This window comes from Burkholderia sp. SIMBA_051, assembly GCF_046534915.1.
Lineage (GTDB): Bacteria > Pseudomonadota > Gammaproteobacteria > Burkholderiales > Burkholderiaceae > Burkholderia > Burkholderia ambifaria.
The window spans coordinates 172365-229014 of the sequence record NZ_JAWRXS010000002.1; the positions used below are offsets into that span (position 1 = coordinate 172365).

Below are 56650 nucleotides of genomic sequence, written 5' to 3' on the forward strand. Positions count from 1 at the left end.
CGCACCTGCACGAACCGCTGTTGCGGCGCCTGGCCCGGGCACGCCATCAGCGTCGACGCCGGCCCCTTCACGTCGGTCAGCCGATAGTACGTATAGCCCCAGCCCTTCACGTCCTCGGCGGTCAGCTCGCCGCCGAACCATTGCTGGTTGCAGTCGGTCTGCAGCGTCTTGCCGATCATCAGTTCGACACGCGCATCGCCTTCGTTCTCGAGCGCGGGCAGCGCGATCACCGCGCGCTGCTGGCCGGCCGCCGGCTGCGGGAACATCTTGATCGACTCGGCCGGCACGGCGGGCGCCGATGCGGGCCCGGCCGCGCAGGCGGCGGCGGTCGTCACGCAAAAGGCGGCCAGGACGGCCCGGATCGCGAATTTCATCGATGTGCTCCTGATAAACAAAATAGGCCCCGGATGCTAACACTTTCGTCGCAAGACCTTACGAGGCTGTAATTTGACGACACAATTGCAAACAGTCGCCAATCCCCGCGCGCGGTACTTATAGGAGAACCCACGGAGAACATCATGCTGAAGCTCATTGCTGCCGCCGGCGTCGCCACGCTGCTGGCCGGTTGCGTCGTCGGCCCAGACGCCGGATACGGCTACGGCCAGCCCTACTATTCCGATCCCGGCTACGCGTACGGGCCGGCCTACGGCGCGGCGCCGGTCTATGGCACGGTCAATATATGGGGCGGCGGCGGTGGCGGGCGCGACTGGGATCGCGGCCATCGCGACTACCGCCGCTGGGATCGCGATCGCGGTGACCATGGCGGCTGGGGACGCGGCGGCGGACGCCGAGGCGACTGGAACGAAGGCGCAGGCGGCGGCGGACGCGGTGACGGCGGCCATCGCCACTGATTCGGCCGATCCAGCGGATGCAATTGCAACCGTTTGTATCCGCACACGGTTCCGCACGGGCGCTGGGTGACGGATAAAAAATCTGCCCAAACCGGCTCCCCCGACATGACAAAGGCCCTCGCATCACGCGAGGGCCTTTCCTTTTGTCATCCTGCGTATCGGCGACTCAGTCGACACCGATCATGCGGCGCCGAGCCCGGTCACGCACCCGCTCACCAGCCGGCCGGCTGCGCATAGCCGCCCGACACGGGGGCGCCGCACACATACGCGCGCTGATAGCGGTCGTAGCAATAGTTCGGGCCGCCGTCCTGGTACTGCGCCTGCTGGTAGCTCGGATAAGCCGGCTGCTGGTAGGCCGGCGCCTGGTAGTACGTCGGCGGCTGATAGGCCGGTGCCTGATACACGGGCGCCTGGTACGCGACGGGCGGATTCATCGCGGACGTCACGATCGCACCGAGCACCGCGCCGCCGATCAGCGCGCCGATGACGGCGCCCCCGTCGCGGCCATGCGCGGACGCCGGGCCCGCCACGGCGAGCGAACCGGCGAGGACACATACAGCGGCAATTTTTTTCATGATGGACTCCCACGCGAAGTGGTACTGGATGCGATGCATTGTGGCGGCACGCGCTCGTAATAGATGCAGCAAGTGGTAACGCGCCATTACGGGTATCACGCACACCGAAACGCGGTACGGCCGTGCTACGATTTTCGGCCCACAGGAGACGCGTTCATGCAGCCCGAAACCGCCCGCCGTTTCGATACCGAATTCGCGCCGCGCATTGCGCGGGCGATCGCCGCCTTCTTCGCCGATCACGTCCAGGCCGACGTCGTCCCGTACGGCGGCCACGGGCAACCGACGCGCGTGCGGATCCGCAGCGCGCCGCACGAGCACGTGAGCGGCTTCGTGCATCCGCTGAACCTCGAGCTGACCTGGGACACCGACGAGATCGAGCGGCTGATGGAGCCGGACGGTCCGCAGCGCTTCGAGCACTACCTGGCCGCGCTGCCGAAGAAACTGGGCGCGTGGCAAGGCGCGCGCGACATCGATCTCGCATCGCGCACGCAGGCCGACCCGCTCGTGCGGCTCGGCGGCCTCGATTTCGAAGGCTAATGCGCGCGCCGGCCGGTGGCCGGCGGCCCCGCGTGCGTCGACGTCGCGCGATGCGGGCCGGTGATACACTCGACCGGCCCCGCTCCGGCGCCGCCAGGCCGGCCGGGCCACTCACCGCCGCCTCGACCCGCAAGCATGGTTGCGCACACAACCGGCGCGCGGGCGCGCGGACAACCCCGCTTTCGCTCCCGTCATGAACGCCGATACCGGCCTGCCGCTTCCGCAACGCTACTGGGCGATCGTCTGCGTCGCACTGGGCATCACGCTCGCCGTGCTCGACGGCGCCATCGCGAACGTCGCGCTGCCGACGATCGCGCGCGACCTGCACGCGTCCGATGCCGCATCGATCTGGATCGTCAACGCGTATCAGCTCGCCGTCACGATCACGCTGCTGCCGCTCGCGTCGCTCGGCGAGCGCGTCGGCTATCGCCGCATCTATATCGCGGGGCTGGCGCTCTTCACCGCGGCGTCGCTCGGCTGCGCGCTCTCCGGCTCGCTGCCGATGCTGGCCGTGATGCGTGTGATCCAGGGGTTCGGCGCAGCCGGCATCATGAGCGTCAATGCGGCCCTGGTGCGCATGATCTACCCGTCGTCGATGCTCGGGCGCGGGCTGTCGATCAACGCGATGGTGGTCGCGCTGTCGTCGGCAATCGGGCCGACGGTCGCGTCGGCGATCCTGTCGTTTGCGTCGTGGCCGTGGCTGTTCGCGGTCAACGTGCCGATCGGCATCGCCGCGGTACTCGGCAGCGTGCGCGCGCTGCCGGCCAACCCGCTGCACGACGCGCCGTACGATTTCGCGAGCGCGCTGATGAACGCCTGCGTGTTCGGGCTGCTGATCACGGCCGTCGACGGGCTCGGCCACGGCGAACGCCACGCTTACGTCGCGGCGGAGCTGGCCGTCGCGTTCGTCGTCGGCTACTTCTTCGTGAAGCGCCAGTTGTCGCAGCCGGCGCCGCTGCTGCCGGTCGACCTGATGCGCATCCCGATGTTCGCTTTGTCGATCTATACGTCGATGGCGTCGTTCACGTCGCAGATGCTCGCGTTCGTCGCGCTGCCGTTCTGGCTGCAGAATTCGCTCGGCTTCTCGCAGGTCGAAACCGGCCTCTACATGACGCCGTGGCCGCTCGTGATCGTGTTCGCCGCGCCGCTCGCGGGCGTGCTGTCGGACCGCTACTCGGCCGGCATCCTCGGCGGAATCGGGCTTGCGCTGTTCGCGGCCGGCCTGCTGTCGCTCGCGACGATCGGCGCGCACCCGGGCACGGTCGACATCGTGTGGCGGATGGCCCTGTGCGGCGCGGGCTTCGGGCTGTTCCAGTCGCCGAACAATCGCGCGATGCTGTCGTCGGCGCCGCGCGAGCGCAGCGGTGGCGCGGGCGGGATGCTGAGCACGGCGCGCCTGACCGGCCAGACCCTCGGCGCCGCGCTCGTCGCGCTGATTTTCGGGCTCGCGCCCGACCACGGGCCGACGATCGCGCTCTATGTCGCCACGGGGTTCGCAGCGATCGCCGCGGTGGTCAGCATGCTGCGCACCACGTCGCCACGCCCGGACGCGGCGACCTGACGCCGCCGCGCGCCGCGTGCGCGCGTCATGCGGCGTCGAGCGCGTCCATCACGAAGCGCACGCGCGCCTTCACGCTTACCCGCGGCAGTTCGATCAGCCGATACCCGTATGCCGTATAGCAGTCGACCATCGCGTCGTAGGTCCGTACGGCCTCGTCGAAATCCTGCCGCCGCTCGGTGTCCTGCGTGTAGATCTCGGGCCACGGCGGCGCGATGAACACCCGTCGGTGATAGCGAAAGCGCCGCGCCGCGGCCTCCGCATGCGCGGGCACGGCGAGGCCCGTCAGTCGCAGGTAGCCGATCACGTCCGGCACGCCGCGATCGAAGAACACGGGCCCGCGCGCATCGTGCGCGAGACGGTACGAACGCATCTCCCAGTTCAGCATCTGCTCGGCGAACGCGGCCCGGTCGCGCCACGGCAGCGCCGGGCCGTCGATCGCCATCTGGTCGCGGATCACGCCGCGCCCGGCCTCGTGCGAGCGCGCGAAACCGGTGCGTTCGAGCGCATCGAGCAACGTGCTCTTGCCCGAGCCCGGGCCGCCCGTGACGACGAAGAAGCGGGCCGACGCTTCGTCCGCCGCGCAGCCCTCCTCCACCCGCTCAGACATGCGCGGCCCGCCGGCCCGCGCGCTGCGTGACCGACGCGGCCGCCGCGACGCTGCGCAGGTCGGCGACGAACGTGTCGCGCCAGACCGACAGGTTGTTCTCGCGCAGTCGCGCGAGGTTCTCTTCATGTCGCGCCTGGCGCTCCGCGAGCGGCATCGACAGCGCGCGCTCGAGCGCGTCGGCCATCTGCGACAGGTCGTACGGATTGACGAGCAGCGCACCGGTCAGCTCGGCCGCCGCACCGGCGAACTCCGACAGCACGAGCACGCCCGGATCGGCCGGGTCCTGCGACGCGACGTATTCCTTCGCGACCAGATTCATCCCGTCGCGCAGCGGCGTCACATAGCCGACCTGCGACATCCGGAAGAACGCCATCAGCAGATTGCGCTCGTATTTGCGGTTCAGGTACTGGATCGGCGTCCAGTCGAGTTGCGAGAAGCGGCCGTTGATGCGGCCGGCCTCGCCTTCGAGCGTTTCGCGAATGTTCTGGTAGGTCTTCACGTCGGAGCGCGTCGGCGGCGCGATCTGCACGAGCGATACGCGCCCCTGCCAGCCCGGCGCGTTGGCGAGCATCCGCTCGAACGACTGGAAGCGCTCGACGAGCCCCTTCGAATAGTCGAGCCGGTCGACGCTCATCACGAGCTTGCGGCCGTCGAGCGCGTCGCGCAGCATCTTCACCGGCTTGCGCGAGCCGTACTGGACGGCGGCCTCGGCGATCGCATCCGGATGCACGCCGATCGGATAGGCGGCAACCTTCACGACGCGGCCGTGCGCATGCAGCATCCCGTCGTCGCTCGCCGCGCCGATGCCGCGCCGCTCGATGTAGTCGGTGAACGCCTGCTTGTCGGCATCGGTCTGGAAACCCGCGATGTCGTACGCGCACATGAACTTCACGAGCTCCTCGTGCGGCGGCACGACGCGCAGCATGTCGGGCGACGGAAACGGAATGTGTAGGAAGAAGCCGATCGGGTTCTTCACGCCGAGCTCGCGCAGGCAATGCGCGAACGGCAGCAGGTGATAGTCGTGCACCCAGATCAGGTCGTCGGGCCGCAGCAGCGCGGCGAGCTGCTTCGCCAGCATCGCGTTCACGCGCAGATAGCCCGCGTACTCCTGCCGGTCGAAGCGCGTGAGATCGCTGCGGTAGTGGAACACCGGCCACAGCGTCGCGTTCGAGAAACCGCGGTAGTACTGATCGTAATCGCGCCGGGTCAGCCCGACCGTCGCATACGTGACGTTGCCGTCCCGCTGGATCGTGGGTGCAGCGTCGGGCGTACCGACGATCTCGCCGTTCCAGCCGAACCAGACACCGCCGGTGTCCTTCAACGCGTCCATCACGCCGACCGCGAGACCCCCTGCACTCGGGCGTGTGTCCTCGCCGGCGGCGACACGGTTCGATACCACGATCAATCTGCTCATGCGGCTTCCCCTCCTCGATTCGATTGGTTGGCGCGCGACGCGCGCCAAGGCGGACGCGACGACCCGGAGGCAGTCGCGCGGCGATTCAGATGTGAGCGATGCAACAAAGAGCGCAATGAAATGCGGCGGCGGAATGCCACGGCGACAGGATCAAGCGTCCTGCTCCTGGCCGAGGTCGCGTTGATAGTCGAGCCCTTCCGGGCGTGCGCCGCCCTGGTTGTGATCGCCGTCGACCGGCGTCTCGCCGGGCGCGCCGGCAGGCGGTGCGGCCGGCGCGTCGGTCTGCGGACGCTGACGCTCGGCGCCCGCATCGGGCGGCCGGGGAGAAGATCGTTTCGAACGGCGCATGGCTGGGTGTCTCATAGGCAGCGCGGCTCGGAGCCGTCGTAGAAACATTCCATAACAAAACAGTCTAGGTCGCTTCCTCGCACGCGAAGGTAACAATTACCTTCAATTTGTAACGTTTCGACCCCTCTCCAATCGTCTGTCCGACAATAACGCGGCGCGTACGCGCGCGTGCCGCCCGCCGCGATTTGTCAAAGCTTTGCAGTTTTCCTATGACAATTGCGAAACAATGACGCGGCAAGGGGGCGCGCATGCGTCGCCGCTCACCCAGACAGGACTTGCACTCAGGGATGAACACACGTTTCGAACCGCCGCGCCGGGCCATGACGGCGCGCATCGCGCTGGCCGCGCTCGCCACGGCCACGCTGCTGTCCGGTTGCAACTCGCTGTACAGCGAAGGCGCGACCGCCGGCGCCGGTATCGCGGGCGCCGCGATTGCCTCCAAGGTCACCAACAACGCCGCCGTCGCGACGGGCATCGGCCTCGGCGCCGTGGCCGGCGCGCGGGCAGGTGTCCAGTACTCGCAGCGCGTTGCACACCGTTACACGCAGGAACAGATCGCGAAGGCGGCGGCCCCGCTCGACGTCGGCGGCGTTGCGCCGTGGTCGACGCACCATTCGTTCCCGATCGAGGACGACGAACAGGGCCGCGTGACGGTCAGCCGGATGATCAGCGTCGGTCCGCTCGACTGCAAGGAAATCGTGTTCGCGGTCGACACGCCCGCGAAGGCCGACAAGGCCGCGCAGTCGGCGTTCTACGTCGCCACGATCTGCCGCGACGGTCCGGTGTGGAAATGGGCGTCGGCGGAGCCGGCGACCGAACGCTGGGGCGCGCTGCAATGAGCATCGCGATCCGTATCGCGACGATCGGCGCGCTGTGCGCGGCCAGCGCCGCGCTGTCGGGCTGCGGGTCGGTCGGCGCGGCCAGCGGCGCGCTGGCCGGCGCGGCGACGGGCCTCGTCACCGCGAATCCGGCCGTCGGCGTCGGTGTCGGCATCGCCGTGCAGGCGGCGACGGACGAAGCCGTCAATCGCACGATGAAGCAGCTCCATCAGAACCAGCAGGACGCGATCGCGAAGGCGGCCGGCAGCCTGGCCGTCGGTGAAGTCAAGCCGTGGAAGGTGAAGAACACGCTGCCGCTGGAAAACGGCGAAGGCGAGGTGCGCGTCACGCGTGCGTACTCGACGGCGCTGGCGCTGTGCAAGGAATTCGCGTTCTCGGTGAAGGACGGCGACAAGGCCGACTGGTATTTCGCGAATGCGTGCCAGCAAGGTACGCACTGGAAGTGGGCGTCCGCCGAACCGGCCGTCGACCGGTGGGGCAATTTGCAGTAACGATGCGCGGCGCATGACCCAAGCGCCGCGCAGGCGGATGCCGGGCCGCACGGCCCGACTCGGCGGCCTCAGGACTCGACGTCCTCGAGACTGAAGATTTCGGTCTGATCGTTGTACGAGAAGATCTCGCCGTAACGGCCCCAGTCGATCACCGCGTCGAGCGTTTCCTCGGCCGCGCCGTCCGACAGAAAATCCTCCAGCTCCTGCTCGAAGCGCACGCGCGGCGCACGATGGCCCGGGCGCTCGTTCAGCACCTTCTTGATCCGCGCGGCGAGCGGCACATGCTTGAGCAGGTGATCCGCGAACATCAGCTTGCGCTCCTGCGTGCCGAATTCCGCGAACACGCGCCCCGGCGGCGTCAGGAACACGTCCCCTTCCCGCACGTCGGCGAAACCGAGGTACTGCAGCACTTCGGCGATCGGGAACAGGTCGTCCACTTCCAGATGCAGCGTGCGCGCGATTTCCGGCATGTCCGCGCGGCCGTGGTACGGCGCCATCGCGAGCGTCTCGATCAGGCCGGCCATCAGGTTGGTCGACACCTGCGGCAGCCAGCTGCCGAGCTCCAGCCCCTTTTTCGTCGCCTCGCCGGTCTGGCGCGCGGTCATCTTCGCGTAGATGTCGTCGACCAGCTTGCGGAAGGCCGGGTCGAGACGGTTGCGCGGATGCTTGAACGGCACCTTGATCTCGGCGATCACGCGGCCCGGGTTCGACGACAGCACGAGGATCCGGTCGCACATGAACACCGCTTCCTCGATGTTGTGCGTGACGATCAGCACCGACTTGATCGGCATCCGGCCTTGGGTCCACAGGTCCAGCAGGTCGGTACGCAGCGTTTCGGCCGTCAGCACGTCGAGCGCCGAAAACGGCTCGTCCATCAACAGGATCGTCGGATCGACGACGAGCGCGCGCGCGAAACCGACGCGCTGGCGCATGCCGCCCGACAACTCGCGCGGATACGCATTCTCGAAGCCGTCGAGACCGATCAGGTCGATCGCGGCGAGCGCGCGTTCGCGGCGCTCGCGCGCGCCGACGCCGAGCGCTTCCAGCCCGGCTTCCACGTTCTGCAGCACGGTCAACCACGGGAACAGCGCGAAGGTCTGGAACACCATCGCGACGCCTTCGGCCGGGCCGCGCAGCGGCTTGCCGAGATAGGTCACTTCACCGCCGGTCGGCTCGATCAGCCCGGCGATGATCCGCAGCAGCGTCGACTTGCCCGAGCCCGAACGGCCGAGCAGCCCGACGATCTCGCCTTCGCGCAGCGACAGGTTCGCATCGTCGAGCACGAGCAGTTCGCCCTGCGTCTTGTTGAAGCCGCGGCAGACGTGATCGACACGCAGGATTTCCTCGCCGAGGCGCGGCGGCTGGGACGTCTGGACGGGGGCGTTTACAGCATTCGGATTGTGCATCGCGTTTCGCTCTCAATCGGTCTCAGTCGAGCCGCAGCTTCGCTTCGGCGAAGGCATACAGCGGGCGCCACAGCAGGCGGTTGAACAGGGTAACGAACAGGGACATCACGGCGATGCCCAGGATGATCTTCGGAAAGTCGCCGGCGGCGGTGGTCTGCGCGATATACGCGCCGAGGCCGTGCGCCTCGATCTTGGTCGTGCCCCACTGCACCGCTTCCGACACGATGCTCGCGTTCCACGCGCCGCCCGACGCGGTGATCGCGCCGGTCACGTAGTACGGGAAAATGCCGGGCAGGATCGCCTGGCGCCACCACTGCCAGCCGCGGATCCGGAAGTTCGTCGCCGCTTCGCGATAGTCGTTCGGATAGGACGTCGCGCCGGCGATCACGTTGAACAGGATATACCACTGCGTGCCGAGCACGATCAGCGGCGACAGCCAGATGTCGGGGTTCAGGTGGAAGCGCGCGATCACGATCACGAACACCGGGAACAGCAGGTTCGCCGGGAACGCGGCGAGGAACTGCGCGAGCGGCTGCAGCTTCTCCGCCAGCCGCGGACGCAGCCCGATCAGCACGCCGATCGGCACCCAGATCACGGACGCGATCGTGATCAGCACGACCACGCGCAGCAGCGTGATGAGCCCGAGCACCAGCACGTGGCCGACGTCGGCCATCGTCACGCCGGTCGCGACGAAGCTGACGACGCGCCACACGATATAGGCCGTGCAGATCAGCACGAAACCCGACCACGCGATGTCGACCGTGCGCGACGCCTTCTTCTCGACTTTCGGCAGCGTGAAGCGCATCGCGCCCGACAGCGGCAGGCGCAGCGGAATCCGCGCGGCCTTCGCGAAGAACCAGCCGGCCGGCACCAGCAGCTGATGGATCAGGCGCGTGCGGCGCACGAGGTCGAGCAGCCACGATTGCGGCGCATCGCCCGACGCGGTGTTCTCCATCCGGAACTTGTCGGCCCACGCGATCAGCGGGCGGAACAGGAACTGGTCGTACGCGAGGATCACGACGGTCATCGTGAGGATGACCCAGCCGATCGCGCCGAAGTTCTTGTCCGAGATCGCCTGCGCGAGATACGCGCCGATCCCCGGCAGCGTGATCGTCTGGTTGCCGACGGTGATCGCCTCCGACGCGACGACGAAGAACCAGCCGCCCGACATCGACATCATCATGTTCCAGATCAGCCCGGGCATCGAGAACGGCACCTCAAGCTTCCAGAAGCGCTGCCACGACGTCAGGTGGAAGCCGCGCGACACTTCGTCGAGATCGCGCGGGACCGTGCGCAGCGACTGGTAGAAGCTGAACGTCATGTTCCACGCCTGGCTCGTGAAGATCGCGAAGATCGCCGCGAGCTCCGCGCCGAGCACGCGGCTCGGGAACAGCGCGAGGAAGAACGTGACCGTAAAGGAGATGAAGCCGAGCACCGGCACCGACTGCAGGATGTCGAGGATCGGAATCAGCACCATCCCCGCGCGGCGGCTTTTCGCGGCGAGCGTGCCGTAGATCAGCGTGAACGCGAGCGACGCGACCATCGCGGCGAGCATCCGCAGCGTCGTGCGCAACGCGTATTCAGGCAGATTCGACGGATCGAGCGAGATCTTCTGCGTCTGAAGGGTCCCGATCGGCGCCATCGTTTCATGAAAGCCGACGACCGCCATCGCGATCAGGCAGATGATCAGCGGGAATGCGATGAAGTCCCACCGGTTCGGCAGAACGCGCCACGCGGACGCGTTGGCGGTCCGGTTCGGATTGAAGAATCCGACGTCCATCAGGCGCCCTCCCCGGTAAGGCCGAACGAAGCCGGCAGACGATGTTGATTCATGGCAAAGCGCACGGGCGCGGTAATTCGACGCGGTAATTCGATGGATTCACGATCTCACGCCGGCGCGACGCGCCGTGCGTGCAAGCTGCGCCCCGGCGCGGCAAGCGGCCGCGACGGCACGACACTACACCAACCTGTATTTCAGGTACAACCGTCCGGGGCCAGTGTGGCGCCGCGCGACGCGTGGGCGGTGCGTGGATCGTGCCCGGCGCGCGGGCGGACGGCGGGCGCGCGGGGCGGTGCAGCCCGGCCGCAGTCGTGCGGCCGGCGTGCAGGCCCCGAATTATGCCGTGATCCGGGCCGGCCGGGAACCCGCCAGCCGCACACGGGCGCAAACCATGCCGGACGTCATCGGACGATCGCGGCGAAGCAGGTATGATCGGGGCTAGCCCCCAGGGTGTGCCGACCCGCGGCCCCGGGGATTGACCGACCAGCTGGAGGAAGGGAATGGCAGGAAATTTGGTGATCGTCTGCCGCGATCAGGACGCCGAGGCGTTCTACGAGCTGATGCAGGAATACGGGTCGTTCCAGACCCGGCTGTCGTCGACGGCGTGGTACCTGAACATGAACGTCGTGCCCGAATCACTGCAGGAGGAAATCCTGGAGCGCCTCGGCCGCTATACGACCGTCTATATCTTCGAGGCCACGAGCGTGACCTACAACACCATCGACAGCAACGCCGCCGAGACGCTCGGCTCGCTGTTCGGCGAATGATGCCGCGCGGCGCCTGCCCGGCAGGCGCCGCTTCTCACGCAGCCTGTGCGTGAAGTTCGTCCTTCGGCACCGCGTCGAACGGGAACGTCATCGCCACGCGCAGGCCGCCCTCCGGACGGTTGCCGATCTCGCACGTCCCGCCCAGCCTCAGCACGAGCCGCTCGACGATCGCGAGCCCCAGCCCGCTGTGGCCGTTCCCGCCGCGCGCGGGGTCGAGCCGGACGAACGGCCGCGTCGCCGCCGCCAGGTCGCGCGGCGCAATCCCGCCGCCGCTGTCGCTGACCGACAGTACATAACCGGTCGGCGTGCGCGCCGTCTCGACCAGCACCGGCGGCGCGCCGTACGCATGTGCATTGTCCAGCAGGTTCGACAGGATCCGATCGAGCGTCGCGGTCGGCAGGCGGAAGCCCGCGTCGGCCGTGAGACGCGTCTGGACCGGCGGCGCGTTCGGTGCGACCGCGCGATAGCTGCGCGCGATCCGCTCGCAGGTCTGGTCGACCGGCACGGGCTCGCTGCGGTCCGCCCCGCCATGCGCGAACGCGAGGAACTGATCAACGATGTGCGACATCGAGTCGACATCGCGCACGACGCCGTCGCGCAGCCGCGCGTCGTCCATCATTTCGGCGCGCAGCCGCATCCGCGCGAGCGGCGTGCGCAGGTCGTGCGCGACGCCGGCCAGCATCACCGCGCGGTCGCTGTCGGCCTGCGACACCTGTTCCACCATCTGGTTGAAGCCGCGCGTGAGTTGGCGCAGCTCGCGCGGGCCGCGCTCGCGCAGCGGCGGCACCGGCTGGCCGCGGCCGAAGCGCGCGACCGCGCGCGCCAGCGAGCGCAGCGGCTGCTGCAGCTGCCAGGCCGCGAACAGCGCGGCGATCACGCCGGCCGAGAAGATCGTGCCGAGCCACAGCAGCATCCGGTCGAGCGAGCGCGGCGGCCGCAGCGGCTGCACCGGCACCACGATCCAGTTAGGGTCGGTCGGCTCCTTGACCCACAGCACCGGCGGATGACCGGGCGCGCCGACCTCGACCTGGGTGCCGTGCGGCATCCGCTCGCTCACGTCGTCGCGAAAGCGCTTGAGCGGCGCCGGCAGGTTCGTGTCGGCCACCTTCGGCACGTCCGGACTGTCCGGCGCCACGAGCCGCACGCGCGACGGCAGCGGCTGATCGGGCGTGCGCTCGACGTGCTGGCGCACCGCGTCGACGAGAAACGCGGCCTCCTCGACCGCGTAGCGCGTCTGCATCTGGTTGCGCTCGATGCGCATCGCGAAGAACCACGCGAAGTGCGACAGGAGCAGCACGCCGATGACCAGCAGCGCGAGCCGCCCGAACAGTGAATCAATGGGCTTGCGCATGGGCCTCGCCGTCGGGCACGAACACGTAGCCGCGCCCGCGGACCGTCTGGATGAAGCGCGGCGCGGACGGATCCGTTTCCAGGATGCGGCGCAGGCGCCATACCTGGACGTCGATGCCGCGGTCGGTGCCGTCGTACTCGGGCCCGTGCAGCAGCTCGAGCAGCCGCTCGCGCGTGAGCGTGCGCAGCGCATGGTTCACGAAGATCTTCAGCAGCGCGAATTCGCTGCTCGACAGCGTCGCCGGCTTGCCGTCGACCGACAGCGTGCGCGCCTGGAAGTCGAGCACGAAGCGGCCGAACGCGAACGGCTCGCGCTGCTCGGGGGCCGCGGCCGACGGCGTCGCGCGGCGGCGGCGCAGCACGGCCTGCACGCGCGCGAGCAGCTCGCGCGGGTTGAACGGCTTGCCGAGATAGTCGTCCGCGCCGAGTTCGAGCCCGACGATGCGGTCGACGTCGTCCGCGCGCGCGGTCAGCATGATCACGGGGATGTCGTCGCCGGCCGCGCGCAACTGGCGCAGCGCGGTCAGGCCGTCCACGCCCGGCATCATCAGGTCCAGCACGATCAGGTCGGGCCGCTCGCGCTCGAGGCGCTTCTCGAGCGTCGCCGCGTCGTGCAGCACGGACACTTCCATCCCCTGGCGCACGAGATAGTCGCGCAGCAGGTCTCGGAGTTCTTGGTCGTCGTCGACGATGAGGATCTGGGTAGTCATGGCTTGAAGTTTACCGCGCGAGTGCGGCATCGAAGAACGAAACAAAGGGACGAAAGGGTTACTGCGGGTTACGGCGCAAGGGAACTGTAATGCGCCGTAACCCGCCGGCCACCCCGCGTAACACCGGCCGGGACCCGCGCCGCTAACCTGCGTCTTACCGGATGCGGACACGAATCACCGCGACCCGCATCGCCGGACCTTTGATACAAGGAGTTTCTGAAATGTATAAGAAGACTTCCCGCGTGGCCATCGCGGCCGCCACCGTGCTCGCTCTCGCATTCGGCACCGCGCATGCCGCGCAACCCAACGACATGCCGCCGCCGGGCGGCCCCGGCATGCACCAGATGCACGGCGGCCATGACGGCGGCCCGTTCGGCGTGATCATGAAGCTGCACGACCAGCTGAAGCTCAATGCGTCGCAGGAACAGCAGTGGCAGACGGCCGTCAACACGATGAAGCAGAACCATGAGGCAATGCGCAAGAGCCACGAGCAGATGCGCGAGCAATTCAAGGCGCAGCAGAACCAGCCGATCCTCGACCTGAACGCGATGCACGCCGCCCGCCAGCAGGCCGAGCAGCAGAATGCGCAACTGCGCGAGCAGAGCTCGGCCGCGTGGCTCGCGTTCTACAACGGGCTGAACGACCAGCAGAAGACCACCGTCAGCACGGCGCTCAAGCAGCAGTTCGCACGGATGGAGCAGCGCCACGAGACGATGAAGGAACGCTGGCAGCAGCACCGCGCGGCCAAGGGCGCGTCGGCGCCGGCGCAGTAAGCCGGCAGGCCGCCTTCCGCGCGGCACCGCGGGGGACGCGGGCGCTCAGCGCCGCGTCCCCCGTTTCATTTCAGGCGATGTCGAACAGCAGCACCTCGGCCGCCCGGCCGCGGGCGAACGCGACCGTGTCCACGCCCGCGATCCGCGCGCCGTCGCCCTCGGCCAGCGCGTGGCCGTTGACCTCCACGTCGCCGCGCGCCACGTGCACGTAGGTGCTGCGCCCGGCCGGCACGCCGAAAGCCGTCTCCTCGTCGCCGTCGATCAGCCCCGCGTAGATCCGCGCGTCCGCACGGACCGACAATGCGCCGTCGTCGCCGTCGGGCGACGCGACGAGCCGCAGCCGGCCGCGCTTCTCGTCGTCGGCGAAGCGCCGCTGCGCATAGCCGGGCCGCCCGCCCCGCTCGGCCGGCTGCAGCCAGATCTGCAGCAGATGCAGCGGCCGGTCGCACCACGCATTGGTTTCGCTGTGCACGAGCCCCGTGCCGGCGCTCATCCGCTGGATGCCGCCGGCGCGCACGATCGCACCGTTGCCGAGGCTGTCGCGATGCGCGAGCGCGCCGTCCAGCACGTAGGTGACGATCTCGAGGTCACGGCGCGGCTGCATTCCGAAGCCGCGCGTGGGGGCGATCCGGTCCTCGCTCAGCAAGCGCAGCGCGCCGAACGGCGGATGCGTGGCCCCGGCGTGGCCGGCGAGCGGGAAGCTGCTGCTCGATTCGAGCCAGCCTTGACGCGTGTGGCAACGGTCGGCGGCGCGGCGGATCTGGAACATGGGGGTACTCCGGCAGGCGGCGATTCTTTTGCGGGTTTACCTGTACTGTAGGCGCGCCCCCATCCGGCCACAATCCGCCGCCCGCGCACCGCATCGTTGCGCTCACGAACCCAATGGGCGCAATACTCGTTGCAAATACCACGATTGTCGCAACAGCCGATTCGAAGAATCGATCGGTCGCGCCGGATTGCCGTTTTCCGGATATCGCGTTCGGGTAAAATACCGCCCTTTTGGCGTTCGCCCGTCCGGCGAGCGCCGTTGCCAGCGCGCCGAAACACGAATTTTGGCCGTCTAGAATACGCCGCGGCGCCCGGCCCGACCGGCCGCGAGCGCCCCCCGGAAGTGAGCGACAAAAGGATGGAAATGAAGAAGGCCGCCCTGTGCGCCGCCCTCGCCCTCGTGGCGAGCGGCGCCTTCGCGAAGGAGTGGAAGACCGTGCGGATCGGTGTCGATGCCAGCTACCCGCCGTTCGAGTCGACCGCGCCGAGCGGCGAGATCGTCGGTTTCGACGTCGATCTCACCAAGGAAATCTGCAAGCGGATCAACGTGAAGTGCGTGTGGGTCGCGCAGGATCTCGACGGGATCATCCCCGCGCTGAAGGCGAAGAAGTACGACGTCATCGTGTCGTCGCTGACCGTCACGGACAAGCGCCGCGAGCAGATCGACTTCTCCGACAAGGTGTACGACGCACCGGCACGCATGATCGCGAAGGCCGGCTCGCCGCTGCTGCCGACGGTCGCGTCGCTCAAGGGCAAGCACGTCGGCGTCGAGCAGGGCTCGACGCAGGAAACCTACGCGAAGGCGTACTGGGAACCGCAGGGCGTGACGGTCATTCCTTACCAGAACCAGGACCAGGTCTATGCCGATCTCGGCTCGGGCCGCCTCGACGCGACGCTGCAGGATGAACTGCAGGCCGACTACGGCTTCCTGCGCACGCCGCGCGGCAAGGGCTTCGCGTTCGCCGGGCCGGAAGTGAAGGATCCGAAGACGATCGGCGACGGCACCGCGATCGGCCTGCGCAAGGAAGACACGGACCTGAAGCTCAGGATCAACAAGGCGTTGGCCGACATGCACAAGGACGGCACGTACGACCGGCTGTCGCACAAGTATTTCTCGTTCAGCGTCTGCTCGGCTCGCTGAGCGCCGACAATGACGGGAAGCGGATGCGGGGGCGGCCCCGCGTCCGGCGGTACAGGCAGTCAACCACGCGCCGCCCGCCCCCTTGCCCGCCGCTCGCGCGACGGGCGGGCCCGGCACCGTTGCCGGGGCGGACGGTCATGATACGCACGGGGCGTTCCGCGCAGCTTGGCGGGCGCGTATTTCGCGGCGCTCCGCATGCGCCCTCAGGGACCACACCAGGGACCACTCTATGTTTCTACAAGGTTACGGCCCGCTGATCCTCGCAGGCACCTGGCAAACCGTCAAACTGGCGGTGCTGTCGCTCGCGTTGTCGTTCCTGCTGGGCCTGCTCGGCGCGGGCGCGAAGCTGTCGCGCAACCGCGTGACGAACGGCATCGGCACCGTCTACACGACGCTGATCCGCGGCGTACCCGACCTCGTGCTGATGCTGCTGCTGTTCTACAGCCTGCAGATCTGGCTGAACTCCGCGACCGACGCGCTCGGCTGGGACCAGATCGACATCGACCCGTTCCTCGCCGGCGTGCTCGTGCTCGGCTTCATCTACGGCGCGTACTTCACCGAGACCTTCCGCGGCGCGTTCCTGTCGGTGCCGCGCGGGCAGCTCGAGGCCGGCAGCGCATACGGGATGACCAGCTGGCAGGTGTTCGCGCGAATCATGTTCCCGCAGATGATGCGCTTCGCGCTGCCCGGCATCGGCAACAACTGGCAGGTGCTCGTGAAGTCGACCGCGCTGGTGTCGATCATCGGCCTCGCGGACGTCGTCAAGGCGTCGCAGGACGCCGGCAAGGGCACGCTGCGGTTCTTCTTCTTCACGCTGATCGCCGGTGCCGTCTACCTCGCCATCACGACGATCTCGAACTTCGTGCTGATGTGGCTCGAAAAGCGCTACTCGACCGGTGTCCGCAAGGCTGACCTATGATCGAACTCATCCAAGAATACTGGCGCAACTACCTCTATACCGACGGCTTCCGGATCACCGGCGTCGCGATCACGCTGTGGCTGCTCGTCGTGTCGATCGGCCTGGGCTTCTGCCTGTCGGTGCCGCTCGCGGTGGCCCGCGTGTCGAAGAAGAAGTGGCTGTCGGGCGCCGTGTGGCTCTATACGTACGTGTTCCGCGGCACGCCGCTCTACGTGCAGCTGCTGCTCTGCTACACCGGCCTCTACAGCCTGCAGTTCATACGCGGCACGCCGCTGCTCGATTCGTTCTTCCGCGACGGGATGCGCTGCACGCTGCTCGCGTTCACGCTGAACACCTGCGCGTATACCACCGAGATCTTCGCGGGCGCGATCAAGGCGACCTCGTACGGCGAGATCGAAGCCGCGCGCGCATACGGGATGTCAACCTTCACGATGTATCGCCGCGTGATCCTGCCGTCCGCGCTGCGCCGCGCGCTGCCGCTCTACAGCAACGAAGTGATACTGATGCTGCACGCGACCACCGTCGCGTTCACCGCGACCGTGCCGGACATCCTGAAGATCGCCCGCGACGTGAACTCGGCGACCTACATGTCGTTCCACGCATTCGGCATCGCCGCGCTGCTCTATCTCGTGATCTCGTTCATGCTCGTGTGGCTGTTCCGCCAAGCCGAGCGTCGCTGGCTCGCGTATCTGCGCCCGCAAGGCAAGTAAGTTTTCGCAGGACTATATGAATTCCCAGACTCAGAAGCTTTTCGTCGACGATCTGCACAAGCGGTACGGCGACAACGAGGTGCTCAAGGGCGTATCGCTGAAGGCGAACTCGGGCGACGTGATCAGCGTGATCGGCTCGTCCGGCTCCGGCAAGAGCACGATGCTGCGCTGTATCAACTTCCTCGAACAGCCGAACGCGGGCCGCATCGTCGTCGACGGCGAGGAAGTGCGCACCACCGCCGACAAGACGGGCGCGCTGCGCGCGGCCGATTCGAAGCAGCTGCAACGCGTGCGCACCAAGCTGTCGATGGTGTTCCAGCACTTCAATCTCTGGTCGCACATGAACGTGATCGAGAACGTGATGGAAGCGCCCGTCAACGTGCTCGGCATCCCGAAGAAGGAAGCCGAGGATCGCGCCCGCACGTATCTCGAGAAGGTCGGCCTCGCGCCGCGCGTCGAGAAGCAGTATCCGTCGCACCTGTCGGGCGGCCAGCAGCAGCGCGTCGCGATCGCGCGCGCGCTCGCGATGCATCCGGACGTGATGCTGTTCGACGAGCCGACGTCGGCGCTCGACCCGGAACTCGTCGGCGAAGTGCTGAAGGTGATGCAGAAGCTCGCCGAGGAAGGCCGCACGATGATCGTCGTCACGCACGAGATGGGCTTCGCGCGCAACGTGTCGAATCACGTGATGTTCCTGCATCAGGGGCGCGTCGAGGAAGAAGGCGTGCCGTCCGAGGTGTTCGCGAATCCAAAGAGCGAACGCCTGCGCGGGTTCCTGTCGGGCAGCCTCAAGTAACGCGCACTGCGCGGTACGACACACGAGCGGGCGCCAGGCGGCGCCCGTTTCGCGTTTACGCGGCGTCCACCGGCGCGCCGTCCGCGAACGCGCGCAGCGCATCGCCCGCGAGCCGGTAGCGCACCCATTCGCTCTGCGGCGCCGCGCCGACGCTTTCGTAGAAGCGGATCGCCGGCTCGTTCCAGTCGAGCACGCTCCACTCGAACCGCCCGCAGCCGGTATCCACGGCGATGCGCGCGAGCGCCTTCAGCAGCCGCAGCCCGGCGCCCGCGCCGCGAAAGCGCGGCGATACGTACAGATCCTCGAGATACAGCCCCTGGCGGCCGAGCCACGTCGAATACGAGAAGAAATACACGGCGAAGCCGGCCGGCTCGCCGTCGACCTCGCAGATCAGTGCACGCGCGGGCGAGCCTTCGCCGAACAGGCTGCGCTCGAGCGACGCGGGCGTCGCGACCACTTCATGCTCCGCCTTCTCGTAGACGGCCAGCTCGGTGATGAAGCGCAGGATTTGCGGGACGTCGGCGACGGTGGCACAGCGGATGTCGATTTGCACGGCGGGGAGCCCTCCTTCGGCCCGGACGGGAAACGGAATGCGGCGCCGCCCGCGCACATGCGCGTGGCGGCGGTCGGATCCACATGCTACGTTCCCGTCTCAACTGCAGGAAGTGCAGTTTCTTCATCCGGACATGAACATGATGCATCCCGATCTGCGCCGTCTCGACCTGAACCTGCTGCTCGCGTTCGACGCGCTGTACCGCCACCGGTCGGTGGCGGCGGCCGCGCACGAACTGGCGATGAGCCCGTCCGCGCTCAGTCACGCGCTCTCGCGGCTGCGCGACGCGATCGGCGACGCGCTGTTCGTGCGGCTCGGCAACGAGATGCAGCCGACCGTGCGCGCCGACGACATCGCCACCTGGGCCGGCGACGCGCTCGACACGATGTCGAAAGGGCTCGCCCGCGCGCGCCGCTTCGATCCCGCGCAAAGCGACCGCACGTTCGTGTTCGCCGCAAGCGACTACACGGCGTTCGCCGTGCTGCCGGCCTTGCTCGCGCGCATCGAGCGGGTCGCGCCGCGGCTGCGGATCCGCGTCGTCCATTCCGAGCGCAAGATTTCGATCGACGAGCTCGCGGCCGGCCGCATCGATTTCGCGCTCGGCTATCACGAGGAGTCGGCCGCCGACTCGCCGGGCATCGAGGATTTCGACTGGTTCTCGGACGACTACGTGGTGATCGCGAGCGCCGCGCATCCGGACATCCGTCGGCGGCTGACGCTGGACCAGTATCTCGCGGCACGCCACGTGGTCGTCACGCCGTGGAACGAGTCGCGCGGCGTCGTCGACTACGTGCTCGACCGGCTCGGCCTCGCACGGAAGGTCGCCGTGCAGCTGCCGAGTGTGCTGGCCGCACCGTTCGCGATCGCGGAATCGACGCTGCTGATGACGGTGCCGAACCGCGCCGCGCAAGCGCTGCGCCACGCGGCGCCGATCCGCATCTTCCCCGCGCCGTTCGAGATCCCGCGCTATACGGTGAAGGTCTACTCGCACGCGAAGCACGCACGCACCGACGCGCACCGATGGATCCGCGCGCAATTGCTCGATGCGCGACCCGCGCAGGGTTGAGCCGGGCGCGCTTGTCCGGCGGTCGATGGCCCCAGTGTCAGAGCCATTGCAGAGGCGGCCCGGCGCCGTTGGGCCATGCCGAATTTATTACGAAATACTTACCAATTTCGCCGCTCCGACGCTTACGCCCGCGCCTCTGCAACGTCAATAGTGGCAATCCTTGACCCCACACCGCCGAATCCGTGTCTTCCTTGCCGGACAAGGGTTTACGGCAACCGGCGCGCGTCCGCGCGACCGCCGCGCACTCTGTTGCATGGCAAATTGGCGACACGTGTTAGTCAAACAACGATTTCGGTCGCCACAAAATTGTATTTTTGCTAAATTAGTAACCAAAGTAGCAAAACGAAGTTCGTGAAATGTAGTTTAGCTTCACGACACAACAAGGAGACCCCGCAAGCCGACCCGGCCGCGCGGGACCGCTCAACGGTTTTTCCGTCCGCTTGCCCGCGTGCCGCGCTTACCGGCCTGCACGAGGTCTCCCTGGTTATCCCGCTTTTCGCTTTTGCCCGACGCTCGCCGCGCCGGGCATCTCGTGCAGTCTGGGTTGACTTTTTGACAGGGTATGGAGGAGATGATGAAGAAAGCTTTGGTCGCGGCCGCGCTGATGGCTGCTGGGGTGGTTACGGCGCACGCGCAGAGCAGCGTCACGCTGTACGGTCGCCTGGATGCCGGCCTTGAGTACCTGAACGGCCTGCAGAACGGCCACCAAGTGCGCGCGGAAAGCGGCGACTGGGGCACGAGCCTGTGGGGCTTGAAAGGCAGCGAGGACATCGGCGGCGGCAACAAGGTCCTGTTCCACCTCGAAGGCGCGTTCAACACGATGAACGGCGGGCTCGGCACGAGCGGCTCGATCTGGGATCGTTTCGCGACCGTCGGCATCTCCAACGACCGCTACGGTACGCTGCTGCTGGGTCGCGAACTCGCGATCGCGAACGGCGTGTGGGACTTCGATCCGCTGGGCCAGTCGAGCTGGTCGTCGGCATCGCTCGTGCGCGGCCGCAACTGGAACAAGACCAGCAACAACGTGTCGTACCAGTCGCCGCAGTTCTACGGCCTCGACTTCTACGGCCAGTTCGCGTTCTCGAACTCGACCAGCTTCAACGGCAACACGACGGCCGGTCAGCCGGGCCGTGCGGCCGGTGCGCAGGTCACGTACACGAACTCGCTGTTCCAGGTGCGCGGCATCTACGACGAAACGCGCGACAGCAACGGCCGCTTCTCCGACGTGTTCAACTACTCGCGTGAATACTTCGCGGGCCTGAACGTGTTCCTCGGCCAGTTCAAGCTGCAAGCGGCTTATCAGTCGTCGCACGCGGACGGCAGCGGCGGCCCGGCCGTCAACAACGGCATCACCGGCACCCAGCAGGTCTGGGGCGGCGTGACGTGGCAGGCCACGCCGGCGGCCGCGCTGATCGCAGCCGTGTACCACGTGAATGCGAACCACGGCGGCGGCAACGCGAACATCTACACGGTCGGCGGTTCGTACAACATCTCGAAGCGCACGCTGTTCGACGTGCAGGTCGCGACGGTGCGCAACAGCTCGACGGCCAACTTCGGCCTGAACGCGAACGGTGCGGGCACCGCCGTATCGACGGGCAACCCGCATCCGGGCGGCAGCCAGACCGGCGTCTACGCCGGCATCCAGCACCTGTTCTGATCAGGCGCCGTCCAGAGAACGATTCGACAACACTTTCCACGCTGCTGCGAGAGGCGCGTATCGGTGCGGTACCCACCCGGGTATCGCACCGTTTTTTATTGGTGGACCGGAATCGTGCGATCCGCGGGCCGATCGACCTGATTGGCCGAATGCAGCGCTCAGACCGCCGCTTCGTTCTCTTCGCCGGTGCGGATGCGGATCACGCGCTCGACGTCCGACACGAAGATCTTGCCGTCGCCGATCTTGCCCGTGCGCGCCGCGCCGATCACCGCGTCGATCACCTGGTCGACCTGCGCTTCCGCGACGACCACCTCGATCTTCATCTTCGGCAGGAAGTCGACGACGTATTCGGCACCGCGATACAGCTCGGTGTGACCCTTCTGGCGGCCGAAGCCCTTCACTTCCGTCACGGTCAGCCCCGTGAGGCCGACTTCGGCGAGCGCTTCGCGGACTTCGTCCAGCTTGAACGGCTTGATGATGGCGGTGATGCGTTTCATGATGGTTGTCCCTCAATGCTCGTTTGGATGCACAATCGCGATCCCGATTGTAAGCCGGCCGGCCGCGTGCGGCCCAGCGGCGCTCAGTCGAGACGCTCGGTAAAGCGTGACGTGATCGGATAGCGCCAGTCGCGCCCGAATGCGCGATGCGTGACGCGAATGCCGATCGGCGCCTGGCGGCGCTTGTATTCGTTGATCTTGATGAGCCGCGTCACGCGTGCGACGTCGGCCTCCGCATAACCGGCCGCGACGATCTCCGCGAGCGGACGGTCTTCCTCCATGTACATCCGCATGATCGCGTCGAGCACGTCGTACGGCGGCAGGCTGTCCTGGTCCGTCTGGTTCTCGCGCAACTCGGCCGACGGCGCGCGCGTGAGGATCCGCTCGGGGATCACGTCGCGCTGCCCGTAGTCGGCGCTCGCGTTGCGATAGCGGCACAGCCGGTAGACCAGCGTTTTCGCGATGTCCTTGATCACCGCGAAGCCGCCGGCCATGTCGCCGTACAGCGTGCAGTAGCCGACCGCCATCTCGCTCTTGTTGCCGGTCGTCAGCACGATCGAGCCGAACTTGTTCGACAGCGCCATCAGCAGCGTGCCGCGGATGCGCGCCTGGATGTTCTCTTCCGTCGCGTCCTCCGCGCGGCCCGCGAATTCGTCCGCGAGCGCCGCCCGGAACGCGTCGAACATCGGCGCGATCGCGATCTCGTCGTAGCGCACGCCGACGCGCCGCGCCATCTCCGCCGCGTCGGTGGTCGAGATGTCGGCCGTGTAGCGCGACGGCATCATCACCGCGCGCACGCGCTCGGGGCCGAGCGCGTCGCATGCGACCGCGAGCACCAGCGCGGAATCGACGCCGCCCGACAGCCCGATCAGCACGCCGGGAAAGCCGTTCTTGCCGATGTAGTCGCGCACGCCGGTCACGAGCGCGCGATAGACCTGCGCGTCGACCGGCAGCGCGGGGGCGATCGCGCCGGGCAGCGGGTGGGCGCCGTCGAATTCGACGATCGCGTGCCCTTCGTCGAACTGCGCCATCTTCGCGACGAGCGCGCCCTGCGCGTCGAGCACGAACGAGCCGCCGTCGAACACGAGTTCGTCCTGGCCGCCGACGAGGTTCACGTACACCATCGGCAGCCCGGTCTCGCGAATGCGCGCGCGCAGGATGTCGATGCGCAGCGCGTCCTTGTTCATGTGGTACGGCGAACCGTTCGGGATCAGCAGCACCTGCGCGCCGGCGGCCTTCGCGATCTGCGCGGCCGACGCATGCCATGCGTCCTCGCAGATGATCACGCCGAACTTGACGCCGTTCAGCTCGAACACGAGCGGTTCGGCGTCGGTCGCGAAATAGCGCCTCTCGTCGAACACGTCGGCGTTCGGCAGATCCTGCTTGCGGTAGGTGCCGGCGATCTCGCCGCCGACGATCAGCGACACCGCGTTGTAGGTGTCGGCCGGCGGCACGCCGCGCTCGATCGGGCGGTTTGCATTACCATCGACGGCTGGCGCGCGTGCATCGTCGCCAAGCCCCCTGCCCGGACCCCGCAACGGATGACCGACCAGCACCGCGAGCCCGTCGAACGGACGCAGCGCGTCGGCGAGCGTGTCGAGCGCGGCAGCGGCCGCCGCGTAGAACGCGGGCCGCAGCAGCAGGTCTTCCGGCGGATAGCCGGACAGCGCGAGTTCGGGTGCGACCATCAGTTGCGCACCATCGTTGTGCGCGGCGCGGGCGGCCGCGACGATCCGCGCGACGTTGCCGGCGAAATCGCCGACGGTGACGTTGATCTGGGCGAGAGCGAGTCGGGTCTTCATGACGGGATCGGCGCAGCCCGGCGGCGCGCCCTGAACGGCTGACGAAATCGTCCCGGACGCGGGCCATCGCGGCACGCATCCGGCGGCATCCAACAGTACGGATTCACGCTTGAAACACGAACGCATCGATTATCGCACGGGCATCCTGTCGTCCCCCGCGGAAGTGCCGGCCGACGAATGGAACGCGCTGCTCGAACGCGACGCGCAGCCGACGCCGTTCCTGCGCCACGAATTCCTCGACGCGCTGCACGTCGCGCGCTGCGCGGTCGACGACACCGGCTGGTCGCCGCACTTCGTCACGCTGACCGATCCACGCACGGGGCGGCTGGCGGCCGCCGCGCCCGTCTATGCGAAGCAGCATTCGTACGGCGAATACGTGTTCGACTGGGCATGGGCCGACGCGTACCAGCGCAACGGCCTGTCCTACTACCCGAAGCTGCTGTGCGCGGTGCCGTTCACGCCCGTGCAGGGCACGCGCCTGCTCGCGGCCGACGACGACGCACGCCGCCGGCTCGCGGCCACGCTGCTCGCGTTCGCCGAGCAGAGCGACGTGTCGTCGCTGCACGTGCTGTTCCCCACCGGCGACGAAGCGCGGCTGCTCGAATCGCTGGGGATGATGCTGCGCGAAGGCGTGCAGTTCCACTGGCTCAACGACGGCTACCGCGACTTCGACGACTTCCTCGGCACGCTCGAGCAGAAGAAGCGCAAGAACATCCGCGCCGAACGGCGCAAGGTGCGCGAGGCGGGCGTCACGTTCCGGCGTCTGACCGGCGATCGGATCACCGATGCCGACTGGCGCTTCTTCTCGCGCTGCTACCGGCAGACCTACCGCGAACACTACTCGAGCCCGTACCTGAATCTCGACTTCTTCCGCGCGATCGGCGCGACGATGCCGGAGAACCTGCTGCTCGTGATCGCCGAAGCCGATGGCCGCCCGATCGCGAGCTCGCTCGCCGTCTACCGGCGCGGCGCGAACGGCGGCGGCACGCTGTATGGCCGCTACTGGGGCGCGCTCGAGCAGGTGCCCTGTCTGCATTTCGAAACGGCGTACTACCAGCTGCTCGAATTCTGCATCGAGGCCGGGCTCGACACGTTCGAGGGCGGCGCGCAGGGCGAGCACAAGCTCGCGCGCGGCTTCCTGCCGACCGTCACGCATTCCGCGCACTGGCTCGCGCATCCGGCGTTCTCCGATGCGGTCGCGCATTTTCTCGCACGCGAGACCGAGCATATCCATGCGTACGTCGACGAACTTCGCGAACACGATCCGTTCAGGCACCGCACCGGCTAGCGTCATCCGGCATACCGGCATGCGGCGAGGCCGCGCATGGCCTCGCCGCATGCCGCACGACCGCGGCCGGCTCAGTGCGCGGCGAGCGTCACCGTCTGCGACAGCGCCTGCGGGTCACGCGACGACGCGGCCGCCGACAGCCCGTAGCTGCCCGCGCCGATCCGCCATGCGTGCGCATTCGCATCCCACACCGCGAAGCGCTGCGCCGGCACCGCGACACTGACCGTGCGCGCCTCGCCCGGCTGCAGCGCGACCCGGGTCCAGCCGACGAGCCGCTTCGGCGGCTCGCCGAGCGACGCGGGCAGCGCTGCGTAGATTTGCACCGTGTGCGTACCGGCACGCGTGCCCGTGTTCGTCACCGTCACGCCGACCGTCACGTTGCCCGCTGCGTCCGCCCGCGCCGACATCGCCGACAACGCATACGTCGTGTACGACAACCCGTAGCCGAACGGAAACAGCGGCTCGATCGCCTTCGCGTCGAACCAGCGATAGCCGTACGCGAGCCCTTCGGCATAGACGTTCTGCGTATTCGACGGGTCGATCGTCGGCTGCGGCAGGTCGGCCTCCTGCTTCGGGAACGTCAACGGCAGCCGGCCCGACGGATTCGCGTCGCCGAACAGCAGGTCGGCGATCGCCTGGCCGCCCTGTGCGCCCGGGTACCATGCGTCGAGCACGCCGTGCACGTTGGCAAGCCACGGCATCAGCACGGGGCTGCCGTTCTCGAGCACGACGATCACACGCTTCGCCTTCGCGGCGACCGCGGCGATCAGCGCGTTCTGGTCGTATTGCTGGTTGTACGGGTCGGCCTTCGCATCGGGCAGCGACAGGCTCGCGAGGTCGAGGCCTTCGGTCTGCCACTGCGTGGCGAACACGATCGCGACATCGGCCTGCGCGGCCGCGGTGGCCGCCGCGTTCGCGTCGGTCCCGTCGAGATAGCTGACTGACGCGTTCGGCGCCTTCGCGCGGATCGCCGCGAGCGGCGCGGACTTGTACCAGGTCGCGCACCCGCCAAACAGCATGTCGGCCGGTTGCTGACAGGACGTCACCGCGTTGCCGTCGATCGCCGGCACCGCACCCGAGCCGCCGCCCGACAGCACGCCCGCATCCGCGTGCCCGCCGATCACGACGACCGACTTGAGCGTGCCGGCGGCCAGCGGCAGCACCGGCTGCGTGTCGCCCGGCGCGGCCGCGTTCTTCAGCAGCACCGCCGCTTGCCGGGCGATCGCGAGCGCGTCGGCATTGCCGGCGGCTTCGTCGATCGCGCCGCCCGGCTTCGGCGGCGCGTCCATCACGCCGATGCGGATCAGCGTGCGCAGCTTGCGCTGCACCATGTCGTTCAGCCGCGCGGCCGACACGCTGCCGGCCTGCAGCGCCGCGCGCAGCTTCGAATTGAAGTACGAGCCGAGCGGCGCGTTGCCGTCGTCGGCCGCGCCGGGCTGTTCCTCGTCGAGTCCGGCCTGCACGGCCGCGACCGTCGAATGCGTCGCGCCCCAGTCCGACTGCACGACGCCCTTGAAGCCCCACTCGTTCTTCAGCACGGTCGTCAGCAGATACGGGTTCTCGCACGCATACACGCCGTTCAGCTTGTTGTACGAGCACATCACGTTGCCCGGCTGGCCGTCCTTCACGCCGATCTCGAACGCGAGCAGTTCGGCCTCGCGCATGGTCCGCTCGTCGACGACCGAATCGACCGTCATCCGGTTGGTTTCCTGGTCGTTGAACGCGAAATGCTTGATCGTCGCGATCACCTTCCGCGCCTGCGTGGCCTGCGTGCGCGCGGCGCTCAGCGTGCCCGCGAGTACCGGATCCTCGCCCATGTATTCGAAGGTGCGGCCGTTGCGCGGCTCGCGCGCGAGGTTCACGCCGCCGCCGAGCCCTTCCGCGAACCCGAGCGCGCGCAATTCGAGCGCGATGCGCGCGCCGTAGGTGCCCGCGAGCGCCGGATCCCAGGTCGCCGCAAGCGCGACCGGCGCGGGCAGCGCGGTCACGCGCGCATTCTTCACGTTCACGCCACCCGCCGAATCGGCGCTGCTGAGCGCCGGAATGCCGAGCCGCGGCACGCCCGGGATGTAGCTTGCGCCGTTCAGCGCGTCGGCCGGAAACGGGCCGCCGAAGTTGAGCGCGGGCATGCCGGTCCCGTGCACGAGCTGCAGTTTCTCGTCGGTCGTCAGTTGCGCGACGAGTGCGGCCGCGCGCTGGTCGGCCGCCGCGTCGGGGTCGGCCGGCGCATGGATGTCGTCGCCGCCGCATGACGCGAGCAGCATCGTGAGCGCACTTGCGGACGCAATCGTCGAACACCGGAACAGCGAAGTTTTCATTGATCCTCCAGAATCGATCTGTTGTACTGGTCGCCAAACTCCAGCGTCGAGTCTAAAAATCGACCGGTCACCACGCTTGACCGGCAGGAGCATGCGTTGACCTCTCGCAGCGGGGACAAACCCGAACGGCATGACGACAGGGGGCAGACATGGAGTTGAGACAGAAATCGGTATCCGTACGGATCTACCGCTGGCTGTGCGAGGACGCGCGCGCAAACGGCATCGATCCCGCCGCGCTTTACGAGACGCTCGGCATCGGGCCGGCCGAGCTCGCCGACGACACGCGCCGCATCGCTGGTGACCGGCACGTGGCCGCGATGCAGCTGACGAGCGGCTGGCCGCTGTCGTGGCATCGCCCGCCACCGCAGGTCGTGCCCTGGCTCGTGCCGTTTCCCGAGCTCGCGGGCGTCACGTGCAACGCGGCGACGCTGCGCGGCGCGCTGCACGGCTACCTGCGCTATCGCGAGCTGATCGGCAACGTCGACTGGGTCTTCGCACACGAGAGAGGCGACGCGATCGCGCTCGAGTACGTGAACGAAGGAGACGGCCGGCACGCGGGCAGCGCGTTCGTCAATCTCGCGATCCTCGCGGCGCTTGCGCGCCTGTACGATCCGCACGTGCGCATCGACGACGCCGAATTCGCCGGCCGCGCGTTCGCGCCCGTTGCCGCGCTGCGCGACATGCTCGGCGCACCGGTGGCGTTCGAGGCCGCGCACAACCGCATCGTGCTGCGCTCCGCGCACTTCGACACGCCGTTCGAGCGCTACAACGCGCCGCTCGCCGGCATCCAGCGTCATGCGGCCGACGCCGCGCGCGAGCGCGTGCGCGCATGCTCGACGTTCGGCGCGTCGGTCGAACAATGCGTGCGCGACTGGCTGCGCACCTCCGACGATACCGACGTGCCGACCGATACGCTGATGCAGCACGTGTGCACGCGCTTCGCGATGTCGCGCTGGACGCTGCGCCGGCGGCTCAATCGCGAAGCGGTCGGTTTCCATGCGCTCGTCGCGCAGGCGCGGCTCGGCGAGGCGCGCGACCTGCTGCTCAATACGCAGTTGCCGATCGGCGAGATCGGCGTGCGCGTCGGCTTCCGATCGACGAGCGCATTCACGCGCTTCTTCACGCGCGAACTCGGCGCGGCGCCGAGCCGCTTTCGCGACGGGCACGGCGACCGGTGGCGTTGACGCAGGCTTTTTCTGAGACACTGGCGGCTTCGCATCCCGCCGCCCTGCCATGTCCTGGTTTCTGTATCTGATCGAATGCGCGGACGACAGCGTCTACACGGGCATCACGACCGATGTCGCCGCGCGCTTCGACGAACACGCGTCCGGCAAGGGCGCGCGCTATACACGCTCGCGCAAGCCGCGCGCGGTGCTCGCGGCGTTTCCTCTGCCCGACCGGTCCAGCGCGTCGCGCGCCGAATACTGGGTGAAGCGGCTCACACCCGCGAAAAAGCGCGAGTTGGCGGCCGGCTTGCGCACGCTCGAATCGGTGTTGCCGGCGGTGGTGGCGCTCGACGAGCGCAACGATGCCGCCGGGCCGAAGGCGATGGTGCGCGGGCCGAAGAAGGGGCGCGCGAAAGACCTCGACGATGCGGCCAACGCGGCTGATACCGAACCGGTTGCCGGGAAAAAGGCGAAGGCCGGGAAAGTCGCCGGGCCTGCAACGGCCGCGAAGACGGTGAAGACAGTGGAGACGGCGAAGCCTGCGAAAGGCAAGCAAGCGTCGAAGTCGACGCCATCGAACCCGGCCGCACCGGACGCGAAACGGGCGAAAGCCGACGGCGACGCCGCCGCAAAAAAGACGTCGTTGCGTGGTACGCCGGTAAAGAAGGCCGGCCCGCCTCCAGCCGCGTCGCCAAAAAGGAAGGCATCGGCCGCCGTCGGCAAACCGGCAGCGAACGCACGCGAAGACGCCGCTTGCGCACCGATGCGGCGCCGTCCATCGACCACGCGACCCGCCGAAGCGACCCAGGCGGCCACGTCACCCGCTGCCCCGCCCCGCACGAAACGCACGAAGCAGGCACCGGCCACCCCACGCCCGCAGGCGTCCGCGCCCGGCCGCCGGAAAACCGTGCGCACAAAACAAAACCGCGCGGCCTCCTGAGGAGACACGCGCGGTTTGCGTTCCGAACGAACCGGCGCGAAGCCGGCCAACGGGCTTACTTCTTGTAGTTCGCGGCGCCGTCGGTGATTTCCTTGTGCGCGGCGTCGATGCCGGCCCAGCCTTCGACCTTCACCCACTTGCCCTTCTCGAGCGCCTTGTACTGCTCGAAGAAGTGCTTGATCTGATCCTTCAGGTACTCGGGCACGTCGTCGATCGACTTCAGGTTCGCCGTCATCGGGCAGACCTTGTCGTGCGGCACGGCGACCAGCTTCGCGTCGACGCCCGACTCGTCGGTCATCTGCAGCATGCCGAGCACGCGCGAACGCACGATCGAGCCGGCCAGCAGCGGGAACGGCGTGATCACCAGCACGTCGACCGGATCGCCGTCGCCCGACAGCGTCTGCGGGATGTAGCCGTAGTTCACCGGGTAACGCATGCCGGTACCGATGAAGCGGTCGACGACGAGGAGACCCAGTTCCTTGTCCGCCTCGTACTTCACCGGATCGCTTTGCGCGGGGATCTCGATGATCACGTTGAAATCGTGCGGCAGGTCCTTGCCGGCCGGAACATGATTAAAGCTCATAGCGCTCTCTGTTGGTCGATGGAATTCGGGACAGGGGCGCCGCGGGCGCTGCACCGCCGCGGGCGTCCCCGCAGGGAATGCGCCATTATAGCCAATCGACCGGTGGCGTCCGGATGACGATCGGCGCGATAATCGTTCCGGATGTCCGGCCACCGAACCACGGGCGACGTCGTCCGTCGCCGCGAAGCATCGGACCCGAGGAGCAGGCATGGAAGAAGCGAAGCACTTCATCGCGGGCGAATGGACGTTGCCCGCGCAGCTGGAGACCATCCCGGTCGTCGATCCCTCCGACGGCCAGCCGTTCGCGACGATCGCGCGCGGCACCGCACCCGACATCGAGCGCGCGGTCGCCGCGGCCCGCGAAGCGTTCGTGGGCCCGTGGGGCGCGGCGAGCGCCGCCGAGCGCGGCCGCGTGCTGATGCGGCTGTCGGCGCGCGTCGCCGACCATCTCGAGGAACTCGCGACGATCGAGGCGCGCGACACCGGCAAGCCGCTGAAGCAGGCGCGTGCCGATGCCGCCGCGCTCGTGCGCTATTTCGAGTTCTACGCGGGCGCCGCCGACAAGCTGCACGGCGAGACCCTCCCCTATCAGGCCGGCTATACGGTGCTGACCGTGCGCGAACCGCACGGTGTCACCGGCCACATCGTGCCGTGGAACTACCCGATGCAGATCTTCGGGCGCAGCGTCGGCGCGGCGCTCGCGGCCGGCAACGCGTGCGTCGTGAAGCCGGCCGAGGATGCGTGCCTGTCGGTGCTGCGCGTCGCCGAGCTGGCCGCCGAAGCCGGGCTACCGGCCGGTGCGCTCAACATCGTCACCGGCTACGGCCACGAGGCGGGCGCCGCGCTCGCGCGCCACCCGGGCATCGACCACATCTCGTTCACCGGCTCGCCCGCGACCGGCAAGCTGGTCACGCAGATGGCCGCCGAGAACCACGTGCCCGTCACGCTCGAGCTCGGCGGCAAGTCGCCGCAGATCGTGTTCGCCGACGCCGATCTCGAAGCGGCGCTGCCCGTGCTCGTGTCGGCGATCGTGCAGAACGGTGGGCAGACCTGCTCGGCCGGCAGCCGCGTGCTGATCGAGCACGCGGTGTACGAGCCGCTCGTCGATCGGCTCGCCACCGCATTCAACGCGCTGCGGGTCGGCCCGAGCCGCGCGGATCTCGACTGCGGCCCGCTGATCAACGCGAAGCAGCAGCAGCGCGTGTGGGATTTCCTCTCCGACGCGCAGCATGACGGCATTCCGATGGCAGGGCACGGCCAGGTCGTCGCCGATGCGCCCGAAAGCGGCTTCTACCAGGCCCCCGCGCTGCTGCGCGACGTGCCCGCGTCGCACCGGCTCGCGCAGGAGGAAGTGTTCGGCCCGGTGCTCGCCGCAATGCGTTTCGTCGACGAGGAGGAAGCAGTCGCACTCGCGAACGGCACGCCGTACGGCCTCGTCGCAGGCATCTGGACCCGCGACGGCGCGCGCCAGCTGCGTCTCGCGCGGCGCCTGCGCGCCGGTCAGGTGTTCGTCAACAACTACGGTGCGGGCGGCGGCGTCGAACTGCCGTTCGGCGGCGTCGGCCACTCGGGCCACGGCCGCGAGAAAGGCTTCGAGGCGCTGTATGGCTTCACCGCACTGAAGACGATCGCGATCCGGCACGGCTGAACCCGCAGCACGCGGCCGGCAACGACCGGCCGCGCACCGACACACCACGCACGCATCCAACAGAGGAGACACACCATGCGGTTGAGCGGCAAGACGGCCATCGTCACGGGCGGCGGCTCGGGCTTCGGCGAGGGCATCGCGAAGACCTATGCGCGCGAAGGCGCGAATGTCGTCGTCAACGACCTGAACGGCGCGGCGGCAGAGCGCGTCGCAAGCGAGATCGCGCTGGCGGGCGGCAAGGCGATCGCGGTCGCGGGCGACGTGTCCAAAGACGCCGACTGGCGCGCGCTGCTGCAGGCCGCGCTCGACGATTTCCATTCGGTGCAGATCGTCGTGAACAACGCCGGCACCACGCACCGCAACAAGCCGGTGCTCGACGTGACGGAAGCCGAGTTCGATCGCGTGTACGCCGTCAACATGAAGAGCCTGTTCTGGAGCGTACAGACCCTGGTGCCGTATTTCCGCGCGCAGGGCGGCGGCGTGTTCGTGAACGTCGCATCGACGGCCGGCGTGCGGCCGCGCCCGGGCCTCGTCTGGTACAACAGCACGAAGGGCGCGATGATCACCGCGAGCAAGTCGCTCGCGGCCGAGCTTGGCGCCGACCGCATCCGCGTGAACTGCATCAACCCGGTGCTCGGCGAGACGGGCCTGATGACCGAGTTCATGGGCTGCGAGGACACGCCGGAGAATCGCCGCCGGTTCCTCGCGACGATTCCGCTCGGCCGCTTCTCGACGCCGCAGGACATCGCGAACGCGGCTCTGTACCTGGCATCCGACGAAGCCGAGTTCATCACCGGCGTCTGTCTCGAAGTCGACGGCGGGCGCTGCATCTAGCCGCACGACCGCGATTGCGCCGCGCCGGCATCGCCGGCCGGATCCACGCAGGGTGCATCGACGCATCGGCATTGCTTCGCAACACACCGGATCGGGCGCCGACGCGCCGGCTCCGGCACATGACAAGACAAGGACAGGAGACAACATGGCTACATCGATGCAGTCGCTGCCGGGCTCGTCCGGCGCATTCGAGGAAGCAACCTACCGCAAGGTGTCGTGGCGGCTCACGCCGCTGCTGCTGCTGTGCTACGTGGTCGCGTATCTCGACCGCGTGAACGTCGGCTTCGCGAAGCTGCAGATGGCGAGCGACCTGAATCTCAGCGACACCGTCTACGGGCTCGGTGCCGGGATCTTCTTCTTCGGCTACTTCCTGTTCGAAGTCCCGAGCAACATCATCCTGCACAAGGTCGGCGCGCGCGTGTGGATCGCGCGCATCATGGCGACGTGGGGCGTGATCTCGATCCTGACGATGTTCGTCACGACACCCGCGATGTTCTACGTGATGCGCTTCCTGCTCGGCGTCGCCGAAGCCGGCTTCTTCCCCGGCGTGATCCTGTATCTCACCTACTGGTATCCCGCGCACCGGCGCGGCCGGATGACGACCTTCTTCATGACCGCCGTCGCGCTGTCCGGCGTGATCGGCGGACCGATCTCCGGCTTCATCCTGAAGGCGTTCAACGGCGTGAGCGGCTGGCACGGCTGGCAATGGCTGTTCCTGCTCGAAGGGATCCCGTCGGTGCTGGCCGGCGTGCTCGTGTTCTTCGCGCTCGACGACCGGATCGCGAAGGCCAAATGGCTCACCGACGACGAAAAGGCGCTGCTCGCGCGCAACGTCGACGCGGAGGAAGCGACCAAGCAGGACCTGCCGCTCGGCGCGGTGATGTCGAGCCCGCGCGTGTGGCTGATGGCGCTCATCTACTTCTCGTTCGTGATGGGGCTGTACGGCGTCGGCTTCTGGCTGCCGACGATCATCAAGGCGACCGGCGTGGTCGACACGTTCATGATCGGCCTGCTGTCGGCGATTCCGTATGCGGCGGCGGTGGTCGCGATGATCCTGATCGCGCACAGCGCGGACAAGCGGCGCGAACGACGCTGGCACCTGGCGATTCCGGCCGCGTTCGGCGCGCTCGGGCTCGTGTTGTCGGTGATCTGGGCGCACCAGACGGCGCTCGCGATGCTCGGGCTCACGCTCGCGACGATGGGCATCCTGACGACGCTGCCGCTGTTCTGGAGCCTGCCGACCGCATTCCTCGGCGGCGCGGCGGCCGCGGCCGGCATCGCGATGATCAACTCGATCGGCAACCTCGCGGGTTTCCTGAGCCCGTACCTGATGGGCTGGCTCAAGCAGGCGACGGGCGCCAACGACGCGGGCATGTACATGCTCGCCGCGTTCCTCGTGCTCGGCGGGTTGCTCGCGCTGTCGGTGCCGAAGCGACTCGTCGACAAGTGATGCGGTGGGCGTGACCTCGTCGCACTCGCACGCGAGCATGAAGCCGACCGGGTCGCGCCCCGCGCCGGTGCGCCGTACGACGACGTTTACCGGCTCAACGGCGGGCTCGACAGCGGGCTCGCCGGCGCCCTGCTGCAAAAGCGCATGAACCACGGCGTCCAGGCCGCCCTGCCAAGCGGCGCCGGATAAAAAATGCCCCGAAGGCCAATCGGCGTTCGGGGCATTTTCACGCGCGGCAGATGGCCGCCGCCGCGTCAGACCACGGTGATCGCGAGCGCGCTTTCGCGGTAGTGCTTCGCCGCCTTGTCGGTTTCGCCGAGATGCTCGAACAGGCGTGCGAGCGCACGGTGCGCACGCACTTTCAGCGCCTCGTTGTCGGCCTGCTTCAGCGCGGCCTCGAGGAACGACTGCGCCTTGCCCCACAGCTGCTGCTGCTGGCAGAGACGGCCGAGCGCGAACAGCAGGTCGGCATCGTCCGGGTGATCCTTCTTCCACCCTTCGGCCTTCTGGATCAGCGGCAGCGCATCGGCGCCGGCCGTATCCGGATAGCGGCGCAGCAGCCGCGCATCCCAGTTGTGCGCGAGCGCTTCCTCGACGATGCGGCGCGCTTCGGGGCGACGCTCGAGCGGCACCAGCAGTTCGGCCGCGAGATCGGCGAGGCGCGGCGACTGACGCTCGAGCGGCGACAGCGACTGCCACACCTCGAGCAGCGCGTCCGGATCATGCCGGCGTTCGCGCAGCAGGTTCTCCGCCGCCTGCTGGCGCAGCCGCACGGCCGCGGCCGGATGCAGCGCCTCGCGCTTCTCGAGCGCCTTCGCGAGCTTCAGCACCTCGGCCCAGTTCTTCAACTGCTGCTGCGCGCGCAGCGCGACCTGCTGCGCATGGATGCGCTTGCCGCCCGCCTGCAGGTCGGCCAGCGCGGCGAGCGCGCCGTCGGCATCGCGTGCATCCGCGCGCATGTCGGCCGCGGCGAGCAGCCTCGCGTCCTGCCATTCGGGCGCGTCGACTTTCGACAGCCAGTCGTCGCGGCGCGTGTACTCGTGCATCCGGTGCGCGGCGGTCGCCGCGACGAGACTCGCGGCGCCCTGGTTCGCATCGACCGCGAGCGCGTCGCGCGCGGCCTTCTCGGCGCGCGAGAAGCGGCCCGCATACAGGTTCGCGATCGCATCGCGCAGCGACGCCTGCGCCTTCTCGTTGCGCGAACGCGCACGATACGCGGCGACCCGCTGCGGCATGCGCCAGATGTTGCGCACGATGCGCAGCAGCGCGTACACGACGATGAACAGCACGACGATGCCGATCACGAACAGGTTCAGCGACACGTCGATCCGGTACGGCGGATAGACGAGCAGCACCTGCCCCGCGTCGAAACGGCCGACGGTGGCGAGTGCCGCGGCGATCCCGAACAGGATCGCGAGCCAGACGATTCCTCGAAGCGTCATCGTTACCCCCGGCTCTTGAACTGCTGAACGGCGTTCAGGCTCGTGTTCAGGTTCGGCACCGCGACCGTCAGCGATGCGCCGTCGACCTGCCGGAGCAGATCCTGGACGGTTTGCGTGTCCTTCGATGCCGGGTCGAAATACTTGCCGAGCGACGCCTGCGCCGCATGCAGGTCGGCCTTCATCGCGGTGTCGTTGCGCGAGAGCAGTGACAGCCGCGCGGTGAGCAGGCGCAGCTTCACGTTCTCGCGCACGAAGTAGCCCTGGTCGGGCGACGCGAGCATCGCGTCCGCATTGTCGATCCGGCGCACCTGCACGAGGCCCTTCAGTTGCTCGCCGAGGCCCGCCGAGAAGTCATGCCACCACACCTTCCAGCGCGGCGTGTCGGCCGCGACCGACGATGCGGCATCGGCCGGCGCGGCCTTCGGCGCCGCGTGAGGGACGATCGCCTCGCCCGACAACGGCAGCGCGTCGATCTTCGCGATCGCGTCGCCGAGCTTGATCGCGAGGCCCGTGAGGTCGGCCGACGGTGCGGCCTTCAGCTTCTCGATGTCCTGCGCGAGCGCCTTGCGTACCGTGACGGCCTGCACGCTCTGCGACGTCGCGAGGCGCGCGTCGGCATTCTGCAGCGCGATCAGCGCGAGCTGCGTGTTGCCCGTGAGCTGCAACTGCTGGCTCGCGCTCGACAGCATCTGGTCGACTTCTTCCAGCATCCACGCGTCGCGGTTGCGCGACAGGTCCTGGTACTGCTGCTGCAGCGCCTGCTGCGCGCTCTGCGCATCGGCGAGCTTGCCGTCGAGCTGCGCGAGCTGCGTGTCGACCTGGTGCGTGCCCGCGAGCGCCTGCTCGGTCTTCATGCGGGTCTCGGCCGTTTGCGCGTCGAGCGCCTTCTGGCGCGCGACGAACGTCGCGTCGAGCCGGTCGACCTTGCGGTTCAGCGCGTAGGCGCCCACGCCCGCGGCGCAGCCGAGCACGACGACGACGAACCACAGCGCCGCGCTGCTGCCGCGGCGCGCAGGCGATTGCGCGAGATAAGGGGGACTGGACGGCGGCGCGGATGCAGCGGCCGGCTGGGAAGCGACGCTTTTGGAATCGTTGGTATCTGTCATGCGTTTAGTCACCGGTGCGGCTGTCGCCGGTTGGACGGCCTCGTCGGCCATCGTTCGAAACGCGCGGACGATGCGCTCATCGCCCGCGCCGGTCAGCGTAATCCTATCAAAACCCAGTGCGCGGGCGGTCTGCTCGATGCGCGGGTGCGGCGTCACGAGCGGCGCATGCTTCAGCGCCTCGATCTCGGCGTCGTTCAGGTGGGTGCGCGCGAGTTCGTGCAGGTTGCGCACCCCTTCCGAGCTCGTGACGAGCCACGCGTGCGGCTCGCCGGCGAGCAGCGCATGCACGCGCTCCCACGCGCCGACGCGCGGCTCGGGCACGACGCGCCGGTACGCGGCGACCAGCGTGACGTCCGCGCCGGCTTCGCGCAGCCGCTCGGCGAGCCATTCGCGCCCGCCGTCGCCCCGCACGATCAGCACGTGCTTGCCGGCGAGCGCCTGCGCGCCGCCGAACGCGGCCTCGATGCTCGCGAACAGGTTTTCCGAATCGTAATGCGGGACACCGCCGTCGGCGGGCGCCTGCGGCGCGATCACGCGATGCGCGGGCGCGGCGATTCCGTGGCGCTCGAGCGCCGCGACGCTGCCCGGGCCGACGACGCCGACCGGCAGCGCATTCGGCCAGATCGCGCCGTACTGCGCGAGCGCGCGGTCGATCGCGTTCGGCGACACGAAGATCACCAGCGCGAAACGGTCGAGCGCCGCGAACGCGGCGTCGAGCGGCGCAGGATCGTCCACCGGCGCGATGTCGATCAGCGGGAATTCGAGCACGTCGCAGCCGGCCTCGGCCAGCTGGGCCGAGAGTCCGGCCGACTGGCCGTCCGGACGTGTCAGGACGGCGGTGAACGCGCGCGCGCCGCCCGCCATCAGGCGTCGCCCTTGCCGGCCTGCGACGCGGCCAGCAGTGCGTTGACGATGTCGAGCGCGCCCTGCGCCTCGAGCTCGTCGGACACCGCGCGGCCGAGCGCGAGCGCATCGGCGACGGTCATGACCGCGCCGCACTCCTCGGCCGTCAGCACGCGCTGGCCGTCGGTCGTCGACACGCGGCCCGTCAGGTACAGCTCGCCGGCGCGCCACACCGCGTGCGCGGCGAGCGGCACCTCGCAGCTGCCGCCGAGCGCGCGCGACACCATCCGCTCGGCCTCGACCGCGAGCGCGGTCTTCGGGTCGTGCAGCGGCGCGAGCCATGCGGCGACGTCCGTGCGGTGCGCGGCGATTTCGATGCCGAGCGCGCCCTGACCGGCGGCGGGCGGGCTGTCCTCGACGTCGATCAGTGTACGGATTCGCGCTTCGAGGCCGAGGCGCTTGAGGCCCGCGGCCGCGAGAATGATCGCCGCATAGTCGCCGCGATCGAGCTTCGCCAGGCGCGTGTCGAGGTTGCCGCGCAGCGGCAGCACGTCGAGGTGCGGATAGCGCGCGCGCAGCATCGCCTCGCGGCGCAGGCTCGACGTGCCGACGACGGCGCCGGCCGGCAGCGCGTCGAGCGACGCGTAGTCGTTCGACACGAACGCATCGCGCGGATCCTCGCGCTCCATGATCGCAGTGACCGCGAAGCCGTCGGGCAGCGCCATCGGCACGTCCTTCAGCGAATGCACGGCCAGATCGGCGCGACCGTCGGCGAGCGCATTCTCCAGCTCCTTCACGAACAGGCCCTTGCCGCCGACCTTCGACAGCGTACGATCGAGAATCTGGTCGCCACGGGTCGTCATCCCGAGGATTTTCACGTCGCAAGCTGGATATAATTTGCGCAGCGCATCACGCACATGTTCGGCTTGCCACATCGCCAGGCGGCTCTCGCGCGAAGCAATCGTCAGCGTCGCAGGGGCTTGTGCCGAAATAGTCTCGGAATTCATTGCTGGAACATCGAAGGACGGGATGGAAGATCGAACAATGGTAGCACGCACGCTTCGGCCCGCCCGGGCCCGGAGCCCACGCCCGCCGCGCTTCGGCGCGGGCGGCGACACCGATGCGCGGATGTGCCGCACGTAGCTGGTTGCTTGACCGCAGTTCCCGTAGTTTCCGCAGTCCCCGCAGTCCCTTTTGACTCGAGCTTTCCCAAGGAAACCCATCGTGAAGTCTTCCGGATCGGCGCGTACGACGCGCCGCAATGCTGCCCTGCCCTCCTCCGATGCCCAGACGGGTACCATCGCCACCGCCGCGAACGGCCGTGCGAAAACGGCAACGAAACCGAAAGACCCGATACCTCGGACAAAACGCGCAATCAAGGCTTCCGGCCCGGCCGCCCGCACCGCGAAGCCCGGCGTGCGCACGCGCGAGGACAAGGACGGCCCGCTGTTCGAGGACATCCGCTTCCTCGGCCGCCTGCTCGGCGACGTGGTGCGCGAACAGGAAGGCGACACCGTGTTCGACGTCGTCGAAACGATCCGCCAGACCGCGGTGAAGTTCCGTCGCGAAGACGACAGCGAAGCCGCGCAAACCCTGGAAAAGAAGCTGCGCAAGCTGACGCCGGAGCAGACGGTGAGCGTCGTGCGCGCGTTCAGCTATTTCTCGCACCTCGCGAACATCGCGGAAGACCGCCACCACAACCGCCGCCGCCGCATCCACGCGCTGGCCGGCTCCGCGCCGCAGCCCGGCACCGTCGCGTACGCGCTCGAACAGCTAAAGACGACCGGCAACGCGTCGAAGCGCCTGCTGCAGCGCTTCTTCGACGATGCGCTGATCGTGCCGGTGCTGACCGCGCACCCGACCGAAGTGCAGCGCAAGAGCATCCTCGACGCGCAGCACGACATCGCGCGGCTCCTCGCCGAGCGCGACCAGCCGCTCACCGCGCGCGAACGCTCGTACAACGAATCGATGCTGCGCGCGCGCGTGACCGCGCTGTGGCAGACCCGCATGCTGCGCGACTCGCGCCTGACGGTCGGCGACGAGATCGAGAACGCGCTGTCGTACTACCGCGCGACGTTCCTCGACGAGCTGCCCGCGCTGTACGGCGACATCGAGGCCGCGCTCGCCGAGCACGGCCTACCGGCGCGCGTGCCCGCGTTCTTCCAGATGGGCAGCTGGATCGGCGGCGATCGCGACGGCAACCCGAACGTCACCGGGCCGACGCTCGACGAAGCGATCAACCGCCAGGCCGCGGTGATCCTCGAACATTATCTGGAGCAGGTGCACAAGCTCGGCGCCGAGCTGTCGGTGTCCAATCTGCTGGTCGGCGCGAACGACGCGGTGAAGGCGCTCGCGGCCGCCTCCCCCGACCAGTCGCCGCACCGCGTCGACGAACCGTATCGCCGTGCGCTGATCGGCATCTACACGCGGCTCGCCGCCAGCGCGCGCGTGCGCCTTGGCGAAGGCACGGTGCCGGTGCGCAGCGCGGGCCGCGGCGCGCCGCCGGTGCGCGCGATTCCGTATGCGGATTCCGAAGCGTTCGTCGCCGACCTGAAGGTGCTGACCGCGTCGCTCGAAGAACACCACGGCGCGTCGCTCGCCGCGCCGCGCCTGACGCCGCTGGTGCGCGCGGCCGAAGTGTTCGGCTTCCATCTCGCGAGCATCGACCTGCGCCAGAGCTCCGACATCCACGAAGCCGTGGTCGCCGAGCTGTTCGCGCGTGCCGGCGTCGAAGCCGACTACGCGGCGCTCGCCGAGGAAGACAAGCTGCGCGTGCTGCTGGCCGCGCTCGCCGATCCGCGCCCGCTGCGCTCGCCGTACCTCGAATACTCGGCGCTCGCGCAGAGCGAGCTCGGCGTGTTCGAGAAGGCCCGCGAGGTGCGCGCGCAGTTCGGCGCGCGCGCGGTGCGCAACTACATCATCTCGCATACCGAAACCGTCAGCGACCTCGTCGAGGTGCTGCTGCTGCAGAAGGAAACGGGGCTGCTCGAAGGCCCGCTCGGCAGCCATGCGAAGAACGGCCTGATGGTGATCCCGCTGTTCGAGACGATCCCCGACCTGCGCGACGCCGCGCGGATCATGCGCGAATACTTCGCGCTGCCGGGCATCGACGCGCTGATCGCGCACCAGGGCGCCGAGCAGGAGGTGATGCTCGGCTACTCGGACAGCAACAAGGACGGCGGCTTCCTGACGTCGAACTGGGAGCTGTATCGCGCCGAACTCGCGCTCGTCGACGTGTTCCGCGAACGCAAGATCACGCTGCGGCTGTTCCACGGCCGCGGCGGTACGGTCGGCCGCGGGGGCGGCCCGACCTACCAGGCGATCCTGTCGCAGCCGCCGGGTACCGTGAACGGCCAGATCCGCCTGACCGAACAGGGCGAGGTGATCGCGAGCAAGTTCGCGAACCCCGAAATCGGCCGGCGCAACCTCGAAACGGTGGTCGCCGCGACGCTCGAGGCGTCGCTGCTGCCGCAGTCGAACGCGCCCGCGCAACTGCCCGCGTTCGAAGCCGCGATGCAGACGCTGTCGGACGCCGCGATGGCGTCGTATCGCGCGCTCGTCTATGAAACGCCCGGCTTCACCGACTACTTCTTCTCGTCGACGCCGATCACCGAGATCGCGGAGCTGAACATCGGCAGCCGCCCGGCCTCGCGCAAGCTGCAGGATCCGAAGAACCGCAAGATCGAGGATCTCCGCGCGATTCCGTGGGGCTTCTCGTGGGGTCAGTGCCGGCTGCTGCTGACGGGCTGGTACGGCTTCGGCAGCGCGGTGAGCGCGTATCTCGACGGCGCACCGGACGCGGCCGAACGCACGAAGCGCCTGACGCTGCTCAAGAAGATGAACAAGACCTGGCCGTTCTTCGCGAACCTGCTGTCGAACATGGACATGGTGCTCGCGAAGACCGATCTCGCGGTCGCGTCGCGCTATGCGCAGCTGGTCGCCGACCGCAAGCTGCGCAAGCACGTGTTCGAGCGGATCGTCGCGGAATGGGAGCGCACGTCGCAGGCGCTCGCGGAGATCACCGGGCACGAAGGCCGCCTCGCGACCAATCCGCTGCTCGCGCGCTCGATCAAGAACCGCTTCCCGTATCTCGATCCGCTGAACCACCTGCAGGTCGAGCTGATCAAGCGTCACCGCGCGGGCGACACGAACGCGCGGCTGCGCCGCGGGATTCACCTGACCATCAACGGGATCGCGGCCGGCCTGCGCAACACGGGCTGATCCGCGCGCGGCGCGGGTCCGTCCCGCGCCGCGCCGGCATCGCGATACGAAAGCCGCGATACGCGCGTCATGCGTATCGCGGCTTTTTTCATCGGACGGCGCGGCGGCGCGGCGGTACGACGGCACGACCGTACGACGACGCGCCGCCGTGCCGCCGATTCATCGCGCGTCGATCAGCAACGCGTCGTGCTCGAACGATCCGTCCGGCTGCACCGCGTAGTAGCCGCGCACCTCGTCGGGCGCATGCGCCCACAGCGCGCGGATGCCCGCGACACTGTCGGCCGGCGTGCGGATCCGCTCGACCCACGTCTCGAAATCGATCGGCAGGCGCCAGCGGCTCTGCACCTGTGCATCGAAACCGGCGCCGCGGAACATCGCGAGCCATTCGTCGGCACGGTAGTCGCGCACGTGCGACGCGTCGCGCAGCACTTCCGCGGCCTGCAGATACGTGTCGAGCAGCGGATGGTCGTTGCCCGCGATGTCGATCATCAGCACGCGGCCGCCCGGCTTGAGCACACGACGCACCTCGGCGAGCGCTGCGCGCACGTCGTGCCAGTGATGCGCACTCATCCGGCTGACCACCCAGTCGAAGGTGCCCGCGTCGAACGGCAGCCGCTCGGCCGGCCCCTGCTGCGTGCGGATGTTCGCGAGCCCGCGCTCGCGCGCGGCGGCGTCGACCGTCGCGAGCATCGGCGCGGCGAGATCGTAGGCGACCACGTCGCGCACGTGCGGCGCGACCGCGAAGCTCGCATGGCCCGCGCCGCAGCCGAGATCGAGCACCGCGCCGTCGGGCGTCGCGCGCACGGCGTCCGCCAGCGCCTGCAGATCGGCGCCCGTCGCGTGGACCGTGCTCGTCAGGTAGGCGGCGGCCGTCGTGCCGAATGCGTCGGCGACCTGGTCGTGGTGTTTCATCGTTCGCTCCTTCGTTGGGTGGGGCGCCCGCTGCCTGTCAGCGCGCGAATCGCTACAATAGGGCCGCGCTTGTACCAGTACAAGTTAAGCGGTTATTCTGGTATTTGTTACACCTGCCTGATTTCCGGCCCGATCTTCGCCGCGCATCCCGCGCCCTTTTTGTCGTTTCAGTCGTTTCCGCATGAACCAGCCGTCCTCCGCCCCCACCCCGCCGCTCGACGCGACGCCCGCCCGCGCGCTCGGCGAATTCATCCGCGCGCACCGCGAACGGCTGTCGCCGCAGGCCGTCGGCCTGCCGCCCGGCCCGCGCCGCCGCACGCCGGGGCTGCGGCGCGAGGAAGTCGCGCAGCTGTGCGGCGTCAGCCCGACCTGGTACACGTGGATCGAGCAGGGCCGCCCGGTGTCGGCGTCGGCCGACGCGCTCGCGCGGATCGCCGTCGCGCTGCAGTTGTCGAAGGCCGAACGCGCGTACCTGTTCGAGCTGGCCGCGCAGCGCGATCCGGCCGAGCCCGACGTCGCGGCCGGCGACCTGCCGCCGACGCTCGCGGCCACCGTCGCCGCGATCGCCACGCCTGCCTACGTGCTCGACCGGCAATGGAACGCCCTCGCATGGAACGCGCCGGCCGCCGCGCTGTTCACCGGCTGGCTCGACGGCGAGCACGACCGCAACCTGCTGCGTTTCACGTTCATGGCGCCGGCCGCGCGCACGCTGATCGTCGACTGGGAAACCCGTGCGCGCCGGCTCGCGGCCGAATTCCGCGCCGACTCGATCCGCCACCTCGCCGACGCACCGACCCGCGCGCTGATCGACGCGCTGATGGCCGGCAGCGACGCGTTCGCGCAGTACTGGGCATCGCAGGACGTGTTCGAGCGCGAAGGCGGCCTGCGCGAGTTCGACCATCCGGCCGACGGCCGGCTCGTGTACCAGCAGATCACGCTGAAGCCCGCGCACCGCGAGGACCTGAAGCTCGTCGTGCTGGTGCGCGATTGACGCGACTCAGAAGCTGATCGTCGCGGTAATGGTGTCGCTGTAGTTGCCGGGCGCCGGCGTCGCCTGCGCGGGGACGCGGCCGTACACGGTGATCGCCTGCGCGAACCCGCTGCCGGTGCCGGTCGCCATCGACGTGCCGCCGGTGCCATCGCCCCACGGCTGCGTGTGGCCGCTGTCCTGATAGAGCTGATAGCTGACCGAGCCGCCGCCCGTGCGCTGCATCGTGCGTGCGACGACACTGCCGCTGACCCCGCCGTTCAACGCAATCTGGAATGCATCGCCGTTCGTGCAGCGCGCACTGATGGAGCCGCTCGCGCTCAGCGCCGACGTCAGCACGCCCGCGGGCGGAAACGCCACGCCGGTCGCGCTGATGATGCAGTTGTTGATGACGGTGGCGGTAGCGGCAAAGCTCATCGTGCCGGCCGTCGACTGCGACGCGCACGGCGTCGGCAGCACGCCGAGCAGCGAAAAACTGAAGCTGTAGGCGGCCTGGTTGCCGGCGAAACTTTGCGTATAGACGGTGCTGGCATTGTTCACGGTCGGCACGGTCGGCTGGTTCGACGCGATGCGGCCATAGATGGTCACGTTGGTACTCGCGGTCGTGCCGAGCACAGGTTTCGTCAACGACACGGAGATCGGCGTCGTGCCGGCACTGACGGCGCCCCACGGTTGCGAATAGCCGGCGTCCTGATACAGGTCGTACTGCATCTGGTTCGTCCCGTTGGTCAGGTAGCGCGGGCTCGTGCCGCCGAGGTTCACGCAAACGAGCACGCCGGTGTTCACGCTCAGTGCGTCCCACGTGCAACTGACCGTCATCGTGCTGTTCGTCGTATAAGCCTGCAACGTGATCGGACTGACGGAGCCGAAGCTCGGCGCCGGCGGCGTCACCGAACACGTGTCGGCCCGGGCCGGCATCCACGGCATGCCGAGCAGCGCGGCCAGCAGCACGCACGCTAGCGCGCGCATCCAGCGGCGCGTCGTGTCGAATTCGTCATCCGCCATGCGTTCCCCCCGAACATGCTCGTCCGCTCGACCGGGCTTGCGGCCCGTTCGGCGCCCCATCGTATCCGGCTGCGCATCAATCGTTCGCACTGTTACTTGATCCATGTCAAATCGGCCGCCGCCAATCGGTTCGCAACCCCAAACAATGCGTTCCGGGTCGGCGTTTTCTCGATTGCGCGCGCCTGAATCCGTGGAGTAGTCTTCCAACAACGACAGAGCGGTTACGGCGACCGGCAACAGACCACGCGGCAGGCACTCCGCGTCCGGGCGACCCCTTGAACGGCAGGAGACAATCATAATGAACGATTCCCGACGTCGTGTTCTTTCGGCCATGCTCGCGGCCAGCGTCGCATTCGCGCCCGCGCTGCAGCCCGTCGCCATTGCGGCAGTCTATTCGAACGGCACCGCTACCGCCCAATTCACCGTCACCCTCACGATCCAGGCCAACTGCACGATCGCCGCGAACCCGCTCGCGTTCGGCACGGCCGGCGTGCTCGCGTCGGCAGTCAACCAGCAGACCACGGTCTCCGTCACCTGCACGAACTCGACGCCGTACAACGTCGGACTCGACGGCGGCACGGTAAGCGGCTCGACGGTCGCCAGCCGGCTGATGGGCGGCACGACGACCGGCAATACCAGCACGACGGTCGGCTATCAGCTCTACCAGGACTCGGGCCACACGACGATCTGGGGCAACACGCAGGGCACCGACACGGTCGGCGGCACCGGCACCGGTTCCGCACAAGTGCTGAACGTGTACGGCCAGGTGCCCGCGCAAGCGACGCCGAAGCCCGACACCTACCAGGCCTCCGTCACCGCCACCGTGTACTTCTGACGCGCCATGGCAGGGTTCCCGCGCGCATTGGCCGCGCTGTGCGTCGCGTCCGCGTGCGCGGCCGCATCCGCCGCCACGCTGCAGATCACGCCCGTGACGATCGAGCTGGCGCCGTCGGCGGCCGCCGCGAGCATGACGCTCAGCAATCCCGGCGGACAGCCGATCTACGGCCAGGTCCGCACCTATCGCTGGACGCAGCAAAACGGCGACGACGTGATGATGCCGACCGACATGCTCGCCGCGTCGCCGCCGCTGCTGCAGATCGGCGCGAACGCCGAGCAGCTGATCCGGCTCGTGCGCACGGGCCGCGGCGCGCCGCCCGCCGAGGAAAGCTATCGCGTGCTGATCGATGAACTGCCCGCGCCCGGCACGCCAATCGCGAACGGCGTCACGATCCGGCTGCGCTACTCCGTGCCCGTATTCGTCGAGCCCGATGGCGCACCGGCGTCGCCAAAACTTGACTGGCGCGTCGAGCGTGACGGCGCGGGCACACGGCTTGCGGTCGACAACCGCGGTGGACGGCGCGCGCAGATTTCCGCGGTTCGGCTCATCGACGCGCGCGGCACCGTGCACGACGTCACGCGCGGCCTGCTCGGCTATGCACTCGCGGGCAGCACGCGGCGCTGGCCGCTCAAGCTGGATGCGGGCCCGGCGACATTCGTCAGGATCCAGGCGACCGTCAACGCGCAGCCGGTCGAAGCGCGGCTGACACCGCCCTGATCCGGCTCGGCAGGATCGCACGACGTTGCCCGTTCCGACGACGCGCATGGCCCTCCCCGCTGCCGGCCCCGCACGATACGCGCGGCCCGCCGCAGCGGTGCTTGCACTGGCGCTGGCGCTGCATGCAGGCACCGGCTGCGCGCAAACGGCGCCGGTGCAGGTGGCAGCCGTGCCGGTGCTGGTGCCCGTGCCCGTGCCTGCGACCGTGCCGGGGCCGGTGCGCACGCCGGTGCCTGCGCCGGTGCCTGCGCCCATGCCCACGCCCGCGCCCGCGCCCGCATCCGACGCACTGTTTCTCGACGTATCGGTCAATGGCGAACCGACGCACCGGATCGCACGCTTCCAGCAAATCGGCGGACGACTCTACGCGGCCTCCGCCGACCTGAACGACCTGGGTATCGCGACGAACGACCGGACGAGCGACCGCACGCCGGAGCCGTCGAACGCGCTCGTCGCGCTCGACACGCTCGCCGGGCTGCGCTACGACTACGACGCGGGCCGGCAGACGCTCGACCTGCGCGTGCCCGACGCGCTGCGCATCCCGCACACGTTCGATACGCGCGCACTCGCGGCCGCGCCGCCCGCCACGTCCGGCCGCGGCTTCGTGCTGAACTACGACGCCTACGCGCAGACCATCGCCCATGCGCCGCTCGCGGTCTGGAGCGAGGCGCGCTATTTCGACCCGTACGGCGTATTCAGCAGCACCGGCGTCGCGTATCTGTACGACGACCGCCGGCGCTACGTGCGCTACGACACGTCGTGGAGTCATTCGAACCCCGGCACGCTCACGACGACCCAGATCGGCGACACGATTTCGTCGTCGTTGTCGTGGACCCGCTCGCTGCGCATCGGCGGCGTGCAGTGGCGCAGCAATTTCGGCCTGCGTCCCGATCTGGTCACGTTTCCGGTGCCCGCGCTGTCCGGCAGCGCGGTCGTGCCGACCTCCGTCGACCTGTACGTGAACAACGTGCGCCAGTTCAGCGGCAACGTGGCAAGCGGGCCGTTCGTGATCAACAGCGTGCCCGGCATCACCGGCGCAGGCAACGCAACCGTCATCACGCGCGACGCGCTCGGCCGCTCGATCGCGACGTCCATTCCGCTGTACGTCGACACGCGCCTGCTCGCCCCCGGCCTCGCCAGCTATTCGGCGGAAGCCGGGTTCCTGCGCCGCGCCTATGGCATCGACTCGTTCGACTATGCGCGCACGCCGGCCGCGAGCGGCTCGCTGCGCTACGGCATCAGCGAGCGGCTGACCGTCGAGGCGCACGCGGAAGCGACGGCCGGCGTCTACAATGCAGGCGCCGGCGCGCTTGCACGTCTGGGCGAACGCGGCGTGGCGAACGCGTCGCTGGCGCTCAGCGCGCCGGGCCGCACGGGCGTGCAGGCCGGCATCGGCTACCAGTACGTGACGCCGCGCTTCTCCATCGACGCGCAGACGTTGCGCGCCTTCGGCGACTACAGCGACCTCGGCAGCCGCGAAGGCGTGCCGGTGTCGCGCGCGACCGATCGCGTCACAGTGTCATTCCCGTTCCTGCGCAGGCAGACGCTGTCATTCAGCTATCTCGGCCTCAAGTATCCGGGCGTCGCCGCGTCGCGCATCGGCTCGGTCGCCTACCTGGTCAATCTCGGCGGGCTGACCTCGATCACGTTCAGCGGCTTCCAGGACTTCCGGCAGCGCGACACGCGCGGCTTCTTCGTGAGCCTGAGCATCGGCCTCGGCGGCAACACGTCCGTGTCGTTGAACGCCGGGCGGCAGAACGGTGACTCGACCTACACGCTGAGCGCGACACGGCCGCCCGACTATGGCGGCGGCTTCGGCTGGAACGTGCAGGCGGGCGCCAACGCAGGCATGCGCTACGCGCAGGGGCAGCTGCAGTATCTCGGCCGTGCGGGCGAGGTCACGTTGCTCACGCAGTCGTTCGACGGGCACCGCAACGCGTCGGTCGACGTCACGGGCGCGATCGTGCTGATGAACGGCCAGCTGATGACGGCACGCCGCGTCGACGACGGCTTCGCGCTCGTCTCGACCGACACCGGGCGCGTGCCCGTGCTGCACCAGAACCGGATGATCGGCGAGACAGACCGGGCCGGGTACCTGCTCGTGCCCGACCTGAATGCGTACCAGAGCAATCGCGTCGCGATCGACGGCACCGCGCTGCCCGCCGACGCCCGGATCGCCGACACGACGCTCGACGTCGTGCCGCAGGCGCGCTCCGGCGTGCTCGCGCACTTCGCCGTGACGCGCTACAGCGCCGCGTCGATCGCGCTGCGCGCGCCGGACGGCACCCCGCTGCCGCCCGGGCTCGAGGTGCGCCACGTCGAAAGCGGTCAGCGCACGATCGTCGGCTACGACGGCCTGACCTTCGTCGACGGCCTCGTCGCGAACAACCATCTGGAAATCACCGGCGGCGGCCGCGATTGCGCCGTCGCGTTCGCGTACCGGCGCCCGGACGACGGCACGCTGCCGCGGATCGGCCCGCTGACCTGCGGCCCGCGGTGATCCGCGGCCGGCGCGCGCCGGCCGTCAGCCCCGCGAATGTTAGAATTGCGGGATTCCCTCGGCGGCGCACGCCGCCCAACTCCCCTTCGAAGAATCGCCATGACGTCCCAACTGCACAAAAAGGGCGAGGCCTGGTCGGCCCGCTTCTCGGAACCGATGTCGGAGCTGGTCAAGCGCTACACGTCGTCGGTGTTTTTCGACAAGCGCCTCGCGCTCGTCGACATCGCCGGCTCGCTCGCGCACGCGAGCATGCTCGCGGCGCAGAAGATCATCAGCGCCGACGACCTCGCCGCGATCGAACGCGGGATGGCGCAGATCAAGGGCGAGATCGAGCGCGGCGAATTCGAATGGCAGCTGGATCTCGAGGACGTCCACCTGAACATCGAGGCGCGCCTGACCGCGCTGATCGGCGATGCGGGCAAGCGCCTGCACACGGGCCGCTCGCGCAACGACCAGGTCGCGACCGACATCCGTCTGTGGCTGCGCGGCGAGATCGACCGCATCGGCGGCCTGCTGAACGACCTGCGCGGCGCGCTGATCGACCTCGCGGAAAAGAACGCCGACACGATCATGCCGGGCTTCACGCACCTGCAGGTCGCGCAGCCGGTCACGTTCGGCCATCACCTGCTCGCATACGTCGAGATGTTCACGCGCGACGCGGAACGCATGCGCGACTGCCGCACCCGCGTGAACCGCCTGCCGCTCGGCGCGGCCGCGCTCGCGGGCACCAGCTACCCGATCGACCGTCACGCCGTCGCGAAGACGCTCGGCTTCGACGGCATCTGCGCGAACTCGCTCGACGCGGTGTCGGATCGCGACTTCGCGATCGAATTCACGGCGGCATCCGCGCTCGTGATGACGCACGTGTCGCGCTTCTCCGAGGAACTCGTGCTGTGGATGAGCCCGCGTGTGGGCTTCATCGACATCGCCGATCGCTTCTGCACCGGCAGCTCGATCATGCCGCAGAAGAAGAACCCGGACGTGCCCGAGCTCGCGCGCGGCAAGACGGGCCGCGTGAACGGCCACCTGATGGCGCTCCTCACGCTGATGAAGGGCCAGCCGCTCGCGTACAACAAGGACAACCAGGAAGACAAGGAACCGCTGTTCGACACGGTCGACACCGTCGCCGACACGCTGCGGATCTTCGCCGAGATGGTCGCGGGCATCACCGTGAAGCCGGACGCGATGCGCGCGGCCGCGCTGCAGGGCTTCTCGACCGCCACCGACCTCGCCGACTACCTCGTGAAGCGCGGGCTGCCGTTCCGCGACGCGCACGAAGCCGTCGCGCACGCGGTGCGGATCTGCGACGACCGCGGGATCGACCTCGCCGACCTGACGCTCGACGAAATGAAGCAGGAACTGCCGAACGTCGCGCACCTGATCGGCGACGACGTGTTCGGCTACCTCACGCTCGAAGGTTCGGTCGCAAGCCGCAACCACGCGGGCGGCACCGCGCCCGACCAGGTGCGTGCGGCGGTCAAGGCTGCCCGCGCCGCGCTCGGCACGTAAGCCCGTTGTCCCGGGCGGACGCCTCCCCGGCGTCCGTCTTTCATTCGGGCGGCCGCCGCGCCGCCCATTGCCTGCCCCGCTTCCCGGATACCGCCGATGACCTTCTCCGCCGCGCTCTTCGACATGGACGGCCTGCTCGTCGATTCCGAGCGGACCATCATGAACACGTGGATCGACGTGTCGACCGCACACGGCGTCACGTTGACCGAGATCGACTACCTGCAGATCGTCGGGCGCTCGTTCGCCGAAGGCCAGGTGATTCTCGCGCGGCTGATCGGCGACACCGATACGTTCGACGCCGTGCGCCTGCTCGTGCGCGAACAGCTCGCCGCACCCGAACCCCATCCGAAGTTTCCGCTGAAAGCGGGCGCGCTCGCGCTGCTCGAGGCGCTCGCGCAGGCCGGCATTCCGTGCGCGGTCGCGTCATCGTCCGCGCGCGACGTGATCCGAGCACGGCTGGACGCGGTCGGCGTGCTGCCGTTCTTCCACGCGATCGCGGGCGGCGACGAAGTCGCGCGCGGCAAGCCCGATCCGGCCGTATACCGGCTCGCGGCCGAGCGCCTCGGCGTGCCGGCGCACGCGTGCGTCGCGTTCGAGGACAGCGACTTCGGCGCGCTGTCGGCCGCCGGCGCCGGCGCATCGGTCGTCACCGTGCCCGATCTGAAGGCGCCCACACCCGAGATCGTCGCGCTGAGCCTGCACGTGCTCACGTCGCTCGACGATGCGCTCGCGCTCGTGCCGTCGTGGTTCGGCGGCCTCGACACGCAGCAATCCGCGTAAGCGCCGCACGCGGCACGCCACATGCAAACGGGCACCCTCGGGTGCCCGTTTTGCGTTGCCGCGCCGGATGCCGGCGTCGCGGCGCCGCTACTTGTTGCCGGCCGTCTCCGACAGCCGCTTCATCGTCGCGATGCGCGCGCCGATCAGGTCGACGCGCCCGTCCTCGCCGACGAGCGGCGCCGTCGCATCGCGGAACGTGACCCATGCGCGTTGCGCGCGCACGAGCGTCGCGGCCGAATGCGCGGGCATCTTGCGACGCAGCTTCTGGTAATAGCGGTTCAGATCGAACAGCGCATGCTCGCACGCGGCATCCTGCACGCACGGCCGCACGCGGCCGATCGCCGGATCGCGCGGCACGTTCACAGGCTTCGCGCCGGCCGCCGCGGCGGCGCCCGGCGCCGCGCTCACGCCACCCTGCACACCGCTCGTCGCGGCCACCGGCACGGCGGCGGGCGGCGGCGCATAGCGGTCGGCCGCCGCGCGCAGCGCGAGTGCGCGATCGCGCACCGGCTGCAACTGCATGTCGGCGCTCGACATCGCGTATGCGGTGCCGCGCGTCGTGTCGTACACAGCCTTCAGCAACTGGATTTCATCCTTGCGCCACGTGACCCAGTGGCGCTGGCTGTCCTGCCAGCCGCGCTTCACGTCGGCCGGCGCATCGTCCGACAGGCGCTGGTACGCGCGGTCCATCACCGTCTGCCACTGCTGCTGCGCCTCGCCCATGCACTGGATCTGGCCGGCCGTCGACGACCGGTCGCGCCGCGCGAGACACTGCCGCATCGCGACGTCGATCGGGTCGGCCGCCGCCACTTCCGCCTGCGCGACATTCAATCCCGCCGGCCCTGCCGACCACGCGGCCCAGACGACGAGCGCGGCCAGCGCCGCGCGCATCGTCCGGATTCGTCCCTGCGCCGCCATCAGTCGCGCACGCAGTCGACGAAGTACTCGACGCGACCGTTCATTTCTTCCGCGACGAGGCCGTGGATGTCGGTATGGAAGCCCGGGAAGCGTTCGTTGAAGTCGCGCGCGAACCGCAGGTAGTTCACGATCGTCTTGTTGAAGCGCTCGCCCGGAATCAGCAGCGGAATGCCCGGCGGGTACGGCGTCAGCAGGATGCTCGTCACGCGGCCTTCGAGCTCGTCCAGCGGCACGCGGTCGATCTTGCGGTGCGCGAGCTTCGCGAACGCGTCCGACGGCTTCAGCGCCGGCTCCATGTCCGACAGGTACATCTCCGTCGTCAGGCGCGCGATGTCGTTCGCACGGTACACGTCGTGGATCTGCGTGCACAGGTCACGCAGGCCGACACGCTCGTAGCGCGGATGCTGCGCGACGAATTCCGGCAGCACGCGCCACAGCGGCTGGTTGTTGTCGTAGTCGTCCTTGAACTGCTGCAGCTCGGTCACCATCGAGTTCCAGCGGCCCTTCGTGATGCCGATCGTGAACATGATGAAGAACGAGTACAGGCCAGTCTTCTCGACGATGATCCCGTGCTCGGCCAGGTACTTCGTGACGATCGCGGCCGGAATGCCCGTCTCGCCGAACTCGCCGTCGACGTCGAGCCCCGGCGTGATGATCGTCGCCTTGATCGGGTCGAGCATGTTGAAGCCTTCGGCCAGCGGACCGAAGCCGTGCCAGTGGTCATTCGGCTTCAGCATCCAGTCCTCGCGCGAACCGATGCCTTCTTCCGACAGGTCGTCCGGACCCCACACGCTGAAGAACCAGTCGTCGCCGTATTCGGCATCGACCTTGCGCATCGCGCGGCGGAAGTCGATCGCCTCGGCGATCGATTCCTCGACGAGCGCGGTGCCGCCCGGCGGCTCCATCATCGCGGCCGCGACGTCGCACGACGCGATGATCGCGTACTGCGGGCTCGTCGACGTGTGCATCAGGTACGCCTCGTTGAAGCGGTGCTTGTCGAACGTGCGGTTCTCGGAATCCTGCACGACGATCTGCGACGCCTGCGAGATGCCCGCGAGCAGCTTGTGCGTCGAGTGCGTCGCGAACACGAGCGCGCCCGTGCGCGGACGGCCGTCGCCGATCGCGTGCATGTCGCGGTAGAAGTCGTGGAACGTCGCATGCGGCAGCCACGCTTCGTCGAAGTGCAGCGTGTCGAGCAGGTCGCCGAGCAGGTCCTTGATCATCTCGACGTTGTAGACGACGCCGTCGTACGTGCTCTGCGTGATCGTCAGGATGCGCGGCTTCAGGTCGGGATTCTCGCGCAGCGCTTCGCGTGCGAACGGGTTCGCCTCGATCTTCTTGCGGATGTTCTCCGGCTTGAATTCGTCGCGCGGGATCGGCCCGATGATGCCGAAGTGGTTGCGCGTCGGCGTGAGGAACACCGGAATCGCACCCGTCATCGTGATCGCGTGCAGGATCGACTTGTGGCAGTTACGGTCGACCAGCACGATGTCGCCGGGGGCGACCGTCGCGTGCCAGACGATCTTGTTCGACGTCGACGTGCCGTTGGTCACGAAGAACAGGTGATCCGCGCTGAAGATGCGCGCCGCGTTGCGCTCGGACGCCGCGACCGGGCCCGTGTGATCGAGCAACTGGCCGAGTTCGTCCACCGCGTTGCAGACGTCCGCGCGCAGCATGTTCTCGCCGAAGAACTGGTGGAACATCTGGCCGAGCGGGTTCTTCAGGAACGCGACGCCGCCCGAGTGGCCCGGGCAGTGCCACGAGTACGAGCCTTCGTCCGCGTACTTGACCAGCTCCTTGAAGAACGGCGGCGCGAGCGAGTCGAGATAGACCTTCGCCTCGCGGATGATGTGGCGCGCGACGAACTCCGGCGTGTCCTCGAACATGTGGATGAAGCCGTGCAGCTCGCGCAGGATGTCGTTCGGCAGATGTCGCGACGTGCGCGTCTCGCCGTACAGGAAGATCGGGATGTCCGCGTTGCGGCGGCGCACTTCGGTGACGAACGCGCGCAGCTCGATGATCGCGGTCGCCAGCTCGGGCAGCTCGCCGTCCGCGCCCGTTTCGCCGAGCATGAGTTCGTCGTCGTCGATCGACAGGATGAAGCACGACGCGCGGCTCGACTGCTGCGCGAACGACGTCAGATCGCCGTAGCTCGTGAGGCCGAGGACTTCGACGCCCTCCTTCTCGATCGCTTCGGCCAACGCCCGGATGCCGGAGCCCGAGATGTTCTCGGAGCGGAAATCTTCGTCGATGATGACGACGGGAAAACGAAACTTCATGGGCGATTCTCCAAAAAGAACGACCGCGGCGCGTCACGCGCAGCGGTCACCCGGAAACCGGTGAGACGATATGCAACCAGATCAGGTTTTCGGCAGCGTGACACCACGCTGACCCTGATACTTGCCGCCGCGATCGGCGTACGACACGTCGCACACCTCGTCGCTTTCGAAGAACAGCACCTGCGCGACGCCTTCGTTCGCGTAGATCTTCGCGGGCAGCGGCGTGGTATTCGAGAATTCCAGCGTGACGTAGCCTTCCCACTCGGGTTCGAACGGCGTCACGTTGACGATGATCCCGCAGCGCGCGTACGTCGACTTGCCGAGGCAGACCGTCAGCACGGTGCGCGGGATGCGGAAATATTCGACGGTGCGGGCCAGCGCGAACGAGTTCGGCGGGATGATGCACACGTCGCCCTTGAAATCGACAAACGAGCCCTCGTCGAAGTTCTTCGGATCGACGATCGTCGAATTGATGTTGGTGAAGATCTTGAATTCGTCCGCGCAGCGGATGTCGTAGCCGTAGCTCGACGTGCCGTAGCTGACGATCCGGCGGCCATCCTCGGACGCGCGAACCTGATCGGGCACGAACGGCTCGATCATCTTGTGTTCTTCGGCCATGCGCCGAATCCACTTGTCGGACTTGATGCTCATGCGAGCCTCCGCCGGGCTGTCCCAAAGAGGCTGACCGCCCCGTCGGAGGGCAGCGAACAAAGTGAGCGTTGGGGTCGTTTCATATCGGGGCGCCTGGAAACGCTGCGTGACAGTCGGTGACGGCCGTACCCGCGAGGCGGCGGCCGGGAAAGGCGCACATTTTACGCGATCATCGGCTCGCGCACGCGGCGGCCGTCAACGGATCACGCCGCACGCGAGCGCGGCGCCCGCGCCATGCTGCGAAAAGATCGGATCGCTCGGGTCGCGGTGCACCAGCGCCGCGCGGTTCATCGCGGAGCGCACGCCATCGAGGGCCAGATCGGGCGCGACGATGAAACCGGCCGCGACGCCGTTCGCGTCCGCATGGATATTGCCGAGATCGCCGGCGACCCGCGCGCCCGCGCGCAGCCGCTCGGCGGCCGGCGCGAACACCGGGCCGGCGCTCGAGCCGTCGCCCGCGTTGCAGTCGCCGCGCTCGTGCACCTGCAGCGCGTGATCGCTGTTCGGCGGCAGGCCGACCAGGTTGTACGTGACCTGGACGCCGTCCGGGCGTTCGACGAACGTCACCGCGCCGCGCGCCTGCGAGCCGACCGTCGGCTGCAACTGCGCGTCGGCGCGTTTTTCGTGCGACGAGGAAAAGGAGGTACAGCCGGCCAGCAGGCCCAGCGCGGCGGCGGCCAGCAGCGCGCGCCGCGCGCGGCCGGCGCGCACGCCGTGATGTCGTTGGTTCATTCGATCCTCATGCCGGCTGGCGGCTGTTGATGCGGCCGCCGTGCCGGGTGGGTAAAGGGACCCGGGAAAAGTCGCCATGATACCGCGCCTCGCGGCGCCGTAAACAGCGTGAGCCCCCGCCCCGCAAGGGTTTTACGTATTTTGAACAACGATCGACGGGAACTTCGACGTCATGTCGCGCGCGCGCTCGGCGATCGCCAGCGCGACGCCGCGCGCGATATCGCGGTAGCGCCGCGCCAGCGCGCTGTCCGGCTCGGCCGCGACCGTCGGCGTGCCGCTGTCGGCGCGCTCGCGGATCGCGATGTCGAGCGGCAGGCTGCCGAGCACGTTCACGCCGTAGTCCTGCGCCATCCGCTCGGCGCCGCCCGCGCCGAAGATGTGCTCCTCGTGGCCGCAGTTCGAGCAGATGTGGATGCTCATGTTCTCGACGATGCCGAGGATCGGAATGCCGACCTTCTCGAACATCTTGAGGCCCTTCTTCGCGTCGAGCAGCGCGATGTCCTGCGGCGTCGTCACGATCACGGCGCCCGTCACCGGCACGCGCTGCGCGAGCGTGAGCTGGATGTCGCCCGTGCCCGGCGGCATGTCGACGATCAGGTAGTCGAGCTCGCGCCAGTTGGTCTGGCGCAGCAGTTGCTCGAGCGCCGACGTCGCCATCGGGCCGCGCCACACCATCGGATTGTCTTCCTCGATCAGGAAGCCGATCGAGTTCGCCTGCAGCCCGTGGCCGATGAGCGGGTTCATCGACTGGTTGTCGGGCGACTCGGGGCGCTGGCCGTGAATGCCGAGCATCGTCGGCAGCGAAGGGCCGTAGATGTCGGCGTCGAGGATGCCGACCGATGCGCCTTCCGCGGCGAGCGCGAGCGCGAGGTTGACGGCCGTCGTGCTCTTGCCGACGCCGCCCTTGCCCGACGCGACCGCGACGATGTTCTTCACGTTCGGCAGCAGCTTCACGCCGCGCTGCACCGTGTGCGCGACGATCTCCTGCGACACGGCGACGCGTGCGTCGCGCACGCCCGGCACGGCCTTCAGCGCAGCGGCGATGCGCGCGCGCACGTCATCGT

51 protein-coding genes (2 of these 51 only partly in view) are annotated in these 56650 nt (G+C 68.5%); 26 read left to right on the forward strand and 25 right to left on the reverse strand.

Annotated elements, in window-relative coordinates:
- On the reverse strand, window positions 1-374 hold the 5' portion of the coding sequence (gene eco / locus SB771_RS04760; RefSeq protein WP_011657609.1) for a serine protease inhibitor ecotin. 127 nt of this gene lie to the left of the window's left edge; 374 of the gene's 501 nt are visible here — the first part of the coding sequence; it begins with the start codon at window positions 372-374; the stop codon falls past the left edge of the window.
- Between the two features lie 144 nt (window positions 375-518).
- Here eco and SB771_RS04765 point away from each other — a divergent pair, with 144 nt between their 5' ends.
- Complete coding sequence (locus SB771_RS04765; RefSeq protein WP_175660231.1) at window positions 519-851, forward strand: hypothetical protein; 333 nt, start codon at window positions 519-521, stop codon at window positions 849-851.
- 212 nt (window positions 852-1063) lie between these two features.
- Here SB771_RS04765 and SB771_RS04770 read toward each other — a convergent pair whose 3' ends face one another.
- Window positions 1064-1465, reverse strand: a complete 402-nt coding sequence (locus tag SB771_RS04770) for a hypothetical protein (protein ID WP_012364418.1) — start codon at window positions 1463-1465, stop codon at window positions 1064-1066.
- A gap of 117 nt (window positions 1466-1582) precedes the next feature.
- Here SB771_RS04770 and SB771_RS04775 point away from each other — a divergent pair, with 117 nt between their 5' ends.
- Both SB771_RS04775 and SB771_RS04780 read left to right on the forward strand, forming a co-directional pair.
- Window positions 1583-1963, forward strand: coding sequence for a DUF5594 family protein (locus SB771_RS04775; RefSeq protein WP_165751835.1), 381 nt, complete (start codon window positions 1583-1585; stop codon window positions 1961-1963).
- A gap of 193 nt (window positions 1964-2156) precedes the next feature.
- On the forward strand, window positions 2157-3524 hold the full coding sequence (locus SB771_RS04780; RefSeq protein ID WP_175660232.1) for an MFS transporter: 1368 nt from the start codon (window positions 2157-2159) through the stop codon (window positions 3522-3524).
- Between the two features lie 25 nt (window positions 3525-3549).
- Here the strand turns inward: SB771_RS04780 and SB771_RS04785 are convergent, their stop codons facing one another.
- From SB771_RS04785 to SB771_RS04795, 3 genes are all read right to left on the reverse strand, one after another.
- Window positions 3550-4131: an AAA family ATPase gene (locus SB771_RS04785; RefSeq protein WP_175660233.1), complete on the reverse strand. Its 582-nt coding sequence runs from the start codon at window positions 4129-4131 to the stop codon at window positions 3550-3552.
- Entirely contained in the window at window positions 4124-5545 is a 1422-nt protein-coding gene (gene otsA / locus SB771_RS04790) for an alpha,alpha-trehalose-phosphate synthase (UDP-forming) (protein ID WP_175660234.1), read from the reverse strand. The genes SB771_RS04785 and otsA overlap by 8 nt, the downstream gene beginning before the upstream one ends.
- 150 nt (window positions 5546-5695) lie before the next feature.
- The gene (locus SB771_RS04795; protein WP_175660235.1) at window positions 5696-5893 is read right to left on the reverse strand and encodes a hypothetical protein; all 198 of its coding nucleotides are present in this window, start codon (window positions 5891-5893) and stop codon (window positions 5696-5698) included.
- A 287-nt stretch (window positions 5894-6180) separates the two neighbouring features.
- Between SB771_RS04795 and SB771_RS04800 the strand changes: the two genes are divergently transcribed.
- Window positions 6181-6732, forward strand: coding sequence for a hypothetical protein (locus SB771_RS04800; protein WP_041489845.1), 552 nt, complete (start codon window positions 6181-6183; stop codon window positions 6730-6732).
- Window positions 6729-7223 (forward strand): hypothetical protein, encoded by a 495-nt coding sequence (locus tag SB771_RS04805; RefSeq protein WP_011657617.1) that lies wholly within the window; start codon window positions 6729-6731, stop codon window positions 7221-7223. Before SB771_RS04800 ends, SB771_RS04805 begins: the two co-directional genes overlap by 4 nt.
- Window positions 7224-7291: 68 nt before the next feature.
- Here the strand turns inward: SB771_RS04805 and SB771_RS04810 are convergent, their stop codons facing one another.
- Window positions 7292-8629, reverse strand: a complete 1338-nt coding sequence (locus tag SB771_RS04810; RefSeq protein WP_006755837.1) for an AAA-associated domain-containing protein — start codon at window positions 8627-8629, stop codon at window positions 7292-7294.
- Between the two features lie 22 nt (window positions 8630-8651).
- Complete coding sequence (locus SB771_RS04815; protein ID WP_011657618.1) at window positions 8652-10409, reverse strand: ABC transporter permease; 1758 nt, start codon at window positions 10407-10409, stop codon at window positions 8652-8654.
- Between the two features lie 500 nt (window positions 10410-10909).
- Between SB771_RS04815 and SB771_RS04820 the strand changes: the two genes are divergently transcribed.
- Window positions 10910-11176: a hypothetical protein gene (locus SB771_RS04820; protein ID WP_011657619.1), complete on the forward strand. Its 267-nt coding sequence runs from the start codon at window positions 10910-10912 to the stop codon at window positions 11174-11176.
- Window positions 11177-11210: 34 nt separating this feature from the next.
- On the opposite strand, the gene SB771_RS04825 is transcribed toward SB771_RS04820, so the two are convergent.
- A complete protein-coding gene (locus SB771_RS04825; protein WP_175656474.1) occupies window positions 11211-12527 on the reverse strand; it encodes an ATP-binding protein in 1317 nt (438 codons plus the stop codon).
- A complete protein-coding gene (locus tag SB771_RS04830) occupies window positions 12511-13236 on the reverse strand; it encodes a response regulator (protein ID WP_012364426.1) in 726 nt (241 codons plus the stop codon). Before SB771_RS04830 ends, SB771_RS04825 begins: the two co-directional genes overlap by 17 nt.
- A 221-nt stretch (window positions 13237-13457) precedes the next feature.
- Here SB771_RS04830 and SB771_RS04835 point away from each other — a divergent pair, with 221 nt between their 5' ends.
- Complete coding sequence (locus SB771_RS04835) at window positions 13458-14009, forward strand: Spy/CpxP family protein refolding chaperone (RefSeq protein WP_006755679.1); 552 nt, start codon at window positions 13458-13460, stop codon at window positions 14007-14009.
- A 70-nt stretch (window positions 14010-14079) separates the two neighbouring features.
- Here SB771_RS04835 and SB771_RS04840 read toward each other — a convergent pair whose 3' ends face one another.
- The gene (locus tag SB771_RS04840; RefSeq protein WP_175660236.1) at window positions 14080-14778 is read right to left on the reverse strand and encodes a pirin family protein; all 699 of its coding nucleotides are present in this window, start codon (window positions 14776-14778) and stop codon (window positions 14080-14082) included.
- A gap of 363 nt (window positions 14779-15141) precedes the next feature.
- Here SB771_RS04840 and SB771_RS04845 point away from each other — a divergent pair, with 363 nt between their 5' ends.
- The 4 genes from SB771_RS04845 to SB771_RS04860 all read left to right on the forward strand — a co-directional run bounded on the left by SB771_RS04845 (window position 15142) and on the right by SB771_RS04860 (window position 18343).
- Window positions 15142-15918, forward strand: a complete 777-nt coding sequence (locus tag SB771_RS04845; RefSeq protein ID WP_175660237.1) for an ABC transporter substrate-binding protein — start codon at window positions 15142-15144, stop codon at window positions 15916-15918.
- 229 nt (window positions 15919-16147) lie between these two features.
- On the forward strand, window positions 16148-16837 hold the full coding sequence (locus SB771_RS04850; protein ID WP_006755688.1) for an ABC transporter permease: 690 nt from the start codon (window positions 16148-16150) through the stop codon (window positions 16835-16837).
- A complete protein-coding gene (locus SB771_RS04855; RefSeq protein WP_175660238.1) occupies window positions 16834-17547 on the forward strand; it encodes an ABC transporter permease in 714 nt (237 codons plus the stop codon). The genes SB771_RS04850 and SB771_RS04855 overlap by 4 nt, the downstream gene beginning before the upstream one ends.
- Window positions 17548-17563: 16 nt before the next feature.
- Window positions 17564-18343 carry an ABC transporter ATP-binding protein gene (locus SB771_RS04860; protein WP_011657624.1) on the forward strand — a complete coding sequence of 260 codons (780 nt, stop codon included), beginning with the start codon at window positions 17564-17566 and terminating at the stop codon, window positions 18341-18343.
- A 55-nt stretch (window positions 18344-18398) separates the two neighbouring features.
- On the opposite strand, the gene SB771_RS04865 is transcribed toward SB771_RS04860, so the two are convergent.
- Window positions 18399-18896, reverse strand: coding sequence for a GNAT family N-acetyltransferase (locus SB771_RS04865; RefSeq protein ID WP_011657625.1), 498 nt, complete (start codon window positions 18894-18896; stop codon window positions 18399-18401).
- A gap of 139 nt (window positions 18897-19035) precedes the next feature.
- Between SB771_RS04865 and SB771_RS04870 the strand changes: the two genes are divergently transcribed.
- Window positions 19036-19962 carry a LysR family transcriptional regulator gene (locus SB771_RS04870; protein WP_175660239.1) on the forward strand — a complete coding sequence of 309 codons (927 nt, stop codon included), beginning with the start codon at window positions 19036-19038 and terminating at the stop codon, window positions 19960-19962.
- Window positions 19963-20533: 571 nt separating this feature from the next.
- Window positions 20534-21619 (forward strand): porin, encoded by a 1086-nt coding sequence (locus tag SB771_RS04875; RefSeq protein WP_175660240.1) that lies wholly within the window; start codon window positions 20534-20536, stop codon window positions 21617-21619.
- A 158-nt stretch (window positions 21620-21777) separates the two neighbouring features.
- Here the strand turns inward: SB771_RS04875 and SB771_RS04880 are convergent, their stop codons facing one another.
- Window positions 21778-22116 carry a P-II family nitrogen regulator gene (locus SB771_RS04880; protein ID WP_006398637.1) on the reverse strand — a complete coding sequence of 113 codons (339 nt, stop codon included), beginning with the start codon at window positions 22114-22116 and terminating at the stop codon, window positions 21778-21780.
- Window positions 22117-22199: 83 nt separating this feature from the next.
- The gene (locus SB771_RS04885) at window positions 22200-23918 is read right to left on the reverse strand and encodes an NAD+ synthase (protein WP_175660241.1); all 1719 of its coding nucleotides are present in this window, start codon (window positions 23916-23918) and stop codon (window positions 22200-22202) included.
- Window positions 23919-24027: 109 nt separating this feature from the next.
- Here SB771_RS04885 and SB771_RS04890 point away from each other — a divergent pair, with 109 nt between their 5' ends.
- A complete protein-coding gene (locus tag SB771_RS04890) occupies window positions 24028-25206 on the forward strand; it encodes a GNAT family N-acetyltransferase (protein ID WP_175660242.1) in 1179 nt (392 codons plus the stop codon).
- A 71-nt stretch (window positions 25207-25277) separates the two neighbouring features.
- Here the strand turns inward: SB771_RS04890 and SB771_RS04895 are convergent, their stop codons facing one another.
- Window positions 25278-27524 (reverse strand): glycoside hydrolase family 3 C-terminal domain-containing protein, encoded by a 2247-nt coding sequence (locus SB771_RS04895; protein WP_175660243.1) that lies wholly within the window; start codon window positions 27522-27524, stop codon window positions 25278-25280.
- Window positions 27525-27673: 149 nt separating this feature from the next.
- Here SB771_RS04895 and SB771_RS04900 point away from each other — a divergent pair, with 149 nt between their 5' ends.
- Both SB771_RS04900 and SB771_RS04905 read left to right on the forward strand, forming a co-directional pair.
- Complete coding sequence (locus SB771_RS04900) at window positions 27674-28708, forward strand: helix-turn-helix transcriptional regulator (protein ID WP_175660244.1); 1035 nt, start codon at window positions 27674-27676, stop codon at window positions 28706-28708.
- A gap of 49 nt (window positions 28709-28757) precedes the next feature.
- The gene (locus SB771_RS04905) at window positions 28758-29630 is read left to right on the forward strand and encodes a GIY-YIG nuclease family protein (RefSeq protein WP_175660245.1); all 873 of its coding nucleotides are present in this window, start codon (window positions 28758-28760) and stop codon (window positions 29628-29630) included.
- A gap of 55 nt (window positions 29631-29685) precedes the next feature.
- Here the strand turns inward: SB771_RS04905 and ppa are convergent, their stop codons facing one another.
- The gene (gene ppa / locus SB771_RS04910; RefSeq protein ID WP_006753432.1) at window positions 29686-30213 is read right to left on the reverse strand and encodes an inorganic diphosphatase; all 528 of its coding nucleotides are present in this window, start codon (window positions 30211-30213) and stop codon (window positions 29686-29688) included.
- Between the two features lie 208 nt (window positions 30214-30421).
- Between ppa and SB771_RS04915 the strand changes: the two genes are divergently transcribed.
- The 3 genes from SB771_RS04915 (at window position 30422) to SB771_RS04925 (ending at window position 34145) form a co-directional block, all read left to right on the forward strand.
- Complete coding sequence (locus SB771_RS04915; protein ID WP_175660246.1) at window positions 30422-31861, forward strand: aldehyde dehydrogenase family protein; 1440 nt, start codon at window positions 30422-30424, stop codon at window positions 31859-31861.
- A 75-nt stretch (window positions 31862-31936) separates the two neighbouring features.
- Window positions 31937-32695: an SDR family oxidoreductase gene (locus tag SB771_RS04920; RefSeq protein ID WP_165751848.1), complete on the forward strand. Its 759-nt coding sequence runs from the start codon at window positions 31937-31939 to the stop codon at window positions 32693-32695.
- A gap of 145 nt (window positions 32696-32840) precedes the next feature.
- Window positions 32841-34145 (forward strand): MFS transporter, encoded by a 1305-nt coding sequence (locus SB771_RS04925; protein ID WP_175660247.1) that lies wholly within the window; start codon window positions 32841-32843, stop codon window positions 34143-34145.
- Window positions 34146-34399: 254 nt separating this feature from the next.
- Here the strand turns inward: SB771_RS04925 and SB771_RS04930 are convergent, their stop codons facing one another.
- The 3 genes from SB771_RS04930 to hemC are packed head-to-tail and all read right to left on the reverse strand — an operon-like array spanning window position 34400 to window position 38543.
- Window positions 34400-35587, reverse strand: coding sequence for a heme biosynthesis protein HemY (locus tag SB771_RS04930; protein WP_011657637.1), 1188 nt, complete (start codon window positions 35585-35587; stop codon window positions 34400-34402).
- A gap of 2 nt (window positions 35588-35589) precedes the next feature.
- Window positions 35590-37557 carry a fused uroporphyrinogen-III synthase HemD/membrane protein HemX gene (hemDX, locus tag SB771_RS04935; RefSeq protein WP_175660248.1) on the reverse strand — a complete coding sequence of 656 codons (1968 nt, stop codon included), beginning with the start codon at window positions 37555-37557 and terminating at the stop codon, window positions 35590-35592.
- Complete coding sequence (gene hemC / locus SB771_RS04940) at window positions 37557-38543, reverse strand: hydroxymethylbilane synthase (RefSeq protein ID WP_175660249.1); 987 nt, start codon at window positions 38541-38543, stop codon at window positions 37557-37559. The genes hemDX and hemC overlap by 1 nt, the downstream gene beginning before the upstream one ends.
- Window positions 38544-38760: 217 nt before the next feature.
- Between hemC and ppc the strand changes: the two genes are divergently transcribed.
- Complete coding sequence (ppc, locus tag SB771_RS04945; protein WP_175660250.1) at window positions 38761-41757, forward strand: phosphoenolpyruvate carboxylase; 2997 nt, start codon at window positions 38761-38763, stop codon at window positions 41755-41757.
- 159 nt (window positions 41758-41916) lie between these two features.
- Here the strand turns inward: ppc and SB771_RS04950 are convergent, their stop codons facing one another.
- Complete coding sequence (locus SB771_RS04950) at window positions 41917-42669, reverse strand: class I SAM-dependent methyltransferase (RefSeq protein ID WP_165751854.1); 753 nt, start codon at window positions 42667-42669, stop codon at window positions 41917-41919.
- A gap of 181 nt (window positions 42670-42850) precedes the next feature.
- Here SB771_RS04950 and SB771_RS04955 point away from each other — a divergent pair, with 181 nt between their 5' ends.
- Window positions 42851-43660 (forward strand): helix-turn-helix transcriptional regulator, encoded by an 810-nt coding sequence (locus SB771_RS04955; protein ID WP_011657642.1) that lies wholly within the window; start codon window positions 42851-42853, stop codon window positions 43658-43660.
- Window positions 43661-43666: 6 nt separating this feature from the next.
- On the opposite strand, the gene SB771_RS04960 is transcribed toward SB771_RS04955, so the two are convergent.
- Complete coding sequence (locus SB771_RS04960) at window positions 43667-44662, reverse strand: spore coat protein U domain-containing protein (protein WP_175660251.1); 996 nt, start codon at window positions 44660-44662, stop codon at window positions 43667-43669.
- Window positions 44663-44960: 298 nt separating this feature from the next.
- On the opposite strand from SB771_RS04960, the gene SB771_RS04965 reads away from it, so the two are divergent.
- The 5 genes from SB771_RS04965 (at window position 44961) to SB771_RS04985 (ending at window position 51006) form a co-directional block, all read left to right on the forward strand.
- Entirely contained in the window at window positions 44961-45497 is a 537-nt protein-coding gene (locus SB771_RS04965; RefSeq protein ID WP_165751856.1) for a spore coat U domain-containing protein, read from the forward strand.
- 6 nt (window positions 45498-45503) lie between these two features.
- Window positions 45504-46217 carry a molecular chaperone gene (locus SB771_RS04970; protein WP_175660252.1) on the forward strand — a complete coding sequence of 238 codons (714 nt, stop codon included), beginning with the start codon at window positions 45504-45506 and terminating at the stop codon, window positions 46215-46217.
- 46 nt (window positions 46218-46263) lie between these two features.
- Complete coding sequence (locus SB771_RS04975) at window positions 46264-48717, forward strand: fimbria/pilus outer membrane usher protein (protein WP_410721208.1); 2454 nt, start codon at window positions 46264-46266, stop codon at window positions 48715-48717.
- A gap of 99 nt (window positions 48718-48816) precedes the next feature.
- The gene (gene argH / locus SB771_RS04980; protein WP_175660254.1) at window positions 48817-50226 is read left to right on the forward strand and encodes an argininosuccinate lyase; all 1410 of its coding nucleotides are present in this window, start codon (window positions 48817-48819) and stop codon (window positions 50224-50226) included.
- A 96-nt stretch (window positions 50227-50322) separates the two neighbouring features.
- On the forward strand, window positions 50323-51006 hold the full coding sequence (locus SB771_RS04985; RefSeq protein WP_175656452.1) for an HAD family hydrolase: 684 nt from the start codon (window positions 50323-50325) through the stop codon (window positions 51004-51006).
- 87 nt (window positions 51007-51093) lie between these two features.
- Here the strand turns inward: SB771_RS04985 and SB771_RS04990 are convergent, their stop codons facing one another.
- The 5 genes from SB771_RS04990 to apbC all read right to left on the reverse strand — a co-directional run.
- Entirely contained in the window at window positions 51094-51924 is an 831-nt protein-coding gene (locus tag SB771_RS04990; protein ID WP_175660255.1) for a lysozyme inhibitor LprI family protein, read from the reverse strand.
- On the reverse strand, window positions 51924-54203 hold the full coding sequence (locus SB771_RS04995; RefSeq protein ID WP_011657650.1) for an arginine/lysine/ornithine decarboxylase: 2280 nt from the start codon (window positions 54201-54203) through the stop codon (window positions 51924-51926). The genes SB771_RS04990 and SB771_RS04995 overlap by 1 nt, the downstream gene beginning before the upstream one ends.
- A gap of 81 nt (window positions 54204-54284) precedes the next feature.
- Window positions 54285-54854, reverse strand: coding sequence for a dCTP deaminase (dcd, locus tag SB771_RS05000; RefSeq protein WP_006398615.1), 570 nt, complete (start codon window positions 54852-54854; stop codon window positions 54285-54287).
- A 195-nt stretch (window positions 54855-55049) separates the two neighbouring features.
- The gene (sodC, locus tag SB771_RS05005; protein ID WP_011657651.1) at window positions 55050-55586 is read right to left on the reverse strand and encodes a superoxide dismutase [Cu-Zn]; all 537 of its coding nucleotides are present in this window, start codon (window positions 55584-55586) and stop codon (window positions 55050-55052) included.
- Window positions 55587-55718: 132 nt separating this feature from the next.
- On the reverse strand, window positions 55719-56650 hold the 3' portion of the coding sequence (gene apbC / locus SB771_RS05010; protein ID WP_175660256.1) for an iron-sulfur cluster carrier protein ApbC. Its footprint extends 160 nt past the window's final position; only the last 932 of its 1092 coding nucleotides appear in the window; its start codon lies beyond the right edge, outside the window; its stop codon occupies window positions 55719-55721.

Bases quoted from the DNA above. Each gene is read 5' to 3' on its own strand.
- SB771_RS04995 (WP_011657650.1), bottom strand. From the start codon at position 54,203: ATGAAGTTTCGTTTTCCCGTCGTCATCATCGACGAAGATTTCCGCTCC.
- SB771_RS04965 (WP_165751856.1), top strand. From the start codon at position 44,961: ATGAACGATTCCCGACGTCGTGTTCTTTCGGCCATGCTCGCGGCCAGC.
- SB771_RS04860 (WP_011657624.1), top strand. From the start codon at position 17,564: ATGAATTCCCAGACTCAGAAGCTTTTCGTCGACGATCTGCACAAGCGG.
- SB771_RS04920 (WP_165751848.1), top strand. From the start codon at position 31,937: ATGCGGTTGAGCGGCAAGACGGCCATCGTCACGGGCGGCGGCTCGGGC.
- hemDX (WP_175660248.1), bottom strand. From the start codon at position 37,557: ATGGCGGGCGGCGCGCGCGCGTTCACCGCCGTCCTGACACGTCCGGAC.
- SB771_RS04975 (WP_410721208.1), top strand. From the start codon at position 46,264: ATGGCCCTCCCCGCTGCCGGCCCCGCACGATACGCGCGGCCCGCCGCA.
- SB771_RS04765 (WP_175660231.1), top strand. From the start codon at position 519: ATGCTGAAGCTCATTGCTGCCGCCGGCGTCGCCACGCTGCTGGCCGGT.
- SB771_RS04785 (WP_175660233.1), bottom strand. From the start codon at position 4,131: ATGTCTGAGCGGGTGGAGGAGGGCTGCGCGGCGGACGAAGCGTCGGCC.
- SB771_RS04985 (WP_175656452.1), top strand. From the start codon at position 50,323: ATGACCTTCTCCGCCGCGCTCTTCGACATGGACGGCCTGCTCGTCGAT.
- SB771_RS04960 (WP_175660251.1), bottom strand. From the start codon at position 44,662: ATGGCGGATGACGAATTCGACACGACGCGCCGCTGGATGCGCGCGCTA.
- SB771_RS04955 (WP_011657642.1), top strand. From the start codon at position 42,851: ATGAACCAGCCGTCCTCCGCCCCCACCCCGCCGCTCGACGCGACGCCC.
- SB771_RS04805 (WP_011657617.1), top strand. From the start codon at position 6,729: ATGAGCATCGCGATCCGTATCGCGACGATCGGCGCGCTGTGCGCGGCC.
- sodC (WP_011657651.1), bottom strand. From the start codon at position 55,586: ATGAACCAACGACATCACGGCGTGCGCGCCGGCCGCGCGCGGCGCGCG.
- SB771_RS04835 (WP_006755679.1), top strand. From the start codon at position 13,458: ATGTATAAGAAGACTTCCCGCGTGGCCATCGCGGCCGCCACCGTGCTC.
- SB771_RS04825 (WP_175656474.1), bottom strand. From the start codon at position 12,527: ATGCGCAAGCCCATTGATTCACTGTTCGGGCGGCTCGCGCTGCTGGTC.
- SB771_RS04950 (WP_165751854.1), bottom strand. From the start codon at position 42,669: ATGAAACACCACGACCAGGTCGCCGACGCATTCGGCACGACGGCCGCC.
- SB771_RS04870 (WP_175660239.1), top strand. From the start codon at position 19,036: ATGATGCATCCCGATCTGCGCCGTCTCGACCTGAACCTGCTGCTCGCG.
- dcd (WP_006398615.1), bottom strand. From the start codon at position 54,854: ATGAGCATCAAGTCCGACAAGTGGATTCGGCGCATGGCCGAAGAACAC.
- SB771_RS04775 (WP_165751835.1), top strand. From the start codon at position 1,583: ATGCAGCCCGAAACCGCCCGCCGTTTCGATACCGAATTCGCGCCGCGC.
- SB771_RS04880 (WP_006398637.1), bottom strand. From the start codon at position 22,116: ATGAAACGCATCACCGCCATCATCAAGCCGTTCAAGCTGGACGAAGTC.
- SB771_RS04905 (WP_175660245.1), top strand. From the start codon at position 28,758: ATGTCCTGGTTTCTGTATCTGATCGAATGCGCGGACGACAGCGTCTAC.
- SB771_RS04990 (WP_175660255.1), bottom strand. From the start codon at position 51,924: ATGGCGGCGCAGGGACGAATCCGGACGATGCGCGCGGCGCTGGCCGCG.
- SB771_RS04885 (WP_175660241.1), bottom strand. From the start codon at position 23,918: ATGAAGACCCGACTCGCTCTCGCCCAGATCAACGTCACCGTCGGCGAT.
- SB771_RS04930 (WP_011657637.1), bottom strand. From the start codon at position 35,587: ATGACGCTTCGAGGAATCGTCTGGCTCGCGATCCTGTTCGGGATCGCC.
- SB771_RS04900 (WP_175660244.1), top strand. From the start codon at position 27,674: ATGGAGTTGAGACAGAAATCGGTATCCGTACGGATCTACCGCTGGCTG.
- SB771_RS04925 (WP_175660247.1), top strand. From the start codon at position 32,841: ATGGCTACATCGATGCAGTCGCTGCCGGGCTCGTCCGGCGCATTCGAG.
- SB771_RS04820 (WP_011657619.1), top strand. From the start codon at position 10,910: ATGGCAGGAAATTTGGTGATCGTCTGCCGCGATCAGGACGCCGAGGCG.
- SB771_RS04815 (WP_011657618.1), bottom strand. From the start codon at position 10,409: ATGGACGTCGGATTCTTCAATCCGAACCGGACCGCCAACGCGTCCGCG.
- SB771_RS04810 (WP_006755837.1), bottom strand. From the start codon at position 8,629: ATGCACAATCCGAATGCTGTAAACGCCCCCGTCCAGACGTCCCAGCCG.
- SB771_RS04780 (WP_175660232.1), top strand. From the start codon at position 2,157: ATGAACGCCGATACCGGCCTGCCGCTTCCGCAACGCTACTGGGCGATC.
- SB771_RS04770 (WP_012364418.1), bottom strand. From the start codon at position 1,465: ATGCATCGCATCCAGTACCACTTCGCGTGGGAGTCCATCATGAAAAAA.
- SB771_RS04830 (WP_012364426.1), bottom strand. From the start codon at position 13,236: ATGACTACCCAGATCCTCATCGTCGACGACGACCAAGAACTCCGAGAC.
- SB771_RS04875 (WP_175660240.1), top strand. From the start codon at position 20,534: ATGATGAAGAAAGCTTTGGTCGCGGCCGCGCTGATGGCTGCTGGGGTG.
- SB771_RS04800 (WP_041489845.1), top strand. From the start codon at position 6,181: ATGAACACACGTTTCGAACCGCCGCGCCGGGCCATGACGGCGCGCATC.
- argH (WP_175660254.1), top strand. From the start codon at position 48,817: ATGACGTCCCAACTGCACAAAAAGGGCGAGGCCTGGTCGGCCCGCTTC.
- SB771_RS04850 (WP_006755688.1), top strand. From the start codon at position 16,148: ATGTTTCTACAAGGTTACGGCCCGCTGATCCTCGCAGGCACCTGGCAA.
- ppa (WP_006753432.1), bottom strand. From the start codon at position 30,213: ATGAGCTTTAATCATGTTCCGGCCGGCAAGGACCTGCCGCACGATTTC.
- SB771_RS04915 (WP_175660246.1), top strand. From the start codon at position 30,422: ATGGAAGAAGCGAAGCACTTCATCGCGGGCGAATGGACGTTGCCCGCG.
- SB771_RS04845 (WP_175660237.1), top strand. From the start codon at position 15,142: ATGAAGAAGGCCGCCCTGTGCGCCGCCCTCGCCCTCGTGGCGAGCGGC.
- SB771_RS04855 (WP_175660238.1), top strand. From the start codon at position 16,834: ATGATCGAACTCATCCAAGAATACTGGCGCAACTACCTCTATACCGAC.
- otsA (WP_175660234.1), bottom strand. From the start codon at position 5,545: ATGAGCAGATTGATCGTGGTATCGAACCGTGTCGCCGCCGGCGAGGAC.
- SB771_RS04840 (WP_175660236.1), bottom strand. From the start codon at position 14,778: ATGTTCCAGATCCGCCGCGCCGCCGACCGTTGCCACACGCGTCAAGGC.
- hemC (WP_175660249.1), bottom strand. From the start codon at position 38,543: ATGAATTCCGAGACTATTTCGGCACAAGCCCCTGCGACGCTGACGATT.
- SB771_RS04895 (WP_175660243.1), bottom strand. From the start codon at position 27,524: ATGAAAACTTCGCTGTTCCGGTGTTCGACGATTGCGTCCGCAAGTGCG.
- SB771_RS04795 (WP_175660235.1), bottom strand. From the start codon at position 5,893: ATGCGCCGTTCGAAACGATCTTCTCCCCGGCCGCCCGATGCGGGCGCC.
- SB771_RS04970 (WP_175660252.1), top strand. From the start codon at position 45,504: ATGGCAGGGTTCCCGCGCGCATTGGCCGCGCTGTGCGTCGCGTCCGCG.